Annotated in this window: 34 protein-coding genes and 1 pseudogene; 20 read left to right on the forward strand and 15 right to left on the reverse strand. The window is 68.6% G+C overall.

Translation table 11 applies throughout. The annotated features are described in order from the left end of the window. From ACE3N6_RS11090 to ACE3N6_RS11100, 3 genes and pseudogenes are all read left to right on the forward strand, one after another. A pseudogene (locus ACE3N6_RS11090) lies at positions 1-374 on the forward strand (ubiquinone biosynthesis regulatory protein kinase UbiB); the annotation flags it as partial. A gap of 157 nt (positions 375-531) precedes the next feature. Then, positions 532-2,649, forward strand: a complete 2,118-nt coding sequence (gene rocD, locus ACE3N6_RS11095) for an ornithine--oxo-acid transaminase (RefSeq protein ID WP_374245746.1) — start codon at positions 532-534, stop codon at positions 2,647-2,649. Between the two features lie 9 nt (positions 2,650-2,658). Further along, on the forward strand, positions 2,659-3,009 hold the full coding sequence (locus ACE3N6_RS11100; RefSeq protein ID WP_374245748.1) for a YajD family HNH nuclease: 351 nt from the start codon (positions 2,659-2,661) through the stop codon (positions 3,007-3,009). A 125-nt stretch (positions 3,010-3,134) separates the two neighbouring features. Here ACE3N6_RS11100 and ACE3N6_RS11105 read toward each other — a convergent pair whose 3' ends face one another. Beyond that, a complete protein-coding gene (locus ACE3N6_RS11105) occupies positions 3,135-4,415 on the reverse strand; it encodes a hypothetical protein (protein ID WP_374245750.1) in 1,281 nt (426 codons plus the stop codon). A gap of 1,128 nt (positions 4,416-5,543) precedes the next feature. Here ACE3N6_RS11105 and ACE3N6_RS11110 point away from each other — a divergent pair. Beyond that, a complete protein-coding gene (locus tag ACE3N6_RS11110) occupies positions 5,544-6,806 on the forward strand; it encodes an Hsp70 family protein (protein WP_374245752.1) in 1,263 nt (420 codons plus the stop codon). Here ACE3N6_RS11110 and ACE3N6_RS11115 read toward each other — a convergent pair. The 5 genes from ACE3N6_RS11115 to scpA form a co-directional block, all read right to left on the reverse strand. After that, complete coding sequence (locus ACE3N6_RS11115) at positions 6,797-7,537, reverse strand: glutamine amidotransferase (protein WP_374245754.1); 741 nt, start codon at positions 7,535-7,537, stop codon at positions 6,797-6,799. The two genes, ACE3N6_RS11110 and ACE3N6_RS11115, sit on opposite strands and share 10 nt — an antisense overlap. A 269-nt stretch (positions 7,538-7,806) precedes the next feature. Next, entirely contained in the window at positions 7,807-9,819 is a 2,013-nt protein-coding gene (locus ACE3N6_RS11120; protein WP_374245757.1) for an acetyl-CoA carboxylase biotin carboxylase subunit, read from the reverse strand. Between the two features lie 20 nt (positions 9,820-9,839). After that, positions 9,840-11,375: an acyl-CoA carboxylase subunit beta gene (locus tag ACE3N6_RS11125; RefSeq protein WP_374245759.1), complete on the reverse strand. Its 1,536-nt coding sequence runs from the start codon at positions 11,373-11,375 to the stop codon at positions 9,840-9,842. A 35-nt stretch (positions 11,376-11,410) separates the two neighbouring features. After that, complete coding sequence (gene meaB, locus ACE3N6_RS11130) at positions 11,411-12,403, reverse strand: methylmalonyl Co-A mutase-associated GTPase MeaB (RefSeq protein ID WP_374245816.1); 993 nt, start codon at positions 12,401-12,403, stop codon at positions 11,411-11,413. 66 nt (positions 12,404-12,469) lie between these two features. Further along, the gene (scpA, locus tag ACE3N6_RS11135; RefSeq protein ID WP_374245761.1) at positions 12,470-14,632 is read right to left on the reverse strand and encodes a methylmalonyl-CoA mutase; all 2,163 of its coding nucleotides are present in this window, start codon (positions 14,630-14,632) and stop codon (positions 12,470-12,472) included. A gap of 338 nt (positions 14,633-14,970) precedes the next feature. On the opposite strand from scpA, the gene ACE3N6_RS11140 reads away from it, so the two are divergent. Continuing rightward, positions 14,971-15,642: a GntR family transcriptional regulator gene (locus ACE3N6_RS11140; protein ID WP_374245763.1), complete on the forward strand. Its 672-nt coding sequence runs from the start codon at positions 14,971-14,973 to the stop codon at positions 15,640-15,642. Positions 15,643-15,733: 91 nt separating this feature from the next. Here the strand turns inward: ACE3N6_RS11140 and ACE3N6_RS11145 are convergent, their stop codons facing one another. Further along, positions 15,734-17,398 (reverse strand): cation acetate symporter, encoded by a 1,665-nt coding sequence (locus ACE3N6_RS11145; protein WP_374245765.1) that lies wholly within the window; start codon positions 17,396-17,398, stop codon positions 15,734-15,736. Next, the gene (locus ACE3N6_RS11150; RefSeq protein WP_374245767.1) at positions 17,398-17,733 is read right to left on the reverse strand and encodes a DUF485 domain-containing protein; all 336 of its coding nucleotides are present in this window, start codon (positions 17,731-17,733) and stop codon (positions 17,398-17,400) included. The genes ACE3N6_RS11145 and ACE3N6_RS11150 overlap by 1 nt, the downstream gene beginning before the upstream one ends. A 230-nt stretch (positions 17,734-17,963) precedes the next feature. Between ACE3N6_RS11150 and ACE3N6_RS11155 the strand changes: the two genes are divergently transcribed. Then, on the forward strand, positions 17,964-18,746 hold the full coding sequence (locus ACE3N6_RS11155; RefSeq protein WP_374245770.1) for an enoyl-CoA hydratase/isomerase family protein: 783 nt from the start codon (positions 17,964-17,966) through the stop codon (positions 18,744-18,746). A 13-nt stretch (positions 18,747-18,759) separates the two neighbouring features. Here the strand turns inward: ACE3N6_RS11155 and ACE3N6_RS11160 are convergent, their stop codons facing one another. The 3 genes from ACE3N6_RS11160 to ACE3N6_RS11170 all read right to left on the reverse strand — a co-directional run bounded on the left by ACE3N6_RS11160 (position 18,760) and on the right by ACE3N6_RS11170 (position 20,785). Next, positions 18,760-19,428, reverse strand: coding sequence for a hypothetical protein (locus ACE3N6_RS11160; RefSeq protein WP_374245772.1), 669 nt, complete (start codon positions 19,426-19,428; stop codon positions 18,760-18,762). A 62-nt stretch (positions 19,429-19,490) separates the two neighbouring features. After that, complete coding sequence (locus ACE3N6_RS11165) at positions 19,491-20,303, reverse strand: sulfite exporter TauE/SafE family protein (RefSeq protein ID WP_374245774.1); 813 nt, start codon at positions 20,301-20,303, stop codon at positions 19,491-19,493. Further along, a complete protein-coding gene (locus tag ACE3N6_RS11170; RefSeq protein WP_374245776.1) occupies positions 20,300-20,785 on the reverse strand; it encodes an EVE domain-containing protein in 486 nt (161 codons plus the stop codon). The genes ACE3N6_RS11165 and ACE3N6_RS11170 overlap by 4 nt, the downstream gene beginning before the upstream one ends. Before the next feature lie 201 nt (positions 20,786-20,986). Between ACE3N6_RS11170 and ACE3N6_RS11175 the strand changes: the two genes are divergently transcribed. The 7 genes from ACE3N6_RS11175 to ACE3N6_RS11205 all read left to right on the forward strand — a co-directional run bounded on the left by ACE3N6_RS11175 (position 20,987) and on the right by ACE3N6_RS11205 (position 29,834). Beyond that, positions 20,987-21,220: a hypothetical protein gene (locus tag ACE3N6_RS11175; RefSeq protein ID WP_374245778.1), complete on the forward strand. Its 234-nt coding sequence runs from the start codon at positions 20,987-20,989 to the stop codon at positions 21,218-21,220. 45 nt (positions 21,221-21,265) lie between these two features. Next, a complete protein-coding gene (locus ACE3N6_RS11180; protein WP_374245780.1) occupies positions 21,266-22,123 on the forward strand; it encodes a DMT family transporter in 858 nt (285 codons plus the stop codon). Beyond that, positions 22,120-22,674 (forward strand): crossover junction endodeoxyribonuclease RuvC, encoded by a 555-nt coding sequence (gene ruvC, locus ACE3N6_RS11185; RefSeq protein WP_374245782.1) that lies wholly within the window; start codon positions 22,120-22,122, stop codon positions 22,672-22,674. The genes ACE3N6_RS11180 and ruvC overlap by 4 nt, the downstream gene beginning before the upstream one ends. Positions 22,675-22,813: 139 nt before the next feature. Continuing rightward, positions 22,814-26,059, forward strand: coding sequence for a CHASE domain-containing protein (locus ACE3N6_RS11190; RefSeq protein WP_374245784.1), 3,246 nt, complete (start codon positions 22,814-22,816; stop codon positions 26,057-26,059). Positions 26,060-26,160: 101 nt separating this feature from the next. Then, on the forward strand, positions 26,161-27,453 hold the full coding sequence (locus tag ACE3N6_RS11195; RefSeq protein WP_374245786.1) for an HD-GYP domain-containing protein: 1,293 nt from the start codon (positions 26,161-26,163) through the stop codon (positions 27,451-27,453). Next, positions 27,450-29,375 (forward strand): ATP-binding protein, encoded by a 1,926-nt coding sequence (locus tag ACE3N6_RS11200; RefSeq protein ID WP_374245788.1) that lies wholly within the window; start codon positions 27,450-27,452, stop codon positions 29,373-29,375. Before ACE3N6_RS11195 ends, ACE3N6_RS11200 begins: the two co-directional genes overlap by 4 nt. A 147-nt stretch (positions 29,376-29,522) precedes the next feature. After that, complete coding sequence (locus ACE3N6_RS11205) at positions 29,523-29,834, forward strand: hypothetical protein (protein ID WP_374245790.1); 312 nt, start codon at positions 29,523-29,525, stop codon at positions 29,832-29,834. Here the strand turns inward: ACE3N6_RS11205 and ACE3N6_RS11210 are convergent. The 3 genes from ACE3N6_RS11210 to ACE3N6_RS11220 form a co-directional block, all read right to left on the reverse strand. Beyond that, entirely contained in the window at positions 29,818-30,258 is a 441-nt protein-coding gene (locus ACE3N6_RS11210) for a hypothetical protein (RefSeq protein ID WP_374245792.1), read from the reverse strand. The two genes, ACE3N6_RS11205 and ACE3N6_RS11210, sit on opposite strands and share 17 nt — an antisense overlap. Before the next feature lie 48 nt (positions 30,259-30,306). Then, a complete protein-coding gene (locus ACE3N6_RS11215) occupies positions 30,307-30,972 on the reverse strand; it encodes an MOSC domain-containing protein (RefSeq protein ID WP_374245794.1) in 666 nt (221 codons plus the stop codon). 62 nt (positions 30,973-31,034) lie between these two features. After that, a complete protein-coding gene (locus ACE3N6_RS11220; protein ID WP_374245796.1) occupies positions 31,035-31,931 on the reverse strand; it encodes an ROK family protein in 897 nt (298 codons plus the stop codon). A gap of 120 nt (positions 31,932-32,051) precedes the next feature. Between ACE3N6_RS11220 and ACE3N6_RS11225 the strand changes: the two genes are divergently transcribed. From ACE3N6_RS11225 to ACE3N6_RS11240, 4 genes are read left to right on the forward strand one after another with little or no spacing between them, the layout of a single operon-like run. Further along, complete coding sequence (locus tag ACE3N6_RS11225; RefSeq protein ID WP_374245798.1) at positions 32,052-33,413, forward strand: DUF4062 domain-containing protein; 1,362 nt, start codon at positions 32,052-32,054, stop codon at positions 33,411-33,413. An 11-nt stretch (positions 33,414-33,424) separates the two neighbouring features. Next, the gene (locus ACE3N6_RS11230) at positions 33,425-34,360 is read left to right on the forward strand and encodes an AAA family ATPase (protein ID WP_374245800.1); all 936 of its coding nucleotides are present in this window, start codon (positions 33,425-33,427) and stop codon (positions 34,358-34,360) included. After that, positions 34,357-35,484, forward strand: coding sequence for a VWA domain-containing protein (locus tag ACE3N6_RS11235; protein ID WP_374245802.1), 1,128 nt, complete (start codon positions 34,357-34,359; stop codon positions 35,482-35,484). Before ACE3N6_RS11230 ends, ACE3N6_RS11235 begins: the two co-directional genes overlap by 4 nt. A 6-nt stretch (positions 35,485-35,490) precedes the next feature. Then, positions 35,491-38,205, forward strand: coding sequence for a TIR domain-containing protein (locus tag ACE3N6_RS11240; protein ID WP_374245804.1), 2,715 nt, complete (start codon positions 35,491-35,493; stop codon positions 38,203-38,205). Here ACE3N6_RS11240 and rarD read toward each other — a convergent pair. Next, positions 38,186-39,088: an EamA family transporter RarD gene (gene rarD, locus ACE3N6_RS11245; RefSeq protein ID WP_374245806.1), complete on the reverse strand. Its 903-nt coding sequence runs from the start codon at positions 39,086-39,088 to the stop codon at positions 38,186-38,188. The two genes, ACE3N6_RS11240 and rarD, sit on opposite strands and share 20 nt — an antisense overlap. Before the next feature lie 113 nt (positions 39,089-39,201). Between rarD and ACE3N6_RS11250 the strand changes: the two genes are divergently transcribed. The 3 genes from ACE3N6_RS11250 (at position 39,202) to rsgA (ending at position 41,253) form a co-directional block, all read left to right on the forward strand. Next, a complete protein-coding gene (locus tag ACE3N6_RS11250) occupies positions 39,202-39,528 on the forward strand; it encodes a DUF1840 domain-containing protein (protein ID WP_374245810.1) in 327 nt (108 codons plus the stop codon). 21 nt (positions 39,529-39,549) lie between these two features. Then, positions 39,550-39,915: a hypothetical protein gene (locus ACE3N6_RS11255; protein WP_374245812.1), complete on the forward strand. Its 366-nt coding sequence runs from the start codon at positions 39,550-39,552 to the stop codon at positions 39,913-39,915. A 249-nt stretch (positions 39,916-40,164) separates the two neighbouring features. Beyond that, complete coding sequence (gene rsgA / locus ACE3N6_RS11260; RefSeq protein WP_374245814.1) at positions 40,165-41,253, forward strand: ribosome small subunit-dependent GTPase A; 1,089 nt, start codon at positions 40,165-40,167, stop codon at positions 41,251-41,253. The last annotated feature ends 87 nt before the right edge of the window (positions 41,254-41,340 follow it).

Here is a 41,340-nt window from a genome sequence, read left to right on the forward strand (position 1 = left end):
TGGAAGTCCAGCCTCAGCTGGTGCTGCTGCAGAAGACCCTGCTCAACATCGAAGGCCTCGGTCGCCAGCTCGACCCCGAACTCGACCTGTGGAAGACCGCCAAGCCCTTCCTCGAACGCTGGATGAGCGAGCAGATCGGCTGGCGCGCCCTCGTCCGCCACATGAAGGACGAAGCCCCCGCCTGGGCCGCCACCCTGCCCCAGCTGCCGCGCCTGATGCATCAGGCGCTGGCCTCCGAGAAGCGCGACGACGCGGCCCGGGCCGAAATCGCCCGCCTCGCCGCGGCCAACACCCGTCAGCGCCGCTGGCTGATCGGCGCTGGCGTGGCCCTCGCCGCCCTGACCGCCCTCGAAGCCTGGCGCTGGCTGGCCTGACCGCCGGCTTCCCGAAACCGCAACACTCGGGCGTTTACCATCCGGACGGGCGCGGCAGCGCCATCGCCCGCCCCTCCCCCGGCCACACCGGCCTCCGCTGAACAAACGCCCGTCGGCGCGCTCAAACAGGCATCGACCGCCGCACTGAAGGAACACCATGCCAGCCCCGTTCGTGCCCCCCCGCCCGGTCCGCATCGTCGGCGTCGGCTCCTGCCTTGGCGCGCCCATCTTCGGGCCCGCCGCCGGCCCCCGCGCCCTGCGCGATCTGGGCATCGAAGCCCACCTCGGCCAGCGCGGCATCCGCGCCCGCTGGCAGACCCTGCTCGAACCCGCCGCCCCCAAGCCGCCCCACCCGCCCATGAACGAGCGCCTGGGCACCGTGAGCCACCTGCTCCACGATCTGGCCGACATCACCGCCTCCATCCGCGCCGACGACGCCATCCCGCTGGTGCTCGGCGGCGACCACGCCATCGGCGCCGGCACCTGGCGCGGCGTGGCCCGCCAGCTCGCCCCCCGCGGCAAGCTCGGGCTGATCTGGGTGGACGCCCACCTCGACGCCCACACCCCCCAGACCACCCACTCCGGCAACATCCACGGCATGCCCCTGGCGGCCCTGCTGGGCATCGGCGACGAAACCCTCACCGGCCTGCCCGGCCCCCACCTCGACCCGGCCCACGTGGTCATCGTCGGCGCCCGCTCGTGGGAGCCCGAAGAGCCCAAGCTCCTCGAAAAGCTCGGCGTGAAGATCTTCTACATGCCCGAAGTACGCGCCCGGGGCCTCGCCGCGGTGATGTGCGACGCCATGACCATCGCCCGCGAGGGCACCGCCGGCTTCGGCGTGTCGGTCGATCTCGACGCGATGGACTGCGCCAGACTGCCCGCCACCACCTGCCTGGAGCCCAACGGCCTAGACCCTCAGGCGCTGGTGGACACCCTCCACGGCCTGCGCAGCTGCGCCGATCTGGTCGGCCTCGAGATCGTCGAGTACGTGCCCGAGCGCGACCGCGACGGCAGCGGCGCCCGCTGGGTGGTCGAACTCGCCGCCGCCGCCCTCGGCCCCACCACCGCCCAGCTCCGCCACCGGGAAGACACCTTCGGCGCCCGCAACTACGCGCCGCTGCCGGTGGTCTTCAGCCGCGGCGAAGGCCCCTGGCTGTGGGACGTGGAAGGTCGCCGCTACCTCGACATGATGAGCGCCTACTCGGCGGTCAGCTTCGGCCACAGCCACCCGCGGCTGGTGCGCGCCCTCACCGAGCAGGCCGGCCGCCTCGCCCTCACCTCCCGCGCCTACTCCAACGACCGCCTGCCGCTGCTGCTCGAACGCCTGTCGGCGCTTTTGGGCTACGACCGGGCCCTGCCCGTCAACACCGGCGTCGAAGCCGTCGAGACCGCCATCAAGGCCGCCCGCAAGTGGGCCCACACCGTCAAGGGCGTGCCCGAAGGCCAGGCCGAAATCATCGTGTGCGCCAACAACTTCCACGGCCGCACCACCACCGTCGTCGGCTTCTCCTCCGACGCCCAGTACCGCGCCGGCTTCGGCCCCTTCGCACCCGGCTTCAAAACCATCCCCTTCGGCGACGCCGACGCCCTCGAAACCGCCATCGGCCCCAACACCGCCGCCTTCCTGTTCGAGCCCATCCAGGGCGAAGGCGGCATCAACATCCCCCCCGCCGGCTGGCTCACCCGCTGCGCCGAAATCTGCCGCACCCGCAACGTGCTGCTGATCGCCGACGAGGTGCAGACCGGCCTCGGCCGCACCGGCAAGCTGCTGGCCGTCGATCACGAAGGCGTGCGCCCGGACGGCGTCATCCTCGGCAAGGCCCTGGGTGGCGGCCTGCTGCCGGTGGCCGCCTTCCTGGCCGACGACCGTCTGATGCAGGTCTTCCGCCCCGGCGACCACGGCTCCACCTTCGGCGGCAACCCGCTCGCCGCCGCGGTGGCCAGCGAAGCCCTGGCCCTGCTCGCCGACGAGAAGCTCGCCGAACGCGCCGCCCGCCTGGGCGAGATCTTCCTCGCCCGCCTGCAGGCCATCGACAACCCGCTGATCCGCGAAGTACGCGGCCGCGGCCTGCTGATCGGCATGGAGCTGGACACCACCCGCGTCACCGCCCGCACTGCCGCCGAATGGCTGCTCGCCCGCGGCCTGATGACCAAGGACACCCACGACAGCGTGCTGCGCTTCGCCCCGCCGCTGATCGTGGACGAAGCCACCCTGCTGAAGGCCGCCGAAGTGGTCGGCGACGCCCTCGGCGACCTCGCCCGCCGCACCGCCTGAGCCCAAGCCATGAGCGAAAAACTCGACCGACTCGTCCTCGAAGCCCGCCGCGCCGCCGACAAGCGCGCCGAGGGCTACCGCGAAAAAGCCCTCAAGATCTACCCGTGGGTCTGCGGCCGCTGCGCCCGAACCTTCACCCACACCAACCTGCGCGAACTCACCGTCCACCACCGCGACCACAACCACGACAACAACCCGCCCGACGGCAGCAACTGGGAGCTTTTGTGCGTGTATTGCCACGACAACGAACACCAGCGCCAACTCGAAGCCACCCAGGGCAACGTCACGGCCAAACAGCCGGGCAAGGCCGCGACGCATTCACCGTTTGCGGGGCTGGCGGGGTTGTTGAAGAAGGATTGAGGGGAAGGCGAATCGGCAAGCGGGAAAGCATGTAGGTCGATAAGGAATCGCAGTTGAGCAGGAAAAAACCGGCACGGTGGCCGGATATTGGAAAGCGGTGCCTGACGGGAAAGTCCTTAGAAAAACTAGGCATCTGGCTTCATAGCGTCTCTTGCTACCCCTTCTGCCGCTGGGGGTGATATTGGCTTTCTATTGCGAAATATGCTTGATATTTTCTCTTTTAGATCAGGGAAATTTTCGACGGCACTCTTAAACTCTGCAGAAGATACAAGTTCGTGCCAAGGGCTGCCATGGACATCGCGCTCCACCAGTCGGAGCGGAAGCTCATCGAGCCGGCCCAGAGCTGTAGCGAATAGTTGAGCCTCGAACAATGGGTCTAGGCGACTCGCTTCGGCCCTATAACCCTCATATGCGGTGGAAAGAGCAGCCTTGTAGGCATAATCCTCCGCAAGTCGGAATCGTTGCCCGATCTGCTTTGTAGCAACCCATGCCACCCAAACGGCGGGAGCGATCGTTAACGCGCCAAGTGCAAGTCGCAGCAAAACGAGCCCCCAATCAGGCCTTCCATCAAGTGCTTTGAGAATCTCTGGAAATCGATCATGCGACAACAGTCCTGCTACGACTAGAGCACCCAGTAGCACCAATACCCAAACCAGCATTGATTTGTTCAGTGACTTAGATTTGTCCGAAAACGCTTGAGCAAGTCCTTGTGAGGTTGCTGCGCGGTATGCCTCACGCACCTTCGAGAGTGTTGCCTGCGCTTCACTTTCTGTCGTTTCGAGCCTAATTTTTAGTGCATCTAGCGTATCAGACGTCGCTGCTGATTTCGCGTTTAACTTTTCCGCCCCCTTTGCTGCTTTGTCTACCTCGGCCAATGCAATAGCTAGTTCAGCATGGGTAGACGGGAGCCTTTCAGCTGTATCAAATGCCGCGTTAATCGCTGCAACTTTTGCTTCAATCCCATCAATTGACTTTGTTGCGTGCTCAAGGCGAAGATTTGCGGCAGTTACGTATTTCTTTAGTGCTGCAGGAAGGAACAAACTGCTTCGAATCTGTTCGGGAGATATTAGTGCGGAGATTTGAGCATCTAAGCATGTAAGGAAACAAACAACGGCTTCTGCTGCTTGCGGTCCACTCCATAGGTTTGGGATTGTGTTTTGGGTTAGCCATTCAACCTTAGCCGACAGATCGCTAAATATTTCCTCCGTTTCTGTGGCTAAACTCCAATCCACTGACCTTATGCGGTCTGCCAATGAGCTTGCCATGTAACTAAGATCAATTTTTCCAAGGGGAGGAGCTTGCCAGCCCCAGTGGTCTGAGAATTTTGTTTCGTTTGGCATACCTTCAATTCTATCTGCCAGTTCTGCAAGCTTCTTGTGAAGTATTGATGCTGCGTTGGATTGCATGGATTCTCCCTAAGAATTTGTCTCAAACATTAGCGTACACCCAAGCCGCTGGCCTAACGAATCGCTGAACGGCTGTTATTGGTTCCATAACGAGGCGATGGAGAACTATAGACCCGGACCCAATAATATGGCGATCCTTAAGAACGGCCGCGCGCGTTTTCCCCAGAGCTGCCGCAGCCAGCCGTATGACATCGATTTCCAGCCGTTTCGCCGCCCCTCACGACTTCGCATCCCTTTGTTCTTTGGCGGTATGCAACTAGTGATACAGCAAAGATGTAGATTCGTAATGGATAGCTGCGGAAATCCTGCCCGGCGTCCGCCCTCGCCCCCCCGACCACCCACCAGATCGCCCCCCGATCGCTCCGCGGCGACCACAGCAGCCAATGCCACCCAAATCTATCGCCCGCCGACCCCGATGACAAGTTCTTTGTCGTGCTCGTGCTGGTCGCGTGGGGCGTGCTTCTCCTGCCGGGGGTACCGGCGTCGGGAGTCGGGCTGAAGTCCGACCTACAGGGAGGCTGAGCTGGCGGGATGGCCCGAAAAGCCGTCCGACCCCGGGGCGCGGTCTTCGGGGCCTCGGGTTATTCCCGGCCACCTCCAGAAAAATTGCTGGACAGCAATTTTTTAACTGCTCGACGGCCCAGGTTAATCCGGATTTCGGAGCGAAAAAAGGCATACGGGCAATTTATTAATCCCGAATCGGCCCAGCTTTTTACCGATTCGTTCGCGGGTCTCGTCGGATCGGGAAATAATTAATTGCTCCGGGGTATTAATTAATCCGATTTTTTCGCAACCCCGGCCCGGCAGAGCAATTTTTTAATTGCTCCGAGCCATTTATTATCCAGCCGGTGGATTTAAGTGGGGGCTTTTCAGGAAATAGCTGCAGCGCAGCGGAGTCGGCCCAGCCCGCGCGGGGGCCTGGCTGGCGCGACATCCCCCAGGTCTGGAAGGTCTGGCCATCTTTCTAGCGCGGTCTGGCGTGCGGCTGGGGGTTTTCGGGATGGATGAGGGGCGGTGTGGGGGCCGCGGGGAGCGCGACACCCCGGCTGCCGGCGGTGGGCGGCGCGCCTCTTCCTCGCGCCCCCCAACCGGCGTAACATCCGCCCCCCGCTCTCCCCACGCCCGCCCATGAGTGCCGCTCCCGCCCGCGCCTGCGGAATCGACTTCGGAACCTCCAACTCCACCGTCGGCTGGCTGCGTCCGGGCGGGGAGACGCTGCTGATCCTCGAGGACGGCAAACCCACGCTGCCGTCGGCGGTGTTCTTCAATGCCGACGAGGAATCCACCCACTTCGGGCGCGACGCGCTGGCCGAGTACCTGGAGGGCTACGAGGGCCGGCTGATGCGGGCACTCAAGAGCCTGCTGGGCAGCAAGCTGATGGAGGGCAGCACTGAGGTGGGCGGCCGCGCGCTGCCTTTCAAGGATCTGCTGGCGAGCTTCATCGGCGAGCTGAAGCGCCGGGCCGAGGCCCAGGCGGGCCGCGGGTTCGAGCAGGCGGTGTTCGGCCGGCCGGTGTTCTTTGTGGATGGCGACGCGACCGCCGACCGGCGCGCCGAGGACACGCTGGCCGCCATCGCCCGGCAGGTGGGCTTCAAAGAGGTGAGCTTCCAGTTCGAGCCCATCGGCGCGGCGCGGCATTACGAGGCGGGGCTGGACCGGGAGGAGCTGGTGCTGATCGCCGACATCGGCGGCGGCACGGCAGATTTCTCGCTGGTGCGCCTGTCCCCCGAGCGGGCCCGCCATGGGGATCGCAAGGACGACCTGCTGGGCAACGCCGGCCTGCACGTGGGCGGCACGGATTTCGACCGGGCCTTGTCGCTGGAGTGCGCGATGCCGCTGCTGGGCTACCGGGGCCTGATGAAGAGCGGCGCCGAGGTGCCGTCCGGGCTGTTCTTCCAGCTGGCCACCTGGCACACCATCAACTTTGCCTACACCCGCCAGGCCTTTGCCGATTTCCAGCAGATCTACCGGGACGCCGCGGCCCGCCGCGAGCTGGACCGCCTGGCCCGGCTGATCGGCCAGCGGGAGGGCCACTGGCTGGCGCTGCAGGTGGAGCAGGCGAAGATCGACCTCTCCACGGCCCCCGCCACCCGCCTGGACCTGGACCGGCTGGAGGCGGGCCTTGCCCACGACATCACCACCGAGGCGTTTGCCGTGGCCACCCGCTCCCTGGTGGACAGGGTGGCGGCGACGGTGACGGCCTTGCTGGATCAGGCCGGGGTGACGCGGGACCGGGTGGATACGCTTTATTTCACCGGCGGGGCGAGCGGGGTTCCGCAGCTGCGGGCACGCATCGCCGCCGAGCTGCCGACGGCGCGCAGCGTGGAGGGCGATCTGTTCGGGAGCATCGGCGCCGGCCTCGCCCTGGAGGCGGCCCGGCGTTACGGCTGAGGCTGAGGCGGCCGGGCGTCGGTGCGCGCCATCACGAAGCAGGCGAAGCGCCGCAGCAGGCTGGTGGCGGCGTGGGTTTCGGTGACCGCCGCGGCCAGGGTGTCCGGGTTGGCGCCGCCTTTGCGCAGCGGCCCGGCAAGCTGGTGGATGTAGCAGCGCATCGCGACGGTGTCGAACTCGGGGTGGAACTGCACGCCCCAGGCGGCCTCCCCCACGCGGAAGGCGTGGTGGGGCTCGAAGTCGCTGGAGGCCAGGCACTGGGCGCCGGGCGGCAGGCGGCGGGCGGTCTGGCTGTGCACCACGTGGGCGGGGAAGCTCTCGGGCAGGTCGGCAAACAGCGGGTCGTGGCGGGCGGCGTCGGATTTGCGGACCCGGACGGTGCCGATCTCCATGCCTTGCGGGTGCCAGTCGGCCTCGCCGCCCAGGGCGTGGGCCAGCAGCTGGTGGCCGTAGCAGATGCCCAGCACGGGCAGCCCCTCGGCCACCCGCGCGGCCAGCCAGCGGGCGGTGGCTTCGCTCCAGGCTTCGCGGTCGGTGACCATCGCCGGGGAGCCGGTGAGCACCGCGGCCGCCACTTCGCCCGCGGCCGGCAGGGCCTCGCCCTTGCGCGGGTCCACCACCCGCACCGGCACGTCGCCCAGCCCGGACGAGATCCAGCTTTCGAAGTCGCCCTCGCGGTGGGCGAAGACCGGGGCGTAATCCCCCAGCTTGACGATGAGCAGCGGTGGCAAGGCGGCAGGCTCCGGGTGGTTGAGACGATTCTCGGGTATCCAACGCGCGGGCACCGTTAAGTGTTGAACGGCGTCGGGTGTTAAATCGGCACTTGCCGCAAAAAGTTTCAACTCGGGCGCGGTGGGCGCAGGCAAAAAAAGGGGCCGTCCTAGGACGACCCCGATCCCTCGACAGGAACCCGCCCCGAAAGACGAGTCTCCCTCCCCATCGAACGAAAACGTTTTCTCGCGGCGCCGGGCTGGAGCGGCCCGGCGCCGCGGCGAATGGATTACTCGAACTCGATGATGACTTCGTCCACCGCCAGGCTGGCGCCGCCTGCGGCAACGATCTTCTTGACCTTGCAGTCCTGCTCGGCCTTGAGGATGTTTTCCATCTTCATGGCTTCGATGACCGCCAGCTTCTCGCCGGCCTTCACTTCCTGACCGACCTGCACGGACACTTCGCGCAGCAGGCCCGGCATCGGGGACAGCAGGAACTTGGAGAGGTCGGGCGGCAGCTTCTCGGGCATCAGGGCCAGCAGTTCGGCGGCGCGGGCGCTCATCACCATGAAGTCGGCGCGGGTGCCCCAGTGGAACAGGCTGTACTTGGTCTTGTGGCGCTCCACCTGGAGGGTGAAGGGCTCGCCATTGACGGTGCCGTTGAAGAGGGACTCACCGAGCTTCCAGTTGGACTTGAGCTCGTAGCTCTTGCCCATGTACTCGACGTGGTAGCCGCCGTCGATGGGCTTGGCGACCACCGGGTGGTGCTCGTTGCCTTCCTTGTTCAGGCGGATGACCATCCACTCGTCGCCCACCAGGCGCTCGTGGCCCTGGAGCTGGCCGGAGATGGAGGCGGAGCGGTCGGTGTAGGCACGGTAGACATAAGCGGCCACCGAGACCAGCAGCGCCGGATCGTCGTGGGGCACCATCGAGGCGTCGAAGCCGGTCGGGTAGTGCTTGGGGATGAAGCCGGTGTCGAAGATGCCCGAGTGGAAGACCGGGTGCTGCATGAGCGCGGCCTGGAACGGGATGTTCGACGAGATGCCGCGGATCACGAAGCCGTTGAGGGCGTCGCGCATGCGGGCGATGGCCTCGGCGCGAGTGGGGGCGTGCACGATGAGCTTGGCGATCATCGAGTCGTAGAACATGGAGATCTCGCCACCGTCGTACACGCCGGTGTCGACGCGGGTGGTGCCCTTGTCGTCGGTGGTTTCGGTCGGCGGCAGGAACTTCACCAGGCGGCCGGTGGAGGGCAGGAAGCCGCGGAACGGGTCTTCGGCGTTGATCCGGCATTCCATCGACCAGCCGTTGATCTTCACGTCGGCCTGGGTGAGGGGCAGCTTCTCGCCGTAGGCGACGCGGATCATCTGCTCGACGAGGTCGAGGCCGGTGATGAGTTCGGTGACCGGGTGTTCCACCTGGAGACGGGTGTTCATCTCGAGGAAGTAGAACTCCTTGGTGGCGCCGGACACCACGAATTCGACGGTACCCGCGGATTCGTAGTTGACCGCACGGGCCAGGGCCACAGCCTGTTCGCCCATCGCCTTGCGCATCTCGGCGTCGACGAAGGGGGACGGCGCTTCTTCGATGACCTTCTGGTGACGGCGCTGGATGGAGCAGTCGCGCTCGTTGAGGTACACGTAGTTGCCGTGGGAGTCGCCCAGCACCTGGATTTCGATGTGGCGCGGCTCGAGGACGTACTTCTCGATGAAGACGCGGTCGTCGCCGAAGGAGTTGCGGGCCTCATTGACGCAGGAGGAGAAGCCTTCGTGGGCTTCGGCGTCGTTGTAGGCAACCCGCAGACCCTTGCCGCCGCCGCCGGCGGAGGCCTTGATCATCACCGGATAGCCGATCTTCTTGGCGATCTCGACGGCTTCGTCGGGGCCGGCGATGGCGTCGTTGTAACCCGGAATGGTGTTGACCTTGGCCTCGATGGCGAGCTTCTTGGACTCGATCTTGTCGCCCATCTTGGCGATGGAGTAGTGCTTCGGGCCGATGAACTTGATGCCTTCTTCTTCAAGACGGCGGGAGAACTCGGCGTTCTCGGACAGGAAGCCGTAGCCGGGGTGAACGGCCTGGGCACCGGTCTGCTTGCACGCGGCGATGATCTTGTCGGCGACCAGGTAGGACTCTTTCGAGGCGGCCGGGCCGATGCAGACGGCCTCGTCGGCCAGCTCGACGAACAGGGCGTCCTTGTCGGCCTCGGAGTACACGGCGACGGTGGCGATGCCCATCTTGCGGGCGGTCTTGATGACGCGGCAGGCGATTTCGCCGCGGTTTGCAATCAGGATCTTGGTAAACATGTTCTTGGCGTCCTCGGCGATCACAGCGGAATGTTGCCGTGCTTGCGCCACGGGTTGTCGAGCTGCTTGTCCTTGAGCATGGCCAGCGAGCGGGCGATCCGCTTGCGGGTGGCGTGGGGCATGATGACGTCGTCGATGAAGCCACGGGCGCCGGCCACGAACGGGTTGGCGAACTTGGCCTTGTACTCGGCTTCGCGCTCGGCGAGCTTGGCGGCGTCGTTCTTCTCTTCGCGGAAGATGATCTCCACCGCGCCCTTCGGGCCCATCACCGCGATTTCGGCCGACGGCCAGGCGAGGTTCACGTCGCCGCGCAGGTGCTTGGAGGACATCACGTCATAGGCGCCGCCGTAGGCCTTGCGGGTGATGACGGTGACCTTCGGCACGGTGCACTCGGCGTAGGCGTAGAGCAGCTTGGCGCCGTGCTTGATGATGCCGCCGTATTCCTGGGCGGTGCCGGGCATGAAGCCGGGCACGTCGACGAAGGTGACGACCGGAATGTTGAAGGCGTCGCAGAAGCGCACGAAGCGGGCAGCCTTGATCGCCGACTTGATGTCCAGACAGCCGGCAAGCACCAGCGGCTGGTTGGCGACGATGCCGACCGGCGAACCGTCGATGCGGCCAAAGCCGATGATGATGTTCTTGGCGTAGTCGGGCTGCAGTTCGAAGAAGTCGCTGTCGTCGACAACCTTGACGATCAGCTCCTTCATGTCGTACGGCTTGTTGGCGTTGTCCGGCACCAGGGTGTCGAGGGAGTAGTCGAAGCGGTCGGCCGGGTCGTTGGTCGGCGTGACGGGCGGCTGCTCGCGGTTGTTGGCCGGCAGGAAGTTCATGAAACGACGCAGCATCGAGAGGGCCTCGACGTCGTTCTCGAAGGCCAGGTCGGCCACACCGGACTTGGTGGTGTGGGTGACGGCGCCACCGAGTTCTTCTGCGGTCACGTCTTCGTGGGTCACGGTCTTCACGACTTCGGGGCCGGTCACGAACATGTAGGACGAGTCCTTCACCATGAAGATGAAGTCGGTCATCGACGGCGAGTACACCGCGCCACCGGCACAGGGGCCCATGATCATGGAGATCTGCGGCACGACGCCGGAGGCCATCACGTTGCGCTGGAACACGTCGGCGTAACCGCCAAGGGAGGCGACGCCTTCCTGGATGCGGGCGCCGCCCGAGTCGTTGAGGCCGATCACCGGGGCGCCGACCTTCATGGCCTGGTCCATGACCTTGCAGATCTTCTCGGCGTGGGTTTCGGACAGGGAGCCACCGAACACGGTGAAGTCCTGGGAGAACACGAACACCAGGCGGCCGTTGATGGTGCCGTAACCGACGACGACACCGTCACCCGGGGTCTTTTCGGCTTGATCCATGCCGAAGTCGACGCAGCGGTGCTCCTTGAACATGTCCCATTCCTCGAAGGAATCCGGGTCGAGGAGCAGTTCGATACGTTCGCGGGCAGTCAGCTTGCCTTTCTTGTGCTGGCTGTCGATTCGCTTCTGGCCGCCACCAAGGCGGGCAGCTTCGCGCTTCTTTTCCAGCTGGTGGATGATGTCGTGCATTTACAGCCTCCAGTCAATGATTCGGGTGTGTTCTTTCAGCCCAGATGGCCGAGCAGCCGGGCAGCGGCTGCGGAAGGCGTCGTCTGGCCGGCCTCGACGGCCGCCTGCAAGCCGGGCAGATCCTGTTGAACCGCGGCATGGCTTGCGAACCGGGCCCGCAGGCCCTGGTCGATGAGTTCCCACATCCACGCCCGGGCCTGTTGGCGCCGGCGCGCGTCGAACTCGCCGCTCCGTTTCATGGTGGAGCGGTAATCCTCAATGGTATTCCAGAATTCGGCGATGCCCTGCTTTTGCAACGCCGAAAGCATGAGCACCGGCGGCGTCCAGTTGGGCGAGGCGTGGCGGAGCATGCCCAGCGCGCTCTTGATCTGGGAGCGGGCCACGTTGGCGGCCTGGGGGTTGATGTCGGCCTTGTTGATGACGATCAGGTCGGCGATCTCCATGATCCCCTTCTTGATCGCCTGCAGGTCGTCGCCGGCGTTGGGGAGCTGGAGCAGGCAGAAGATGTCGGCCATGCCGGCCACGGCGGTCTCGGACTGGCCGACGCCGACGGTCTCGATGATGATGACGTCGAAGCCGGCGGCCTCGCACACCAGCATCGCCTCACGGGTCTTTTCGGCCACGCCGCCCAGGCTGCCGGCCGACGGGCTGGGGCGGATGAAGGCGCCGGTGTTCTGCGAGAGGAGTTCCATCCGGGTCTTGTCGCCCAGGATGGAGCCGCCGGTGACGCTGGAGGACGGATCGACCGCCAGCACCGCCACCTTGTGGCCCTGCTCGATGAGGTACAGGCCGAGGGCCTCGATGAAGGTGGATTTGCCGACGCCCGGCACCCCGGAGATGCCGATGCGCATCGAGTTGCCGGTGTGGGGCAGCAGGCCTTCGAGCACGCTGCGGGCCCGCGCCTTGTGGTCCGGGCGCTGGGATTCGATCAGGGTGATCGTCTTGGCGAGCGGACGCAGCTGATGCTTGAGCACGCCGTCGACCAGGGCCTGATCGATGGCGTCACGCTGCGGAATGTCGGCAGGCATGTTCATGGAAGACATCAATGACGCGCACGCCGGCTTTCGCCGGCGCGCTGTTCCTCACGGGTAGGCTCAGGCCTTGCGGGCGGCGCGGATCTGCTTCAGCACTTCGCGGGCGGCGGTCGGGATCGGCGTGCCGGGCCCGAAGATGCCGGCCGCACCGGCCTTGTACAGCGCGTCGTAGTCCTGGGCCGGGATCACGCCACCGACGAAGGTGATGATGTCGTCGGCGCCCTGATCCTTGAGGGCCTTGATGACGGCCGGCACCAGCGTCTTGTGGCCGGCGGCGAGGCTGGAGCAGCCCACCGCATGCACGTCGTTCTCGACGGCGTGACGGGCGGCTTCTTCCGGAGTCTGGAAGAGCGGGCCGATGTCGATGTCGAAGCCCAGGTCGGCGAAGGCCGAAGCCACCACCTTGGCGCCGCGGTCGTGACCGTCCTGGCCGAGCTTGGCGATCATGATGCGCGGACGGCGGCCTTCTTCGGCCACGAAGGCGTCGATGTCGGCCTTGAGGGCCTGCCAGTCTTCGTTGCCTTCGACCACCGAGTTGTAGATGCCGGAAACGGCCTGCGGGTTGGCGCGGTAGCGGCCGAAGACGACTTCGAGGGCGTCGGAGATCTCGCCGACGGTGGCGCGCAGGCGCACGGCCTTGACGGCCAGATCCAGCAGGTTGCCTTCGCCGGTCTTAGCGCATTCGGTGAGGGCGGCCAGGGCGGCGTCGACGGCGGCCTGATCGCGGGTGGCACGGATGCGGGCCAGGCGCTCGATCTGGGCCTCGCGCACGACGTGGTTGTCGATGTCGAGGATGTCGATCGGGTCTTCCTTGGCGAGCTTGTACTTGTTGACGCCGACGATGACGTCCTTGCCGGAGTCGATGCGGGCCTGCTTTTCGGCGGCGCACTCTTCGACCTTCATCTTGGCCCAGCCGGATTCGACGGCTTTGGTCATGCCGCCCATGGCTTCGATCTCTTCGATCAGCGCCCAGGCCTTGTCGGCCATGTCCTGGGTGAGCTTTTCCATCATGTAGGAGCCGGCCCACGGGTCGACCACGTTACAGATGTGGGTCTCTTCCTGGATGATGATCTGGGTGTTGCGGGCGATGCGGGCCGAGAACTCGGTGGGCAGCGCGATGGCTTCGTCGAGGGCGTTGGTGTGCAGCGACTGGGTACCGCCGAACACCGCGGCCATGGCCTCGATGGTGGTGCGCACGACGTTGTTGTACGGGTCCTGCTCGGTGAGCGACCAGCCGGAGGTCTGGCTATGGGTGCGCAGCATCATGGACTTCTGGCTCTTCGGCTCGAACTGCTTCATGAGACGCCACCACAGCATGCGCGCGGCGCGCATCTTGGCGATCTCGAGGTAGAAGTTCATGCCCACCGCCCAGAAGAAGGACAGACGGCCGGCGAAGGTGTCCACATCCATGCCGGACTTGATGCCGGTGCGCACGTATTCGACGCCGTCGGCGAGGGTGAAGGCCAGCTCGATGGCCTGGTTCGCGCCCGCTTCCTGGATGTGGTAGCCCGAGATCGAGATGCTGTTGAACTTGGGCATGTGGGTCGACGTGTAATTGAAGATATCGGCGATGATCTTCATCGACGGCGTCGGCGGGTAGATGTAGGTGTTGCGGACCATGAACTCCTTGAGGATGTCGTTCTGGATGGTCCCGGACAGCTTGTCCTGCGAGACGCCCTGCTCTTCGGCGGCCACGATGTAGCCGGCGAGGATCGGCAGCACGGCGCCGTTCATGGTCATGGAGACGGAGATCTTGTCGAGGGGGATCTCGTTGAAGAGGATCTTCATGTCCTCGACGGAGTCGATGGCCACGCCGGCCTTGCCGACGTCACCCACCACGCGGGGGTTATCGGAGTCGTAGCCGCGGTGGGTAGCCAGGTCGAAGGCCACCGACACGCCCTGACCGCCGGCGGCGAGCGCCTTGCGGTAGAAGGCGTTGGATTCCTCGGCGGTGGAGAAGCCGGCGTACTGGCGGATGGTCCAGGGGCGGGCGGCGTACATGGTGGCCTGGGGGCCGCGCAGGAAGGGCTCGAAACCCGGCAGGGTGTTGGCGTACTTGAGGCCTTCGAGATCGGCCGCAGTGTACAGCGGCTTGACGGTGATGCCTTCCGGCGTCACCCAGTTCAGTTTGGCGACATCGCCTTCAGGAGCCGACTTGGCGGCGGCCTTGTTCCAGGCGGCCAGATCGGGTTGCGGGAAGGTCGGTTCGTTGGTGTTCGCCATGGTTCTACCCTCAAGAGTACGGGCCGCGGGAGCGGCCTCTTTTCTGTCCTGGATACGTGTTGCCCGGCTCGACCGGCCCGGTCTTGAAGCCGGACTCGCATACAAACCGGGACGCCAGTACCGGCCGTGGTCCCTGACCACGGCCGGCTGCCGTGCCCTGCGCGGGCAGTTTTCTCCCTCCCTCTGTTTTTCGAGCGCCGACGGCCGAAGCCGCCGGGCTGCAACAAGGTTTACTTCCAGCGCAGGAACTTGACTTGCTATCCGTGGGATAATACTTTATCCATAATTATGGATGCAATAGCCGAATCCACCTCATTCACCACAAGTCCACATCCTCCATGAACGCTGGCCGCATCGCTCCCCTCGCCCTCTATCAGGAAGTCGCCGAACGCCTGCGCCAGCGCATCTTTGCCCACGAACTCCCGCCGGGCACCTGGGTGGACGAGCAAGCCCTCGCCGCCGATTACGGCATCTCCCGCACCCCGCTGCGCGAGGCCCTCAAGGTGCTCGCCGCCGAGGGGCTGGTGACGCTCAAACCCCGCCGCGGCTGCTACGTCACCGAGATCTCCGAGCGCGACCTGGACGAGATCTTCACCGTGCTGGCGCTCCTCGAGGGCCAATGCGCCGCCGACACCGCCCACAAGGCCACCGCGGACGATCTGGCCCGCCTGCGCAGCATCCACGACGACCTGGAGCGCGCCGCCGCCGACCGGGACATCGACGGCTTCTTCGAGGCCAACCAGACCTTCCACCAGGAAGTCCAGCTGATCGCCGACAACCGCTGGCTCACCCAGACGATCACCGATCTGCGCAAGGTCATCAAGCTGTCCCGCCACCACTCGCTGTTCAGCGCGGGCCGGCTGGAGCAGTCGCTCGCCGAGCACCGCGTCATCCTCGAAGCCCTTGGCCGGCGCGACGCCGCCGGCATCGAACAGGCGATGCGCGACCACATCTCGAGCGGCCGCCGGGCCCTGGCCAAGATCGCGAGCCGCAAGGAAAGCACCGCCTGACACCGCGGGTCGCCTGAAAACAAAAACCCCCGCCGGGCAACCGGACGGGGGTTTTTGCTGGGCCCTGCGCCCCGAAGGGCGCGGCCGGGGATCAGTGGCTGCTGGCTTCAGCGGCACCGAAACCGGTCTGGGCACGCACGTACTGGTCCTCGAAGGCAGCGCGTTCGGCCTGGGCTTCGGCGCTGTTGTCGAGCAGCGACACCACGATGGTCACCAGGAAGGCCAGCGGCATGGAGAACAGGGCCGGCTGGTCGTACGGGAAGATCGCCTGGGCGTTGCCCAGCACGGTGACCCACACCGACTTGGACAGCAGCACGAACAGCACCGCGGCCACCAGACCGACGTAGCCGCCGAGCACGGCGCCACGGGTGGTGAGGCCCTTCCAGTACATGGAGAGGATCAGCACCGGGAAGTTGGCGGAGGCGGCGATGCCGAAGGCCAGGGCCACCATGAACGCCACGTTCATCTTCTCGAAGGCGATGCCGAGGACGATGGCCACCAGGCCCAGGCCCACCGAGGCGAACCGGGACACGCGCAGCTCTTCGGTCTCGGTGGCCTTGCCCTTGCGGATCACGCGGGCGTAGATGTCGTGGGAGATGGCGGCCGCACCGGCCAGGGCCAGACCGGACACCACCGCCAGGATGGTGGCGAAGGCCACGGCCGACAGGAAGCCCAGCAGCAGATTGCCGCCCACGGCCTTGGCCAGGTGCATCGCAACCATGTTGCCACCGCCGACGATCTTGCCGCCGATCTTGCCGCCCTCGAAGAACTCGGGGTTCTGGCCGACGATGATGATGGCGGCGAGGCCCATCAGCAGGATCACGTTGAAGAAGTAGGCCACGAAACCGGATGCGTAGAGCACCGACTTGCGGGCCTCCTTGGCGTTGGTCACGGTGAAGAAGCGCATCAGGATGTGCGGCAGGCCGGCGGTGCCGAACATCAGGCCCAGGCCCAGCGACAGCGCGGTGACCGGATCCGGCAGCAGCGAGCCCGGGAACAGGATCTTCTCGCCCATGGTGTGCAGCGAGACGGCCTTGGACATCAGGTTCTCGAAGCTGTAGCCGAACTGGGACATGGCCAGCACCATCACCAGCGTGCCGCCGGCGAGGAGCATGCAGGCCTTGATGATCTGCACCCAGGTGGTGGCCACCATGCCGCCGAAGGTGACGTACACCATCATCAGCGCGCCCACGACGAACAGGGCGATGGTGTAGTCGAGACCGAACAGCAGCTTGATGAGCTGACCGGCGCCGACCATCTGCGCCACCAGGTAAAAGCACACCACGGTGAGCGACGAGACCGCCGCCATCGTGCGCACCTTGCTCTGGTTGAGGCGGTAGGAGGTGATGTCGGCGAAGGTGAACTTGCCCAGGTTGCGCAGGCGCTCGGCCATCAGGAACAGGATGATGGGCCAGCCGGCGAAGAAGGCGATCATGTAGATGTAGCCATCGACGCCCTTGGTGTAGACCAGCGCGGTGAGGCCCAGCAGGGTGGCGGCGGACATGTAGTCACCGGCAATCGCGAGGCCGTTCTGGAAGCCGGTGATGCCACCGCCGGCGGTGTAGAAGTCGGATGCCGACTTGGTGCGGCCAGCCGCCCAGTAGGTGATGCCCAGGGTCATCGAGACGAACAGCACGAACATCCCGATGGCGTGCAGGTTGAGGGGCTGCTTCTCGGTGGCGGAGATCGCGTCGCCGGCAAACGCCATGGCGGGCGCGAGGAGCGCCAGCAGCGCAAGATTCAGACGGGCAAGCATTACTTCACCTCCTTGGATGCGTCGCGGATGATCTCGGCGGTGATCTCGTCGAACTCGCCGTTGGCGCGCTTCACGTAAACCGCGGTGAGCACCCAGAAGAAGATGAACATGAACAGCTCGAAGGCGATGCCGACGGTGAGGTAGGAACCCTCCGACAGGCGCTGGCCGATCAGCTGCGGCTGAAAGGCGACGACCATGAAGAAGCCGTAGAAGATCGTCAGGACGATCACGGACAGGATGGTGGCAAAGCCCTGGCGCTTGGACACCAGCTCGGCAAAGCGCGGGTTGCGTCTGATGCGTGCGTAGACCGCACTCTGAGACGAAGTGCTCGACATGATTTCCCTCCCATGGAAATTCACTTGGATGCGGCGCGATCTGCCTGTTGGCCCCCGTGTCGGGGATCTGAACGACTATTGTTGTGGGTGCTTCTCGCAGGGCGAAGCCGCGCCAATACAACGCCCAACCGGATGATATAACATACAGAAGACCCCATACCACGCCGTATGGAAATATTTTTGCACCACATAAAATAATTTTATCAACCCTCCCGACGGAAGCGCCCGCCATGCCCGGAGAAATCCACTTCAGCCAGGAAGCTGGCATCGCCACCCTGACCCTCTCCAACCCGGACAAGCTCAACGCCGTGGACGCCGGCATGTGGCGCGGCCTGCAACGCCGGATGAGCGAACTCAACGCCAACCCCGACCTGCGCTGCGTGGTGCTGCGCGGCGCCGGCGACAAGGCCTTCGCGGCCGGCGGCGACATCGAGGAGTTCCTGGTGGTGCGCGCCACCGTGGACGACGCGCTGCACTATCACGAGGAGCTGGTCGCCGCCGCCCTCGACGCCATCCGCGCCTGCCCGGTGCCCACGGTGGCGATGATCCAGGGCGCCTGCATCGGCGGCGGGCTGGAGATCGCCGGCTGCTGCGACATCCGCATCGCCGGCGAATCGAGCCGCTTCGGCGCGCCGATCAACAAGCTGGGCTTCTCGATGTACCCGGGCGAGATGGCCGGCCTGCTGGAACTCGTCGGCCCCGCCGTGCTGCTGGAGATCCTCCTCGAAGGCCGCATCCTCGGCGCCCGCGAGGCCCTCGGCAAAGGCCTGCTCACCCGGGTGGTGGACGACGAGGAGGTGGAGAAGGAAGCCCTCGCCACCGCCGGCCGCATCGTGAAGGGCGCGCCGCTGGTGGCCCGCTGGCACAAACAGTGGGTGCATCGCCTGATGAAGGGCGGCCCCCTCGGCGCCGACGAAAAACGCGCGGCCTTCGACTTCCTGGCCACCGACGACTACAAGGAAGGCCTGGACGCCTTCCTGGGCAAGCGCCCGCCGGTGTTCAAGGGGCGCTGATCGCCCCGGCCCCTCAGCCCGCCTGCCAGCGGGCCAGCAGCGCAGCCCGGTGGGGCACCAGCTGCTTCACCGCCACGTCGAGCACCGGGCCGGTGAGGGTGTGGCCGGAGCATTCCGCGGCCAGCACCACGTCCGTCTCGCCCACCGCCACCCGCAGCGGGCCCTGGGCCTGTTGCAGGCGGGTCTGGCGATGGGAGGCATCCAGAAAGATGTGGCCGTTGGTGAGGTTGAGCTTGCCCTCGATCTGCGCAGGCTTGCCGCTCGACAGCAGCGCATCCACCCGGCAGCCCACCAGCCGGTATTCGTTGACCAGGGCCAGGGCCTGGCTGCGCAGGTAGGCCGCCTGTTCGGCCTCGACGGCGGGCAGCCGGGCGGCGGCGCGGGCGGCGAGGGTTGCCACCTCGGCGTCGGTGAGGTGGGGCGCGGCCTCGACGATGCGCGCCGGCTCGATGCGGGCCACCGCCTTAGCCTGGGCGTCGAGCCGGTGGTGGTGCTTCACCACCCGCACCTCGGCCTTGGCCAGCTGCTTGCCGGCGATCGCCGGCAGGCCCTGGATCACCGTCGGGCCCAGCAGTTCGGCCAGCTTCTGGCAAAGCCGCGCGTGATCGAGGGTGGCCATGGAATCGGGCACGGCCAGTTCGAGATCGAACTGGAGCTGGAGACGGACATTGGCTGCGGACATGGCACCACCCGAACGGTATAGATCGGAAGGTTCACGGACAGAAATCCGCCCACTTTAGGCGTTCAGCCGCCCAGCACGGTGTGGAGCATCTTGGCCGACAGCAGCACCAGCACGCCGGCGAAGATCTTCTTCAGCGTGGCCACCGGCAGCGTGTGGGCCAGCCGGGCGCCGATGGGCGCGGTGAGGCTGGAGAGCAGGCTGAGGAGCACCAGCGCCGGCAGATAGACGAAACCCACCGACCACTCGGGCAGGCCCTGGGCGCCCCAGCCGTTGATGAGATAGCCCAGCGCGCCGGCCAGGGCGATGGGCAGGCCGATGGCGGCGGAGGTGCCGATGGCGTTGTGCACCTTCACGTTGCACCAGGTCATGAAGGGCACCGACAGGGAGCCGCCGCCGATCGCCACCAGCGACGAGATGGCGCCAATCACGCCACCAACGCCGATCAGCCCGACGGTGCCCGGCAACTCGCGGGTGGGCTTGGGTTTCACGTTGAGGATCATCTGCACCGCCACGTAGGTGGTGAAGCAGGCGAAGAAGATCGCCAGCGGCTGAGTGGGCGCGCGGGAGGCGACGAAGGTGCCGGCGAAGGTGCCGGCCAGCACGCCCGGGGCGATGCCCTTCACGATGTCCCAGCGCACGGCGCCGTGGGCGTGGTGGGCGCGCAGGCTGGACAGGGAGGTGATTACGATACCGGCCATCGAGGTTCCCAGCGCCAGATGTATCATGTGCTCCCGCGGGAAGCCCTGGGCGGCGAACAGCGTGGTGAGCATCGGCACCATGATCGCGCCGCCCCCCACGCCGAGCAGCCCGGCAAAGAAGCCGACGAAGGCCCCGAGGGCAAGATAGGCGGCCAGCCATTCGATTCCGATGTTCATGTCCAATCCCGAAGATCCGTTGCGCCAAGCAGCTGCCCGACGATGAAGCGCCATTCGGCCGGCTCGACCGGGGTGATCGACAGCCGGTTGCCGCGGGCGAGGACGCGCATGTTCGCGAGTTCCGGGTGGCGGCGCAATTCGGGCAAACCCACCAGCCGGGTGCGGCGCACGAAGCCCACGTCCACGTGCACCCAGCGGGGGCTTTCGGGCGTGGATTTCGGGTCGAAGTATTTGCTGGCCGGGTCGAACTGGGTGGCGTCGGGGTAGGCGTCGCCCGCCACCTTCGCGATGCCGGCAATGCCGGGCTCGGCGCAGCCGGAGTGGTAGAACAGCACCCCGTCGCCCACCCGCATGGCGTCGCGCATGAAGTTGCGCGCCTGGTAGTTGCGCACGCCGTACCACGGCACGGTCTGGCCGGGGCGCTGCGCGAGGTCGTCGATGGAGACGTCGTCGGGTTCGGATTTCATCAGCCAGTAGCGCATCGGGCTCTCCTCGTCGGGGTTCGGGACACAGCTGCGACGTTGTCGCCCAAATCGGCCCCGAACACAAGCGCCGCGGGCCGGCCGCAATCGGGCAACAGAAAAGCGCGCCGCGCCCGATAAGTGGTATGAACCGCCCGCGCGAAGGCCCGACCCGGCCCGAGCGGCGGGTTATCATCCCACCGACTGCACCGGAGCCACGCCATGAGCATCACCCCCGAACGCCGCAAGAACCTCACCCTGCGCGAGCTGGTCGACAAGGCCTACCTGATCATCGAGCCCTTCTTCGACCCGCTCAACGCCTGGAACGGCCAGACCCTCGAGCACCTGGCCTACCGGGTGGTGCGCGACCAGCTCCCCGACATTCCGCCCGAAGACGTGCAGATCATCGTCTCCGCCTCCACCCGCATGTACCGGGCCAAGCACCCGGGCACCTGACCTTCCGGCGGCACCGCCCGCCCCGAGCCTGCCTCCACACCCGTCGTGACCCGCTTCTACCCCCTCCTGTTCGTCCTGCTGTGGAGCACCGGCTTCATCGGCGCCAAGTTCGGCCTGCCCTACGCCGAGCCGATCACCTTCCTGTGCGTGCGCTACGGGCTGGTGATCGGGCTGATGGGCCTCGTCGCCCTGGCCACCCGCGCCCCCTGGCCGGCGGAACCCCGCCAGTGGCTGCACATCGGCATCGCCGGGCTGCTGGTCCACGCCCTCTACCTGGGCGGCGTGTTCTCGGCCATCCACCGGGGGCTGCCGGCGGGCATCACCGCGCTGGTGGTGGGGCTGCAGCCGCTGCTCACCGCGCTGGGCGCCGGGCTGCTGCTGGGCGAGCGGGTCCAGCCGCGCCAGTGGGCCGGGCTGGTGCTGGGTTTCGGCGGCGTGGGGCTGGTGGTGTCGAGCAAGGTGGTGGCGGTGGCCGACGGCGGCGGGCTGGCCGACATGCTCGTCCCGGCCCTGCTGGCGCTGGCCGGCATCACCGCCGGCACGCTCTACCAGAAGCGCTTCTGCCCCCGCTTCGACCTGCGCACCGGCGCGGTGATCCAGTTCGTGCCCTGCCTCGCCGTGTCGGCCCTGTTCGCGGCGAACACCGAAACCCTGCACGTCGACTGGACGGGCCCCTTCGTCTTCGCCCTGCTGTGGCTGGTGCTGGTGCTGTCGGTGGGCGCCATCAGCCTGCTCAACCTGCTGATCCGCAGCGGCAGCGCCGTGAATGTGGCGAGCCTGTTCTACCTCACCCCGCCCACCACCGCCCTCATCGCCTGGGCGGCCTTCGGCGAGACCCTCACCGGGCCGGCGCTGGCCGGCATGGCGGTCACCGTGTTCGGCGTGTGGCTGGCCCGCCAATGAAGCCCCCGGCCGCCTCCGCCACCGTCGCCACGCGCATCCTGGGCATCGACCCGGGCCTGCGCCACACCGGCTTCGGCGTCATCGACACCCTGGGCAGCCAGCTGCGCTACGTGGCCAGCGGCGTCATCAAGAGCGGCGAGGGCAGCCTGCCCGAACGCCTCAAGGTGATCCTCGACGGGGTGCGCGAGGTCATCGCCACCTACCGGCCCGACCAGGTGGCGGTGGAGATCGTCTTCGTGAACGTCAATCCGCAATCCACCCTGCTGCTGGGCCAGGCCCGGGGGGCGGCGATCTGCGGCGCGGTATCCCACGACCTGCCGGTGGCCGAATACACCGCGCTGCAGGTCAAGCAGGCCGTGGTAGGCCACGGCAAGGCCGCCAAGGCGCAGGTCTGCCACATGGTCGAGCGCCTGCTGGCCCTCGACGCCAGCCCCTCGTCGGACGCCGCCGACGCGCTGGCCTGCGCCATCTGTCATGCCCACGGCAGCAGCGGGGTGGCCGCGATGGTCGGGGTGGGCACCCGCAAGCGCGGCAGCCGGCTCAGCCGCTGAACCCCGTCGGCGCCTGACGTCGCGCATCGGGCATAAATTCCACGTCATGGGAAAAAACGCACAGCGGGTTTTTGCAGTTCCCGTATAAAGGCTCCCTGTCGTCGAGCCGTCGACGGTAAGAACCCGTTTTGACCGGACCATGCCCCTGTCCCTGCCCACCCGCTCCCTCCCTGCGAACAACCTGCTCATCGGCCTCGCCTATGTGGCCCTCGGCTGGCTGTCCACCGGGCTCGCGGTGGCCGGCGGATACGCCAGCCCGGTGTTCCCCGCGGCCGGCCTGGCGCTGGCGGTGGTGCTCCACCTGGGGGCGGCGGTGCTGCCGGGGGTGTGGCTCGGCTCGGTGGCGCTGCACCTGCTGCTGGCCCTCAACAACGCCGCGCTGACAGCCGCCGATCTGGTCGCGGCGATGACCATCGCCAGCGGCGCCACCGCCCAGGCCTGGCTCGGCCGGATCCTCATCCGGCGCTGGCAGGGCGAGGCCTGGCGCACCCTCGACAACGCCCCGGCGGTGTTCCGCTTCCTGCTGCTGGGCGGCCCGGTAGCCTGTCTGGTGTCGGCCTCGGTGGGCATCCTCAGCCTGTTCCTGGCGGGCGTGCTGCCCCGGGCGGCGCTCCCCTTCGCGTGGTGGTCGTGGTTCGCCGGCGACACCTTCGGGGTGCTCACCTTCGCCCCGCTCACCCTGTGCTTCCTGCTCCCCGACGACCCGCTCTGGCAGGCCCGCCGGCGGCGCATGGTGGTGCCCATCTCGATCACCCTGGCGCTGGCGGCGGGGGCCTTCCACACCGCCACCCGCTGGGAACGCAACGAGCTGGAACTACGCCTGCAGAGCGACGGCACGCGCATCCACCAGCGCATCGGCGACCGCCTGTTGAGCCACCGCGAGGCGCTGCTGTCGCTGCGCAGCTTCATCGAGGTCACCCCCGAGCTGACCGACGCCCGCTTCAACGCCTTCACCCGGGCCACGCTGCAGAACAGCCCGGACATCTTCGCCCTCAGCTACAACGCCTACGTGCCCAGCGGCGAGCGGGCCGGCTTCGAGGCGGCGATGGGGCGCCAGCTCGGCCGCCCCGAGTTCCGCATCACCGAGCGCAACCTCGACGGCAGCCTGCAGGCCGCCAGCCGGCGCGACGCCTTCGTGCCCGTCACCTACATCGCGCCGCTGCCCGCCAACCAGCGCGCCGTCGGCTTCGACATCGCCTCCGAGGCGATCCGCTGGGACGCGGTCAACCGGGCCCTCGTCCAGCGCACCGGCATCGCGGTCACCGCCCCGGTGCTGCTGGTCCAGGAGAACCAGGCGGCGGTGCTGGCCCTGGCCCCGGTGCGTCTGGCCGGCAAGCCGGCGCCGCAGGGCTTCGCGGTGGCGGTGATCCGGGTCGGCCAGCTGGTGGACCGCATGCTGCGCGACACCCTGCCGCCCGGCCTCAGCGTCGCCCTGGTCGACCCCTACGCCATCGGCAGCGTGCGCCGCCTGGACAACGGCGGCGCCGCCCCGAGCGCCGCCCACCCCGAACGCAGCTGGGAGCGCAAGCTCCACTTCGGCGACCGGGAATGGCTGCTCCAGGTGACCGCCGACGAGCGCTACCTCGAATCCCAACGCTCCCTCAACGCCTGGGCGGTCGGCGTCGCCGGGCTGCTGTTCACCACCCTGCTGCAGGCGCTGCTCCTGGGCCTCACCGGCCGCAACTGGATCGTCCAGCGCCAGGTGGACCGCCACACCGCCGACCTCGCCGCCAAGAACCGCGAGCTGGCGCTCGCCACCGTCTCCATCCACAAATCCCCCGACGCCGCCTTCTGGGTGCTGCCGGACGCCCGCATCGCCCGGGTCAACCCGGCGGCCTGCCGGCTGCTCGGCTACTCCGCCGACGAGCTGCTCGCCCTGCGCGTGCCCGACATCGACCCCGACATCACCGAAGCCTGCTGGCACGCCCTGTGGGCCAAGGTGTGGGCCACCGGCGCGGAGGTCTTCGAATCCACCCACCGGGGGCGGGACGGCCGCCAGATCGGGGTGGCGGTGTCGGCCAGCCTGGTCAGCACCGAGGGGCAGGACTACCTCTACGCCTGCGTGCGCGACATCACCGAACGCCGGGCCGCCGACGCCGAACTCACCCGCCACCGGCTGCACCTGGAAGAGCTTGTCGCCGCCCGCTCCGCCGACCTCTCCGTGGCCAAGGAGGCCGCCGAAGCCGCCAACCGCGCCAAGAGCAGCTTCCTCGCCAACATGAGCCACGAGCTGCGCACCCCGATGCATGCCATCATCGGCCTCACCCATCTGCTGCGCCGCAACAACAACGACCCCGCCCAGCAGGACCGCCTCGACAAGATCGCCAACGCCGCCAACCACCTGCTCCGGCAGCTCGAAGACGTGCTCGAGCTGGCCCGCGTCGACGCCGAGCGCATCCCCATCGAGCAGAACCGCTTCGCCATCGGCGAGGTCGTCGGGCGGGTGCTCGAGCTGGTCGGCCCCAGCCTGGAGGGCAAGGGCCTCGGGCTGCAGCTGGACATCGACCCCGACCTCGCCACCCGCCCGCTGATCGGCGACCCGCTGCGCCTGCAGCAGGTGCTTGGCCACATCGTGGGCAACGCGGTCAAATTCACCGGCAGCGGGATGATCGTCGTCCGCGCCCGCCTCGCCGACGTCCAGGCCAGCGGCGCCCTGCTCGCCATCGAGGTGCAGGACAGCGGGATCGGCATCCCGCCGGCCGACCGCGAGCGCATCTTCAGCCCCTTCGAGCAGGCCGACGGCTCCACCACCCGGCGCTTCGGCGGCAGCGGCCTGGGCCTCGCCATCTGCCGCCGGCTCGCCCGGCTCATGGGCGGCGACATCGACGTGACCGGCGAAGCGGGCCACGGCAGCACCTTCCGGATCACCCTGCGGATCGGCGTGCTGCCCGAAGCCACCCCGCCCGCCCCCCACGCGGCAAGCACCGCCGCCGAAGCCGAGCGGCGGCTGCGCTGCGAGCACCGCCACCGCCGCCTGCTGCTGGTGGAGGACGACTGGGTGAACCAGGAAGTCACCCTCGAGCTGCTGCGCGAAGAACTCGGGCTGCAGGTGGATCTCGCCCCCGACGGCGCCGAGGCCGTGCGGCTGTGCAACAAGACCGCCTACGACCTGATCCTGATGGACATCCAGATGCCGGTGATGGACGGCCTCACCGCCACCCGCGCCATCCGCGCCGGCAACGGCCCCAGCGCCCACGCCCCCATCGTCGCGATGACCGCCAACACCTTCGACGAAGATCGCCGGGCCTGCGCCGACGCCGGGATGGACGACTTCATCCCCAAACCGGCCAACCCCGACCGGCTCTTCATCACCCTGCTGCGCTGGCTGGAACGCCCGCCCCTCGCGCCCTGCCGCGGCCGGAGACCCGCGCTGAGCGGTCGATAGCGCGGTCGGGCCGGCAACCGGCGGGCGCCCCGGCGCGGCGACGCCCTAAACTTCCCGGAGCCCCCGCCGAAAAAGGGGCATCTTCCCCCGTTGCCCGAACCATGCCGCCCGAGCCCTCCCAGGACCACCTCGTCACGCCCGAGCAGTTGTGCGTCGGCCTGTTCGTCCACCTCGAACTGCCCTGGTTCAGCCACCCGTTCAGCTTCAACAGCTTCAAGATCCGCTCGGCCGACCAGCTCAAGACCCTGCGCGAGCTGGGCGTCACCCGCTTCCGCTACGACCCCGAGCGCTCCGACGTGCAGCCCCGCGGCACTGCGCCGGCCCCCGCCCCCACCCCGCCGGCGCCGCCGCCGGCCGACGACGACCTCAGCGCCAGCGAAGCCCTGGCCGCCAAGCGCGAGCGCATCGCCCGCCTCGCCGAACGCAAGCGTCAGGTCATCGAGGTGGAGAAAGCCTTCGTGAAGGCCGCCGGGGTGATGCGCAGCATCAACAAGAACCTCTTCGCCCGCCCCAAGGAATGCCTCGAAGAGGTGGACGAGCTGGTCAATCAGATGGTGGTCGCCTTCCTCGACCGTCCCGAAGCCGCCCTCCACGTGATGGGCGAACACGCCGCCGGCGAAGACGCCTACTTCCACGGCCTCAACGTCTCCATCCTGGCGATGATGCTGGCCAAGGATCTGGGCTTCACCCGCAGCCAGAGCCAGCTCCTGGGGGTGGGCGCGCTGCTCCACGACGTGGGCCTCGCCGACATCCCCGAGCGGGTGGCGCGGGCGAAGCACGAACTCACCACCCCCGAACGCAACCTGCGCGAGCTGCACTGCGAATACGGCGTGCGTCTGGGCAAGCAGATCGGCCTGCCCGATCCGGTGCTGCGCATCATCGCCCAGCACCACGAGCTGGCCGACGGCAGCGGCTACCCGCGCCACCTCAAGGGCGAGCAGATCGACCCCCTCGCCCGGCTGGTGTCGCTGGTCAACTACTACGACAACCTGTGCAACCCGGGCGACCTCGCCAAGGCCCTCACCCCCCACGAGGCCCTCTCGCTGATGTTCGCCCAGCGCCGCGCCAAGTTCGACGTGCAGGCCCTGCAGGTGATGATCCGCAGCCTCGGCGTCTATCCGCCGGGCTCGGTGGTGCGCCTGTCCAACGACGCCCTGGCCCTCGTCTCGTCGGTCAATCCGGCGCGCCCCCTGCGCCCGTGGGTCACCGTCTTCGACCCCGACATCCCCCGCGACGAGGCCATCATGCTCGACCTCGAACAGGAGCCCGACATCAACATCGCCAAGGCCCTGCGCCCGGTTCACCTGCCGCCCGACGTCTATGAATACCTCAGCCCCCGCAAGCGCGTGACCTACTACTTCGACGCCGACGCCCGGCCGGGGCGCAGACCATGAACGGCCGCTACCAGGACATCCTGCTCGACGCCGCCGGGGAAATCCTGCTGCTGGTAGACCCGGCCAGCCTCGCCATCCTCGCCGCCAGCCCGGCCAGCGGCCGCCTCCTCGGCCGGCCGGCGGAGACCCTGGTCGGGCTGCCGATCACCGAGATCGAGTGCGCCCTGTCCGACATCTTCTTCTGGGAAGAGGTTCGGGCCGGCGGCATCACCGACGAGCAGACCATGGAGGGCCTCTACCGGCGCGCCGACGGCACCCTGCTGGAAGCCCGCAAGACCGTGCGCCGCCTGCCCGAAGGCGTGCTGGTGTGCGCGGTGGACGTGGGCGCCCAGCGCCGCGCCGAAGGCGGCCTGGCCGCGATGGGCTCGCGCCTGCGGGCCACCCTCGAAGCCACCGCCGACGGCATCCTGGTGCTGGACGGCCACGGCCGCATCGTGAACATGAACCGCCGCCTCGCCGGCCTGTGGCAGCTCCCCGAAAGCCTGCTCGCCCGCCACGACGACGAAGCCATCCTGGCGCACCTGATCGACGCGGTGCAAGACCCCGCCGCCCTGCGCGCGCTCCTCACCACCCACAGCCAGGACCCCAGCGAGACCTTCGACACCCTGCCCCTGCGGGACGGGCGCATCTTCGAGGCCAGCTCCCGCCCCGCCCGCCACGACGACGAGGTGATCGGCCGGGTGTTCTGCATCACCGACGTCACCGAACGCCACCGGGCCGAGCAGGCCCTGATCGCCGCCCGCGACGCCGCCACCTCCGCCAGCAAGGCCAAGAGCGATTTCCTGGCGATGATGTCCCACGAGATCCGCACCCCGATGAACGGCATCATCGGCATGGCCCAGCTCCTGCGCATGACCCCCCAGACCGACGAGCAGCGGGACTACATCGCCACCATCCTGTCCAGCAGCGAGGCCCTGCTGTCGATCATCAACGACATCCTCGACTACTCCAAGATCGAAGCCCGCAAGCTCAACCTCGAACGGATCCCCTTCGACCTGCGTCAGGTCGTCACCGACGTGGACAAGCTGTTCCGCCAGAAAGCCGTCGAACAGGGCCTGGCCTTCTCCACCGCGGTGACCAGCGACGTGCCCCAGCTGCTGGTGGGCGACCCGGTGCGGGTGCGGCAGATCCTGGTCAACCTCGTCAGCAACGCCTTCAAGTTCACCGCCCGCGGGCACATCGACGTGCGGGTGGCGGTGGGCGAGCGCCACGACGGGCGGGTCCGGCTCGACGCCCGGGTCACCGACAGCGGCATCGGCATCTCGCCCGAAAAGTGCCGCATGATCTTCACCCCCTTCGAGCAGGCCGACATGTCCACCACCCGCCGCTACGGCGGCACCGGCCTGGGCCTGTCCATCTGCCGCATGCTGTGCGACCTGATGGAAGGCGAGATCGGGGTGGACAGCCAGGAAGGCCGCGGCTCCTGTTTCTGGTTCACCCTGCGCCTCGACGTGGGCGCCGGCGAAGAGAACAGCCCCGCCCGCACCGCGCCGCGGCCGATCCTGCGCAAGGGCACCCGCATCCTGGTGGCCGAGGACAACCCCATCAACTGCACCGTGATCGCCCGGATGCTCGAACACTTCGGCGCCACCGACATCGTCTTCGCCGCCAACGGCCAAGACGCCCTCGCCCGCTGCGACGAAGGCCGCTTCGACCTGATCTTCATGGACGCCCGCATGCCGCGGATGGACGGCCTCGCCGCCACCCGCGCCCTGCGCGAACGGGGCATCGACACCTACATCGTCGGGGTGAGTGCCGACGCCATGAGCGAGGAACGGGACGCCGCCCTCGCCGCCGGGATGGACGACTACCTGCCCAAGCCCATCAGCCAGATCGCCCTGGCCGCCGCCATCGAAAGCTGGCGCCAGCGGCTGGTGGCCATCCACCACCTTCAGCAGCACCGCGACGGCGACAAAATGTAAGCCCCCCTCGCCGCCCCGCCCGGCCCACCGGGCCCGGCGCCGCGCGTGCCCGCAGGTTTGCTTACAACTCCACGGCAACGGGCCGGCCGGCGCCGGCTATCCTCGACGCGATCCAGGCAGCGCGCCTGCCCACCGAGGAGAACCCAAATGAAAGACATCCGCCGGACCGTCGCCGCCGCCCTGCTCGGCAGCCTGGCCCTCAGCCTGTCCGCCCCCGCCAGCGCCCACGGCGGAGGCGGCTGGGGCCACGAGGGCTGGGAAGAGCGCCATCACCGGCACCATCGCCATGCCCCCCGGTGGGGCGGCTACGGCTACACCTACGCCCCGGCGCCGGTCTATGCCGCGCCGCCGGTGGTGGTGGATCGCCCGGTGGTCTATCGGCCTGCGCCGGTCTATGCCTACCCGGCCGCGCCGGCGATCACCATCGGCCTGCCGTCGCTGGTCATTCCCCTGCGCTGACGCGCAGCGCTGCCCGGCCCGCACCCACGCCGGGCAGCGGGCACGGCAGCACAAACGGCAGCAGCCCCGCCACCGCCTCGCCCTCGCCCGCCGGCCGCAAGCTCGACTCGACGCAGCAGATCTGGGCCTGGGTGAAATCCTCGATGTAGGCCCGCAGGATCGTCACGATCCCCTCGCTGCCCGCCTCCATCAGCAGCGCCACGCGGTCGTCGATCTCCGCCCGATCGGCCGCGTAGAAGGTTTCGTCCCCCCGCTGGATGTGCTTCCGCCAGTAGCTCTCCACCAGCCCGAGGGTCAGCCGGGACGACAGGAAGAACAGGCGCTGGGCCACGTCCACCTGGGCCAGCGTCACCCGCCCGAGGAGTTCGGCGAGGGGCAACGGGCACGGGGTGGCGGAATCGGGCAGGGCGGGGCGTGGCGACATGTTCGGGGTCTCGTGTTACGGTCGGGCGGACCGAGTTCCTGTTTTAGCCTAGCGGCCGGTAGAGTCAAGCAACCATGCCGCACGGTCGCGCAAACGGCGCGCCCAGTCGGCGTTGAGCCCCGGCGCAGCGCCCAGCCGGGCCAGCTCGGCGGCGTCGGGACGGTGGCTGGTGTGAGCCGCCCACAGGCGGGCAAGGGTCAGCCCCGGGGCCGGTCGCTCCAGCAGCGTCAGGCTGTCGCCCGCGCCCACCAGGCCCGGCGCCAGCACCCGGAAGTACCAGCCGGTGCAGCCCAGGTCGGCGATCAGCCGCGACATGGGGTCGTGCCCCAGGCGGTGGCTGATCTTCCAGCAGGGCTGGCGCGGCTGGCTCACCTGCAGGCGACAGGTGCCCGCGGCGTAGATGTCGCCGATGCACACCGTGGCCTCCACCAGGCCCACGCCCGACAGGTTCTCGCCCAGCACGCCGGGCACCAGTTGCGCGGCCAGGGCCGGCACCCGGGCGGCCAGCGCCGCGTAGTGCTCCGCCGGGTAGTAATGCACCGCCTTCTCGGGGCCACCGTGCACGCGCCGGTCGCCCTGCGCGTCCCCCGCCAGCCCCTGCGGGCCGACCGCCACCGGGCCGCTCACCGGGAACTTGAAGATGCCGGTCTGCTGCCCTTCCGGCGGCAGGGGGCGGAGGCTTCCGACATAAACGGCGTTTATCGACGCATTCATCGAGCTGAAATATAAAGCCACAAAATCAAACGTCGCCCATTTTGCGCCCGACAGTCCCCCTGTCAAGCCGGCCAGAGCCAGGCCGCGCCCCGCACGCCCGACGAGTCGCCATGAACGGCCCGCACGATCCGGGTGGCCACCGCATCCGAAAACACGTGCGGCCCCCAGCGCCGGGGCACTTCCCGATAAAGCGCTTCGATGTTGGAGAGCCCGCCGCCCAGCACGATCACGTCCGGGTCGAGCAGGTTGATAACCCCCGCCAGGGCCCGCGCCAGCCGGTCGGCGTAGCGGGCCAGGGTGGCCGTGGCGGCCGGTTCGCCCGCCGTGGCCGCGGCGACGATCTGCGCCGGCGACAGCGCCGCGCCGCCCATCCGGCGGTGATCCGCCGCCAGCCCGGGGCCGGAGAGATAAGTCTCCACGCAGCCCGCGCGCCCGCAGTAACAGGCCGGCAGCGGCAGATCGACGCCCGCGGGCAGGGGCAGCGGGTTGTGGCCCCACTCGCCGGCGATGGCGTTGGGGCCTTCCAGCACCCGCCCGCCCACCACGATCCCGCCGCCCACCCCGGTGCCCAGGATCACCCCGAACACCACGTCGGCCCCGGCGGCGGCGCCATCGGCCGCCTCCGACAGGGCAAAGCAGTTGGCGTCGTTGGCCAGCCGCACCGGCCGCCCCAGCAGCCGGGCCAGGTCGTCCTGCAGGGGCTGGCCGATCAGGCAGGTGGAGTTGGCGTTCTTGACCAGCCCGGTGCGCCGCGACAGCGCCCCCGGCATGCCCACCCCCACGCTGCCGCGCCGGCCCAGCTCGCCCTCCACCGCCGTCACCAGCCCGACCACCGCCGCCAGGGTGGCCGAATAGTCGCCCTGGGGGGTTGCCACCCGGCGCCGGGCGAGCACCTCGCCCCCGTCGCCAAGGGCGACGATCTCGATCTTGGTGCCGCCCAGGTCGATGCCGATCCGCATGGTGCTACCCTCTCCCAAAAGTGATGGCCCGATGATAAGTCCCCCGGCCCCGTGGCACAGCGGCGCAGGCTGGCATATTCTTCAGGGCAGGCACAACTTCCCCCCGCCGCCCGCCGCGCCATGCCCCACGAAGCCGACCTCCCGGAAATCCGGCAGATCTTCCTGAGCGCCACCGCCCAGGACTGCAAGACCTACCGGGAAGCCGTGCGCGACTTCATCGAAGACAACATCGAGCACGCCAAGATCTTCCTCCAGGAGAACTGGGCCGAGGGCGGCCACTTTGTCGAGCCGGTGTGCAAGCGCAAGGTGGACGAGTGCCACGCCTACCTGGGGCTCTTCGGCTTCCGCTACGGCTGGACGCCTCCGCTGCAGCGCTGCTCCATCACCGAGCTGGAGTTCCGCTGGGCGGTGAACCGCTGGGGCGAGGGCGAAGCGCCGATCTTCGTGCTGCGCCCCCGCCCCGGCACCGAGGCCGAGCAGCACCTGCGCGAGCAGGCCGCCCGCTTCCACGACCAGCAGCCCCCCGCCGACGCCGAGGCCGACCGGGCCGCCCAGCGCGCCTTTCTCGCCCGCGTCGACCAATGGGCCTCCAACGGGCGCATCCAGGTCTTCTACGACAACCAGCGGCAACTGGAGACCCGCGCCGCCTTCTGCATCGCCAACTGGGATCTCCACGTCCTGCGCAAGGCCCGCCGCGGCCGCTTCCAGGCCCCGGGCGACATCGACCGGGGCGAGCTTGGGCGGATCGGCCGCAAGGCCCAGATCGACGCCCTCCTCGACGCCATCGACGCCTTCCAGGCCCGCCCGACCGAACGGGCCGCCGCCTTCCTCATCCACGGCCCCGAAAACCACGGCCAGGCCGAATTCATCGAATACCTGCGCGGCAGCGACGACCTGTGGGACGGCATGGACGTCTGCTGCGGCCAGGCCGACGAACCCGACAGCGCCGAATCCCTGGTGTGCTGGGTGTGCAGCCAGCTGGGCGAACCCCTGCTTGGCGAGCCCACCGTCGACGCCCTCGCCGGCCTCCTCGCCGCCCGGCTGGCCAAGCGCTCGGTGGTGCTGATCCTGCGCAGCGTCGGGCACGCCGGCGGGCACCTCGCGCTGTTCCACCGGCGCTTCTGGCAACCCCTGCGCGACGCCCTCGCGAGCCGCCCGGCGGCGGTCGGAGGAGGCCGCCTGCTGTGCTTCGTCGCCGACCACGCCCCCCTCGCCGACCCGCCCGAGCCCGGCTTCGTTGCCGACGACCCCGGCGCCGGCAACCTCGACTACCGCCAGATCGTCGCCCTGCCGCCCCTCGCCCCCATCACCGCCCGCCAGGTACGCGACTGGCTCGGCGAGATCCGCAAGAGCGCCAAGGTGTTCGTGGAAGACGACGAGCGCCGCAGCATCGCCGACTACGCCACCACCCCCGACGGCAACCCGCCTAACGTCTTTGACCGACTGAACCGCCACGGCTTCTGGAAGAGCCGCGCCCGCTGAGGACCGCCACCGTGCCCCACACCCCCGCCTACGCCGAATTCACCGGCACCCGCGCCGCCCACTACGTGGCCGCGCCCCACACCGCCACCATCGTCAACCTCGCCATCCGCCTGGGCCGCCCGCTGCTGGTCGAAGGCGAAGCCGGCTGCGGCAAGACCCGCCTCGCCGCCGCCATCGCCGAAGAGCTGGGCGTCGGCCTCACCGCGATGACCGTCAAGAGCACCAGCCAGGCCCGCGACCTGCTCTACCGCTTCGACGCCCTGCGCCGCCTCCAGGACGCCCAGGACCCCGCCAACACCGCCGCCCGCCAGGTGCACCCCTACATCGAGCTGGAGCCCCTCGGCCACGCCATCCGCGAAGGCAAGCCCCAGGTGGTGCTCATCGACGAGGTGGACAAGGCCGACATCGACTTCCCCAACGATCTGCTCGACGTGCTCGACCGCTTCGAGTTCGACATCGAAGACCTGCCCCGCACCGAGGACGACGCCTGCCGCGCGGCGCGGGGCCACGGCCGCCACGTGGCCGGCCCGGCAGACGGCGTGCGCCCCATCGTGCTCATCACCAGCAACCGCGAAAAGCAGCTCCCCGAACCCTTCCTGCGCCGCTGCCTGTACGTCCAGCTCGACTTCCCCACCGACCCCGCGATGCTCGCCGAGATCGTCCGCAAGAACCTCGCCGCCCACGGCGACGCCATCGGCGACGAACTCATCGCCGGCGCCGTCGAGCGCCTGTGCCGCATCCGCGAGCGCGGCCGCGAGCTGGGCATGCAGAAACCCCCCGCCACCTCCGAGCTGGTGGACTGGGTGCGCGTGCTCCACTGGCAGGGCCGCAAGGCCGAAGCCGTGTCGGTGGACGCCCTCGACGCCGTCGATCAGGCCATCCTCTTCAAGGTGCGCCAGGACATCGAGCGCTACCGCGCCCGCACCGACGACGAGGCCCGCCGGTGAGCGACACCCTGCCGCCCCTGCTGCTGGGGCTGTTCCGCGAACTCAAGGCGGCCGGCGTGCCGGTGGGCGTGCGCGACTACCTGGACGGCCTCGAAGCCCTGCGCCTGGGCTTCGGCCAGGGCAGCCGCGCCGCCCTGCGCGAACTCGCCATCGCCCTGTGGGGCCGCAGCGACGAAGAACGCCGCCTCATCGCCCGCTGGTTCGACGTGCTGCCCGCGCCCCCCGACGCCCTCGCCGCCGCCATCGACGACCAGCTCGACCGTCTCGACACCCCCCTCCCCGAACCCGCCGGAACGCCCACCGCCCCGGCGACCCGGCCCCCGGCCCTGCCCGGCGCCGGCACCACGCCCGCCCCCGCGCCGGGCCTTCCCGCCGACGCCAGCGCCACCCAGGCCGAGCGCGCCCGGGTCGCCTTCGCCGCCGCCCGCGAAGGCAGCGGCCTGCTCATCCCGCGCCTCGCCAGCGCCCCCGCCATCGGCGAAGACTACGTCCTCACCCCCCAAGCCCTCGTCAGCCCGCGGGACATGGCCGTGCTGTGGCGCCGCTACCGGCGCAGCACCCGCCACGGCCCGCGCACCGAGATGGACCTCGCCGCCACCCTGCGCGAACGCTGCCGCCGCGGCCTGCTGTGCCGCCCGGTGTGCCGCCCCCGCCGCAGCAACAGCGCCCGGCTGCTGATCCTCGCCGACGCCAGCCCCAGCATGGACCCGTGGCGCCCCCTCCTCGCCACCCTCGCCAGCTCCCTGCCCCTGGGCCGGCTGGCCCGGGCCGAAGTGCGCTACTTCAGCAACCAGCCCCGCCGACACCTCTACGCCACCTCCGCCCTCACCGACCCCGAGCCCCGCGACGACGTACTGCGCCGCCACGCCGGCGCCGCCCTGCTGGTGGTGAGCGACGCCGGCAGCGCCCGGGGCGCCCTCAACCGCCGCCGCGCCATCCAGACCGCCGACTTCCTCGACGAAACCCGGCGCCTGTTCCCCACCGCCGTGTGGCTCAACCCCATGCCGCGGCAACGCTGGGCCGGCACCACCGCCGGCCTCATCGCCGCCGGCCCGGTGCCCATGCTGCCGGTGGACGCCCCCCACCTGCTGCGCGCCATCGACATCCTGCGCGGCAACAAATAGACCGCCATGCCCTATCCCGCCGCCCTCGGCCAACGCCCGCTGGAAACCCACGAAGCCTACGCCGCGCTGGAACAGTACGTCGCCGACTACGGCCGCGACCCGCTGCTCCTGCTCATGCACGCCGCGGTGCCCGAAACCCTGCGGCCGGATCTGCTCAACCTCATCCGGGTGAACTTCCTCGCCACCCACGGGCCCGACCCCAGCCTCGAGGCCGACGTGCTGTTCTCGCCCCTCGCCACCGCCCTGGGCGGCGGCTACTACCGCATCGACGCCCAGGTGCGCTGGCATTGCCTGGTGATGCTGCGCTCCCTCTACCGCCACGACCCGCGCCCGCGCATCCGGCGCATCGCCGAGCTGCTGTGGCGCTACGTGGAAGCCCGCGAACACCAGGCCAGCCGCGCCGCCGACCCGCAGCTGGCCGAATTCCTCGACATCCAGCGCTGGGTCGCCCTGGCCTTCCTCGAACCCGCCAGCGCCGCCCACGCCTTCGCCGACGCCCTTCGCCAGACCCACGCCGACGGCAGCACCGTGGCCCTGCGCCTGGGCGGCCTCGCCGCCGCCATCGAGCTGCCCCTCGCCGGCCAGCCCGAACTCCTCGCCTACGCCCGCGGCCTCGACGCCCTCGCCAGCGGCAACGACGCCGAAGCCGAGCGCCTGCTGGGCGCCCTGGGCAACGACGAGATCCGGGTGGGCGACATCGTGCTGAAGGCGCCGGAAGCAGTGCTGGCAGATTACCGGGCGGGCGCCCCGCAACCCGACCCCGCAGCCGCCCCCCCGCGCCGGCGCTGCCTCGCGATCCAGGCCGCGGGCCGCCGGATCGACCGCGCCACCGGGCGCGAACTGGACATGGACGCCGCCTACCAGGCCATCCGCGAGCCCCTCGCCGCGGCGGGCATCGACTGCCTCCGGGCAGACCTGCCGGGCGGCTTCCCCGAGAGCTGGCAAGGCCTTATCCGCGACATCTTGAGCGTCGATCTGGTGATCTGCGACCTCAGCGCGCAAGACCCCGCGACGCTCTACCTCACCGGCATCAGCCTCGCGCTGCGGCGCGGCAACGTCTTCGTCGTGGCCGACCGGCAGTTCCCCGGCCAGGCGCTGCCGGCCTGGCTCCCGGTCAGGCTCACCTACCCCGACCCGGCCCGCGGCACGGCCGACGACCCCGGCTACGAAGCCCGCGAAGTGCTCGCCGCCAAGATCCAGCTCTTCGTCGTCGATCCGCTCCAGGCCGGCGACTCCGCCGCCAACCCGGTCTTCACCGTGCTCACCAGGGCCCCCTCCGGTCTAGACGCTCCGCCCACGCTCCAACCGGCCGACGCGCCCGAAGCGCCCCCACCCACGGGCGACCTCGCCAACACCTGCCACGTGATCCAGGGCTTCGCCCGCCAGACCGACTTCCTCACCGGCCGCAGCCTCGACCTGGACAAATCCTTCGCGGTGATCGAGCACGCGGTGAAGGCCAGCGGGCTCGATTGCGTGTGGTTCGACGACGCCCCGGCCGAACTGCCCGAACAGGCCCTCGACCTCCTCCTGCGCGCGCCCCTCGCCATCGTCGACCTCTCCGCCGGCCTGCCCGACATCTTCATCCAGCTCGGCCTGCGCCATGGCCTGCGCCCCGGCAGCACCCTGCTCCTCGCCGAAGCGGGCTACCGCACCCCGCCCGAGCTATCCCCGCTGCGCATCCTGCGCTACAAGCATGGCGGCAACGAAATGGACAGCGCCGAAGCCCAGCGCCTGCAATCCGAAATCACCCGCTGGCTCAAGGAAGCCATGGCCAACCCGGCCGTGGACAGCCCGGTCTACGCCGCCCTCCCCAACCTGCGCCCGCCCGTGCGTCGCCCGCCCACGCCCGAACCGGAGCCCCTCGCCCAAGACCCCGTCCCGCCCCAGTCGCGGCCACGGGTGTTCATCTCCTACGTCCACGAATACCGCCAGTACGCCGCCCCCCTCGCCCGGGTGCTGCGCGCCGAAGGCATCGACGTGGCCTGGGACATGGACCTCATGGCCGGCGACGCCTGGCAGGAGAAGCTCACCGCGATGCTCGACGAAGCCGACGCGCTGGTGGCCGTGGCCGGCAAGCTCACTGATGGCCGGCCGAATCCGCTGGCCGAGATCGAGCGGGCGAAGCAGCAGGGCAAGCGGATCTTCCCGGTGTTCGTTGATCCTCTCGGCCCGTCATATGAACCGACCTTCCCCGCCTCCATCCAGGCCGCCAACATCGACGACATGGGCAACATCCTGTGGCTGTCAAGAGCGACAGAGGAATACCTGCGCTCGGCCGTCATCGCCCGAAGCGCCCGCCAGATCGCCAGAGCCCTCTCGACGAACACAAGGTCCCCAAGCACGACGACTGATCTACACAAACTCAGATCTCAGTTCGTTCAGCAAGTGAAAAATCTGGTGCTAGACCGCTTGACACCCCTTTGGGGACGCCGCCTCATAGCCGAGAACGCTTTTCATTTAGATGACTTCTCCGTAGGGATGCATCAGACACTCTCACTGTTCGAATCACTCCTTCTTGACTGCACACGCATACTTGGACCGGATCACCCAGAGACTCTCGGAGTTCGCCGCCACGTAGCAGAGTGCAAAGCACGGCTCGGCAACACAACCCAGGCATTAGCTCTGTTTACCGCCCTCCTGCCCGATTGTCAGAGGCTGCTCGGGCCTAATCACCCCGAAACTCTATCAGTCCGCACGCACATCACTGCACTTTCAGCCTAGGAGCCGCCCGATATTTCTGCCAGCCGCTCCAGCTGTAGCACACCAGCCCGATCCAGATCAGCGCGAAGGTGGCGAGCCGGGCCGGCGGCAGATCCTCGCCGAACAGCCACACCGCGGTGACCAGCTGCATCGTCGGGTTGATGTACATCAGCATGCCCACGGTGGCCAGATTGAGGCGCTGGGTGGCGGCGGCAAACAACATCAGCGGCAGCGCCGTCAGCACCCCGGACATGGCCAGCAGGAACAGCGTGGTGCCGTCGTGGCCGGCGAACACCCCATGCCCCTGCGCGCCCTGCCACAAGGCGTAAGCGCCCACCGGCGGCAGCATGGTGAGGGTCTCGAGCCACAGGCCGGAGATCGCATCCACCGGCACCTGCTTTCGCACCAGCCCGTACAGCCCGAAGGTGCCGCCCAGGAACAGCGACACCCACGGCAGGCTGCCCAGCGCGGCAAACTCGTTGCCCACCGCCGCCACCGCCAGCCCCACGGCCAGCCACTCCTTGGCGTTCAGGCGCTCCTTGAGCACCAGCAGGCCCAGCATCACATTGACCAGCGGGGTGAGGAAGTAGCCCAGGCTCGCGGCGATCACCAGGCGCTGGTCCACCGCCCACAGAAAGCCCAGCCAGTTGGCGCCCACCAGCAGCGCCGCCAGCGCCAGCCGCGGCACCGCGCCGGGGTGGCGGGCCGCCGCGCCGAGCCGGCGCCAGCCCCGGTTGGCGGTGATGACGAGGGTCACGAGCACGCACGCCCACAGGGCGCGGTTGCACAGCACGTCGGCCGGGCTCACGTGGCCCAGCTGGCGGAAGAACAGCGGAAAGAAACCCCAGATGCCGTAGGCACCGAGGCCGAAGCCGATCCCGGCGAGGGTTCTGCCTTTGTCCACGAGAGGGCGCCCACAAGATTCGGAGCCGCACGATAGCACCGCCCACCGGCGATGACCGTTCGGGTTTTCCCACGCGCTACAATGGCAACATTCCATTGCAAGGACGGCCCGCCATGCTCATCGTCTTCAAATCGCCCGCCAGCGGCGACGTCATCATGTTCGAGAAGAACGGCAAGGAAATGCTCACCGTGCTCGGCAAGGACGCGGCCGACCCCAAGGGCATCGTCACCGTCGAACAACTGCCCGCCGCCATCGCCGCCCTCAAGGCCGCCATCGACGCCGACAAGGCCCGCAAGGCCGAACAGCCCGACGACGAAGCCGGCGCCGACGAGCCCAAGACCCCGGGCGGCGCGGTCAGCTTCTTCCAGCGCGCGGTGCCGCTGCTCGAGCTGCTCGAACGCTCCCTGAAAGACAAGGTGCCGGTCACCTGGGGCGTCTGACCGGGCCGGAACCCCGCCGCCATGACCCAGCGCGACATCGATCTGGCCCTCGACGTGGTGCGCGAACACCTGCCCGATCTGGGCATCCCGCGCCGCCAGTGCACCCGCCGCCTGTCGCCGGCGGGCCGGGTGCTCGGCCAGTACCGCTGGCACTCCGACACCCTGCGCCTCAACCCGCGCTACCTCGCCCGCCTGTCCGACGACGACGCGCTGGATCTGCTCGACACCCTGCTCCACGAACTCCTCCACAAGGCCTCGCCCCTCTGGAAGCAGCTGCGCGACAGCTTCCGCCCCCACCCCGAGATCTGGCTGCTCGCCGAAGCCCTCGCCCGACAGCTCGGGCCCGCCTACCTCGCCCGCCGCCGCCAGCCCGACGCCAGCGCCTGAACGGCCCCGTTCGGGCGGCGTTCAGCTTCCTTGATTTCCCCTGCCCCCGTGGCTAACATCGATTTGCGCAGCCACATTCGGCGCGCGTCTTTCATCGAGGTCTGGATGTTGGAGCTTGCAGTAATCCGATAACCCGATCCCTGCTCCGGCAGGTGCATTCAGGTTGTCGCGATCAAAAACGTTTGGCGTGCCGCCCGCTGGTGGCCTGCCGTTTCTGTTCGTTCAGATTACTGCCCATGGTTTTCCAACATGACCACTTCCAGGCCCAGAGCGCGCGCCCACGCACCCGCCCCTTCCCACGCGCCCGCCCCTTCATTTCACACGCCCCACGCCGGCGAAGCCATCGCCCGGGTGACGGCGGTCGATCGCGACCAGTACCTCGTCCGGCATGCGGCGCATGAAGTGCCCGCACGCCTCACCGGCCGGGCCGTCCACGCCGCCGACTCCCCGCTGGATCTGCCCTGCGTCGGCGACTGGGTCAGCGTGACGTATCACGACGCCGGCACCCACGCGAGCATCGTCGGCATCCTGCCGCGCACGTCGTTCCTGAGACGGCGCCGCCCCGGCGGCAACGCTGAGTTCCAGATGATCGCCGCCAACATCGATGTGGCCTTCATCGTCCAGTCCTGCCACTTCGATTTCAACGTGCGACGACTCGAACGCTATCTCGTCATGACGCGCGACGGGCACATCGAGCCGGTCATCCTGCTGACCAAGACCGACCTGATCGCCCCGGCGACGCTGGACAACTTGCTGGCGACCATTCGCCGCGCAGGCATCGGCGCCCGCGTCATCCCCCTCAGCAACGTGAGCGGGCAGGGCCTTGAGGCGGTTCGCGACCTGATCCAGCCCGGGCAGACTTGCTGCCTGCTCGGCTCCTCCGGCGTCGGCAAGACGACGCTCGTCAATGGCCTGGTTGGCCAATCGGAGCTGGCCACCGGCGCGGTGAGCCACTCCGGCGAGGGCCGGCATACGACCACCCGGCGTCAGCTCATCGCGCTTGAAAACGGCGGGCTGCTGATCGACATGCCGGGCATGCGCGAACTGGGCATGCTCGATGTCGGCGACGGCCTCGACGCCAGCTTTGCCGATGTCGAGGCCGCGTCAATCAACTGCCGCTTCGCCAACTGCACGCACACCGGCGAGCCGGGCTGCGCCATCCAGCGGGCCATCGCCCAGGGCGAGCTGGACCCGGCCCAGCTGCAGAGCTACCGGAAGCTCAAGAAGGAATCCGAGTTTCTCGGCATGTCCCACCCCGAAAGGCGCAGGAAGGATCGCGCCTTCGGAAAGATCGTGCGGGCCACCGTCAAGGCCAGAGGGAGGCGGCCCGACGATTAGCAGGCGGCAGGGGGCGTTTCCCGGCGTGCCGGAAGACGCCCCCTGCCGCGCCCGCGCCGGATTGCCGATGCCGTCGCGGCGCAGCCC

It is taken from the genome of Zoogloea sp., assembly GCF_041904905.1.
Classification (GTDB): Bacteria; Pseudomonadota; Gammaproteobacteria; order Burkholderiales; family Rhodocyclaceae; genus Zoogloea.

Bases quoted from the DNA above. Each gene is read 5' to 3' on its own strand.
- ACE3N6_RS11125 (WP_374245759.1), bottom strand. From the start codon at position 11,375: ATGCACGACATCATCCACCAGCTGGAAAAGAAGCGCGAAGCTGCCCGC.
- ACE3N6_RS11110 (WP_374245752.1), top strand. From the start codon at position 5,544: ATGAGTGCCGCTCCCGCCCGCGCCTGCGGAATCGACTTCGGAACCTCC.
- ACE3N6_RS11190 (WP_374245784.1), top strand. From the start codon at position 22,814: ATGCCCCTGTCCCTGCCCACCCGCTCCCTCCCTGCGAACAACCTGCTC.
- ACE3N6_RS11220 (WP_374245796.1), bottom strand. From the start codon at position 31,931: ATGCGGATCGGCATCGACCTGGGCGGCACCAAGATCGAGATCGTCGCC.
- ACE3N6_RS11210 (WP_374245792.1), bottom strand. From the start codon at position 30,258: ATGTCGCCACGCCCCGCCCTGCCCGATTCCGCCACCCCGTGCCCGTTG.
- ACE3N6_RS11215 (WP_374245794.1), bottom strand. From the start codon at position 30,972: ATGAATGCGTCGATAAACGCCGTTTATGTCGGAAGCCTCCGCCCCCTG.
- ACE3N6_RS11225 (WP_374245798.1), top strand. From the start codon at position 32,052: ATGCCCCACGAAGCCGACCTCCCGGAAATCCGGCAGATCTTCCTGAGC.
- ACE3N6_RS11175 (WP_374245778.1), top strand. From the start codon at position 20,987: ATGAGCATCACCCCCGAACGCCGCAAGAACCTCACCCTGCGCGAGCTG.
- ruvC (WP_374245782.1), top strand. From the start codon at position 22,120: ATGAAGCCCCCGGCCGCCTCCGCCACCGTCGCCACGCGCATCCTGGGC.
- ACE3N6_RS11200 (WP_374245788.1), top strand. From the start codon at position 27,450: ATGAACGGCCGCTACCAGGACATCCTGCTCGACGCCGCCGGGGAAATC.
- rsgA (WP_374245814.1), top strand. From the start codon at position 40,165: ATGACCACTTCCAGGCCCAGAGCGCGCGCCCACGCACCCGCCCCTTCC.
- ACE3N6_RS11170 (WP_374245776.1), bottom strand. From the start codon at position 20,785: ATGCGCTACTGGCTGATGAAATCCGAACCCGACGACGTCTCCATCGAC.
- ACE3N6_RS11160 (WP_374245772.1), bottom strand. From the start codon at position 19,428: ATGTCCGCAGCCAATGTCCGTCTCCAGCTCCAGTTCGATCTCGAACTG.
- ACE3N6_RS11250 (WP_374245810.1), top strand. From the start codon at position 39,202: ATGCTCATCGTCTTCAAATCGCCCGCCAGCGGCGACGTCATCATGTTC.
- ACE3N6_RS11100 (WP_374245748.1), top strand. From the start codon at position 2,659: ATGAGCGAAAAACTCGACCGACTCGTCCTCGAAGCCCGCCGCGCCGCC.
- ACE3N6_RS11120 (WP_374245757.1), bottom strand. From the start codon at position 9,819: ATGTTTACCAAGATCCTGATTGCAAACCGCGGCGAAATCGCCTGCCGC.
- ACE3N6_RS11105 (WP_374245750.1), bottom strand. From the start codon at position 4,415: ATGCAATCCAACGCAGCATCAATACTTCACAAGAAGCTTGCAGAACTG.
- ACE3N6_RS11255 (WP_374245812.1), top strand. From the start codon at position 39,550: ATGACCCAGCGCGACATCGATCTGGCCCTCGACGTGGTGCGCGAACAC.
- ACE3N6_RS11165 (WP_374245774.1), bottom strand. From the start codon at position 20,303: ATGAACATCGGAATCGAATGGCTGGCCGCCTATCTTGCCCTCGGGGCC.
- ACE3N6_RS11195 (WP_374245786.1), top strand. From the start codon at position 26,161: ATGCCGCCCGAGCCCTCCCAGGACCACCTCGTCACGCCCGAGCAGTTG.
- scpA (WP_374245761.1), bottom strand. From the start codon at position 14,632: ATGGCGAACACCAACGAACCGACCTTCCCGCAACCCGATCTGGCCGCC.
- ACE3N6_RS11205 (WP_374245790.1), top strand. From the start codon at position 29,523: ATGAAAGACATCCGCCGGACCGTCGCCGCCGCCCTGCTCGGCAGCCTG.
- ACE3N6_RS11140 (WP_374245763.1), top strand. From the start codon at position 14,971: ATGAACGCTGGCCGCATCGCTCCCCTCGCCCTCTATCAGGAAGTCGCC.
- ACE3N6_RS11155 (WP_374245770.1), top strand. From the start codon at position 17,964: ATGCCCGGAGAAATCCACTTCAGCCAGGAAGCTGGCATCGCCACCCTG.
- rocD (WP_374245746.1), top strand. From the start codon at position 532: ATGCCAGCCCCGTTCGTGCCCCCCCGCCCGGTCCGCATCGTCGGCGTC.
- meaB (WP_374245816.1), bottom strand. From the start codon at position 12,403: ATGCCTGCCGACATTCCGCAGCGTGACGCCATCGATCAGGCCCTGGTC.
- ACE3N6_RS11240 (WP_374245804.1), top strand. From the start codon at position 35,491: ATGCCCTATCCCGCCGCCCTCGGCCAACGCCCGCTGGAAACCCACGAA.
- ACE3N6_RS11145 (WP_374245765.1), bottom strand. From the start codon at position 17,398: ATGCTTGCCCGTCTGAATCTTGCGCTGCTGGCGCTCCTCGCGCCCGCC.
- ACE3N6_RS11150 (WP_374245767.1), bottom strand. From the start codon at position 17,733: ATGTCGAGCACTTCGTCTCAGAGTGCGGTCTACGCACGCATCAGACGC.